Below are 49,328 nucleotides of genomic sequence, written 5' to 3' on the forward strand. Positions count from 1 at the left end.
CGCGGCGGGACCGGTGACCGGAGGTGACGTCACCTCAGTTCACCCCCTGACGCCGGGCGATCTGCTTCGCCTGGCTGACCGCGTCGTGCCAGGCGTCGTCGGGCTTCTTGCCCTTGGCCTCGATGTTGGTCAGCTCGGTCATGTACGGGGCCATGACGGCCGCGTCGGCCGGGGCCTCGTAGCTGTCCGGTATCGCCTTGGCGGCCGGGCCGAAGACCTCGATGATCTTCTGGCCGCCGAAGAAGGCGTCCGGGCCGGTCATGGCGGGCATGCTGTACGCGGCCGGGGCGGCCGGGAAGATGGCCGCGTCGGTGAAGCCGCGGGCGTCGTTGGTGGGGCTGAGGATCCAGCTGATGATCTTGAAGGCTTCCTCGGGGTTCCGGCACTGCTTGGGCAGTGCCAGGTAGGAGCCGCCCTGGTTGGCCGGTCCGACCGGGTTCGCGCAGACCCGCCACTTGCCCTTGGTCTGCGGCGCCGCCTGCTCGATGTCCAGCGCGTGCCAGGCCGCGCCCAGCTCGGTCAGGAGGTTCTTGCCGACGGCGGCGTTCCAGGAGTTGTCGTTGATCTTGGCGTCGATGCCCAGGGTGTAGGGGCGGACGGCCGTGGTCCACGCGGTGCGGATGTGGTCCTGGTCACCGATGAAGTGGTTGTTCTTGTCGATGAACCGCTGGGTGCCCTGGCCGACCACGATGTTGAAGACGGAGCCGATGTTGTTGACCAGGAAGGTGCCGGGGTTCTTCTTCTGCAGCTCGGTGCCGAGCGTGAAGTAGTCGTCCCAGGTCTTGACCAGGTCGGCGACCTTGGCGGGGTCGGTGGCCACGCCGGCCTTGGCGAACAGGTCCTCGCGGTAGAAGAGCGCGGTGGGGCCGATGTCGATCGGGAAGCCGATCTGCTTGCCGTCCTGGGTCTGGGCGAGCTTGGTCTTCCAGCCCAGGTACTGCGAGGAGAGGCTCTTGAAGCCCAGGTCGTTCAGGTCGAGGAAGCGGGAGGCGTTGGGCAGGAAGGACGCCATGTCCTCGCCCTTGATGCCGGTGATGTCGGGCACCGAGGAGCCCGCGGCGAGCGTGGTGGTGAGCTTCTGCTTGAAGTCGCCGCCGATCGACGAGGCGGTCAGCGTGACGGCGCTGCTGAAGTGCGTCTTCGCCTCCGCGACCACCTTGTCGCTGAGCGCTCCGCCCCAGTACCACAGGGTGAGGTTCTTGCCGTTCTTGGTGCCGCCCGACCCCGAGCCGCCGCCGCAGGCGACGGTCAGTCCGGACGCGGCCGCGGTGAGCGCGGCGGCCTGGAGGAAGCCTCTACGTGAAAGGTCCACGGGTCACTCCTGTTGTTCCTGTTCGTGGTACTGAGGGGCGTTGGGCAGGGGGGCTGTGCAGCGTGGGGCTCAGGGGGGCGTGGGGCTCAGGGGCCGTCGGGGCCGTGGACCGGCCGGGGTCACCGCGGCCGGGCCGGCGGGGTGACGGGGGCGTGGCGCACCGGGGGACCCACGTCCGCCGGCAGGCGGTCGGCGAGGAAGCCGTACGCCGTCTTCAGGTCGGGGTCGGTCAGCGAGCGCCACCAGCGGTCGACGCCGTACCAGCCGGGGGCGGCGAGGGCACCGCCGTGCTGCCGGACGGAGAGCCCGGCCGCGAGGACGGCGAACCGCAGCCGCTCGGCCAGCGGCCAGCCGCCGAGGGAGGCCGTGACGAAGCTCGCGCCGAACACGTCCCCGGCGCCGGTGGCGTCCAGGACGTCCACGGGCAGGGCCGGGACCTCGGCGTACTCGCCGGTGGTCTGGTCGACGGCCACCGCGCCGTCCCCGCCCCGGGTGACGACCGCCACCGGCACCAGCTCCGCGAGCGTGCCGAGGGCCGCGACCGCGCTGTCGGTGCGGGTGTAGGCCATCGCCTCGGCCTCGTTGGGGAGGAAGGCGTGGCACAGTGCGAGCTGGTCGAGCAGGTCGCGGGACCACTCCTGGGTGGGGTCCCAGCCGACGTCGGCGTAGACGTGGGTGCCGTTCGCGGCCGCCTTGGCGATCCACTCGCGCGGCTCGGCCTCGATGTGCACGAGCGCCGTGCGCGCCTCCGGCGGGTCGCCCATCAGCGTGTCCTGCGAGTACGGGGGTTCCTGGCCGTGGGTGACGAGGGCCCGGTCGTGGCCGGCCGCGAGCGAGACGGTGACGGGGGTGGGCCAGCCGTCCGCGGTGCGGGAGAGCGTCAGGTCGATGTCCTCCTGGTCGCACAGGACGTCCCGGCAGTACTCGCCGTAGAAGTCGTCGCCGAAGACCGTGGCCAGCGAGGTGCGCAGGCCGAAGCGGGAGGCGGCCACCGCGAGGTTCGCGATGCCGCCGGGGCCGCAGCCCATGCCGGCCGTCCAGATCTCCTCGCCCGGTGTCGGCGGCTTCGGCAGCCCCGTGAGGACGAGGTCGTAGAAGAGCAGCCCGGTCAGCAGCACATCGGGCCTGTCGTCGTCCACGCGCGCAGCCTCTCGTCAAAACTCGTCATTTTCGATGACCGGAATCGTGCGCCGATCCAGGAGATTGGTCAATACCCGAGCAGAACTGAGCATGGATTTGATTGAGAATGACGAGTAGTGTTCGCCGCGTGCTGGCAGAACGACGACACCAACTCATCCTGCGGGCCCTTCGCTCCGGTGGCCCCGCGGCTGTGACCGACCTCTCCGAGCAGCTGGGTGTGAGCCCGGCCACGATCAGGCGCGACCTGGTCAAGCTGGAGGAGGACGGGCTGCTCACCCGTGTCCACGGCGGCGCCGTCGTCGACGAGGGCGACCAGCCCTTTGCCGAGGTGGCCGAGGTGCGCGTGGCCGAGAAGGACGCCATAGCCGCGTGCGCCGCGGCCCTGGTGCAGGACGGCCAGTCGGTGCTGCTCGACATCGGCACCACGGCCTTCCGGCTCGCCCGCCAGCTGCACGGCCGCCGCCTCACGGTCATCACCAGCAACCTGGTGGTGTACGAGGAGCTCGCCGACGACGAGGGCATCGAACTGGTGCTGCTCGGCGGCATGCTCCGCCGTGAGTACCGCTCCCTGGTCGGTTTCCTCACCGAGGACAACCTGCGCCAGCTGCACGCCGACTGGCTGTTCCTCGGCACCAGCGGGGTGCGTCCCGGCGGGCAGGTGATGGACACGACGGTCGTGGAGGTGCCGGTCAAGCGCGCCATGATCGGGGCGAGCGACAAGGTCGTGCTGCTCGCCGATGCCGCCAAGTTCCCGGGCACGGGCATGGCGAAGGTCTGCGGTCCCGGGGACCTGGACAAGGTGGTGACCAACGCGCCGGTGGATCCGGCGACCCGAGCAGCCCTTGAGGAGGCCGGTGTCGAGGTGGTCCTGGCAGGAAAGGCTCAAGCGTGAAACTGACGATTCTGGGCGGCGGCGGGTTCCGCGTGCCGCTGGTGTACGGCGCACTGCTGACGGACCGGGCCGAGGGGCGGGTCACCGAGGTCGTGCTGCACGACCTCGACGCCGGCCGGCTCTCCGCGGTCGCCCGGGTCCTGGCCGAACAGGCGGCCGGCGTCCCGGGCGCCCCCGCCGTGACCGCCACGACCGACCTGGACGAGGCCCTCACCGGCGCCGACTTCGTCTTCTCGGCGATCCGGGTCGGCGGCCTGGAGGGCAGGGCGAACGACGAGCGGGTGGCCCTCGCGGAGGGCGTCCTCGGCCAGGAGACGGTGGGCGCCGGCGGTGTCGCCTACGGCCTGCGGACCGTGCCCGTCGCCGTGGACATCGCCCGGCGGGTGGCCCGGCTCGCCCCCGACGCCTGGGTCATCAATTTCACCAACCCCGCCGGACTGGTCACCGAGGCCATGTCCCGCCACCTCGGCGACCGTGTCATCGGCATCTGCGACTCCCCGGTGGGCCTCGGCCGCCGGATCGCCCGCGTCCTCGGCGGGGACCCGAAGGAGGCCTGGATCGACTACGTCGGCCTCAACCACCTCGGCTGGGTGCGCGGCCTGCACATCGCCGGCCGCGACGAACTCCCGCGCCTGCTCGCCGACCCCGACCTGCTCGGCTCCTTCGAGGAGGGCAAGCTCTTCGGCGTCGACTGGCTCCAGTCCCTCGGCGCCATCCCGAACGAGTACCTGCACTACTACTACTTCAACCGCGAGGCCGTCCGCGCCTACCAGCAGGCCGAGCGGACCCGCGGTGCCTTCCTGCGCGACCAGCAGGCGCACTTCTACGAGGCGGTGACCGACCCGGGTGCCAGGGCCCTGGACGTCTGGGACCGCACCCGCGCCGAGCGGGAGGCCACCTACATGGCGGAGAACCGGGAGACGGCCGGCGCCGGCGAGCGCGACGCCGACGACCTCTCCGGCGGCTACGAGAAGGTCGCCCTCGCCCTGATGCGGGCCATCGCCCGCGACGAGCGCACCACCCTGATCCTCAACGTCCGCAACCGCGGCACCCTCTCGGTGCTCGACGGCGAGGCCGTCATCGAGGTGCCCTGCCTGGTCGACGCCAACGGCGCCCACCCGGTCGCGGTCGCCCCGCTGCCCGACCACGCCACCGGTCTCGTCTGCGCGGTCAAGGCGGTCGAGCGCGAGGTGCTCGCCGCCGCCGAGTCCGGCTCCCGTACGACGGCCGTGAAGGCGTTCGCCCTGCACCCGCTGGTCGACTCGGTGAACGTCGCCCGGCGTCTGGTGGAGGGGTACACCGAGGTCCACCCCGGCCTCGCGTATCTTAAGTAGCCAGCCGCTCGGAAAGCGCTTTCCATCCCTCTTCTGGAGACTTCCATGCACGACGAACGCCGCCGGATCGAGGAGCGCGTAGAGCGCCTCCACACCCAGCGCATCAAGCCCGCGATCTACGCGGCCACCGTCCCCTTCGAGGTGTCCGCCTGGCAGGCACCCGGGGAGCCGGTGCCCTTCGAGGAGGCCGCGGCCGCCGCGTACGAGTCCTTCGCCATGGACACCCCCTGGGGCCCGCCCTGGGGCACCACCTGGTTCCGGATGCACGGGCAGGTGCCCGCCGAGTTCGCGGGGCGCCGGGTCGAGGCGGTCATCGACCTCGGCTTCGTCGGCGACTGGCCGGGCAACCAGGCCGAGGCCCTGGTCCACCTGACCGACGGCACCCCCCTGAAGGCGGTCAACCCGCTCAACCAGTACGTGGCGATCGCCAACCCGGCGACCGGCGGCGAGGTGATCGACTACCTGGTCGAGGCCGCCTCCAACCCCGACATCCTCGCAGGCGACTTCGCGGCGCCGACCCCGCTGGGCGACGTCCTGACGGCCGGCGACAAGCCGCTCTACACCTTCAAGCGCGCCGACATCGCCGTGCTCGACGAGAACGTCTGGCACCTCGACCTCGACATCCAGGTGCTGCGCGAGCTGATGGTGGAGCTCGGCGAGCACGATCCGCGCCGGCACGAGATCGCGCACGCCCTCGACCACGCGATGGATCTGCTCGACCTGGACGACATCTCCGGCTCGGCCGCCGCCGTCCGCGAGGCCCTGAAGCCCGCGCTGTCCAAGCCCGCGCACGCCAGCGCCCACCGCATCTCCGGCGTCGGCCACGCCCACATCGACTCGGCCTGGCTGTGGCCGATCCGCGAGACCAAGCGCAAGACGTCCCGCACCTTCTCCAACGTGACATCGTTGGCGGACGAGTACGAGGAGTTCGTCTTCGCCTGCTCGCAGGCCCAGCAGTACGAGTGGGTCCGCGACAACTACCCGCAGGTCTGGGCCCGGATCCAGGAGTCGGTGAAGAAGGGCCAGTGGGCGCCGGTCGGCGGCATGTGGGTGGAGTCCGACGGCAACCTGCCCGGCGGCGAGGCGGTCGCCCGCCAGTTCGTGCACGGCAAGCGGTTCTTCATGGAGCACTTCGGGGTCGAGACCAAGGGAGTCTGGCTGCCGGACTCCTTCGGCTACAACGCGGCCTACCCGCAGATCGCCAAGCTGGCCGGCAACGAGTGGTTCCTCACCCAGAAGATCTCCTGGAACCAGACCAACACCTTCCCCCACCACACCTTCTGGTGGGAGGGCATCGACGGCACCCGCATCTTCACCCACTTCCCGCCCATCGACACCTACAACGCCCGCTTCAGCGGCGAGGAGATGTCCCGCGCGGTCCGCAACTACGCAGAGAAGGGCGGCGCGACGCGCTCGCTGGCCCCCTTCGGCTGGGGCGACGGCGGTGGCGGCCCCACCCGCGAGATCATGGAGCGGGCCCGCCGCCTGAAGGACCTGGAGGGCTCCCCGCGGGTCGAGGTCGAGCACCCGGACGCCTTCTTCGCCAAGGCCCGCGCCGAGTACGAGGACGCCCCGGTCTGGGTCGGCGAGCTCTACCTGGAGCTGCACCGCGCCACCTACACCTCGCAGGCCCGCACCAAGCAGGGCAACCGGCGCAGCGAGCACAAGCTCCGCGAGGCCGAGCTGTGGGCGACCACGGCCGCGCTGCACGCGCCCGGCTACCGCTACCCGCACGAGAAGCTGGACCGGCTCTGGAAGACGGTCCTGCTCCACCAGTTCCACGACATCCTGCCCGGGTCCTCGATCGCCTGGGTGCACCGCGAGGCCGAGGCGGAGTACGCCCGGGTCGCCGAGGAACTGGAGGCGCTCACCACCGAGGCGGTCACCGCCCTGGGCGGCGGCCCGGCCCGCGTCTTCAACACCAGCCCCTACGCCCGCGCCGAGGTCGTCCGGGACGCCGCGGGCACCCCGGTGTACGTCGAGGTCCCGGCCGGCGGCAGCGCGCCGCTGACCGCCGCCGCCGAGACCCCGCAGCCGGTGACGGTCGACGGCCGGGTCATCGACAACGGACTGGTCCGGGTGGAGATCGCCGAGGACGGCACCCTGTCGTCCGTCCGCGACCTGCGCGCGAACCGCGAGGTCCTCGCCGGCCAGGGCAACCTGCTCCGCCTGCACACCGACCTCCCGAACTACTGGGACGCCTGGGACGTCGACAAGCACTACAAGAACCGCTACACCGACCTGCTCGACCCCTCCGAGATCACGGTCGTCGACACCGACCCGCTGCTCGGCTCGATCCGCGTCACGCGCCCCTTCGGCAACGGCTCGACGGTCACCCAGACCATCACCGTCCGGGCCGGCAGCCCCCGGATCGACTTCGAGACGGACATCGACTGGCACGAGGCCGAGAAGTTCCTCAAGGCCGGCTTCCCGGTGGACATCCGGGCCGCGCACTCCTCCGCCGAGATCCAGTTCGGCCACGTCCAGCGGCCCACGCACACCAACACCAGCTGGGAGGCGGCCCGCTTCGAGGTCTCCGGCCACCGCTGGGTGCACCTCGCCGAGCCCGGCTACGGCGTCGCCGTCATCAACGACTCGACGTACGGCCACGACGTCTCCCGCACGGTCCGCGAGGACGGCGGTACGACCACCACGGTCCGCCTCTCCCTGGTCCGCGCCCCGCGGATCCCGGACCCGGGCGCCGACCAGGGCCGGCACCGCATCACCTACGCGCTGCTGCCGGGCGCCACCATCGGGGACGCGGTGGCCGAGGGCTACGCCCTCAATCTCCCGCTCCGGGTGGCCGAAGCGGCCGGCGAGCCGACGCCGGTCGTCTCCGTGGACGGCGACGGCGTGACCGTCGAGGCGGTCAAGCTCGCCGACGACGCCTCCGGCGACGTCGTGGTCCGCCTCTACGAGTCCCGGGGCGGCCGCGCCCGGGGCGTCCTGCGCACCGGCTTCCCGCTGGCCGGCGCCCAGGTGACCGACCTGCTGGAACGCCCGCTGGAGGACGCGGCCACCGACGGGGACCGGGTCGCGGTGGAACTGCGCCCCTTCCAGATCCTCACCCTCCGGCTGCGCAGGAGCTGACCGCATGGCCATGCAACCCTGGTTCACCGACGCCAAGCTGGGGATCTTCGTGCACTGGGGCATCTACGCCGTGGACGGGGTCCAGGAGTCCTGGTCCTTCTACGACGACATCGTGCCGCACGACCAGTACATGTCCCAGCTGGGCCGCTTCACGGGCGCCCACTACGACCCGAAGGCGTGGGCGGACCTGTTCGCCCGCGCCGGCGCGAAGTACGCCGTGCTGACCAGCCGTCACCACGACGGAGTGGCCCTGTGGGACACGGCGTACGGCGACCTCAACCTCGGGAAGGACTACCTCGGCCCCTACGCCGAGGCGCTGCGCGAGAACGGCCTCAAGGTCGGCCTCTACTACTCGCACTCCGACTGGAACCACCCCGACTACGCCTCCACGCGCAAGCCGGGCCGCCCGCCCGAGCTGGAGGACAACCGCTACTCGGAGGTCGCCGCCGAGGACGAGGACCTGGCCGCCTGGGAGCGTTTCATCGCCTACCGGGACGGCCAGACAACGGAGCTGGCCTCGCGCTACCGGCCGGACCTGATGTGGTTCGACGGGGAGTGGGACCGCAGCGAGGAGCAGTGGCGGATCCCCGAACTCGCCGCGCTCATCCGGTCGTACGTCCCGCACGTCGTCTTCAACGCGCGCATGCTCAGCGAGGGCGACTACGCAACTCCCGAGCAGGGCGCCCCCATCGTGCCGCCGGACGGCCCGTGGGAGCTGTGCCTGACGATCAACGACTCGTGGGGGTACCAGCACCACGACCACAACCACAAGTCCCTCGCCCAGCTGATCCGCTACTTCACCGAGACCATCGGCGGCGGCGGCAACCTGCTGCTCGACGTCGGCCCCATGGAGGACGGCACCATCCCGCAGCCGCAGGTCGAGCGGCTGGAGGGACTGGGGGAGTGGATCCGCCGGCACGCGGCGGCGGTCTACGGGACGGTGCGCGGGCTTCCGGCCGGGCACCACTACGGTCCCAGCACCCTCTCCGCCGACCGGCGCACCCTCTACCTCACCCTGTTCGACATCCCGCGTGCGGAGATCGGTGTCCGGGGTCTGGCCACGGCGGTCCGCAAGGTCACCGTGCTGGGCACCGGCACCGAACTGAACCACCGGGTGGTCGGCGGACTGCACGAGGCGGTCGGCGTGCTGTGGATCGACCCGCCTGCGGCGGCCGACCTCGACCCGTACGCCACCGTCCTCGCCGTCGAACTGGACGGCGAGCTGGAGCTGTACCGGGGATCCGGCCGGTTCTGAAGCGGTTGGCCGGGGTACGCCCGACCTTCTCCCGCGAAGAATGAAGAATGAGGAGAACGGCCGGCGGGCAGGTCACGGCGGCTTTTCCCGCCGCCGTGACCCTGTCGGTCCGTCGGCGTGAGGGTACCGGTTCCGGCACCCCCCACGCCCCGGTCGCCGGTGCTCAGCCGGTGAAGCCGGCCGTGATCGAGGTGAACTGCCAGGTGCTCTGGCTGATCCCGGAGCAGTTGCTCACCACGCCACCGCCCGCGCAGCCGCGGTCCCGGTTGACCGCCCAGAACGCGAGCCGGGCGATGTGGTGCGTGTTCCCCCAGTCACGGATCTGTGTCCAGATCGCCGGGGTCGTGGTCTCCTGCTGGTCGGACAGCCCGTTCATGCCGGAGATCCCGATGTGCGCGTAGGCGGTCGCGTCGTCCCAGCCGAACGTGGACTTCAGCTTGGCCTTCAGCCCCTCGGCCGCGGCCACGGTGTTGCCGTACATGTCGGAGCCGCCACCGAAGTCGAACGGCATGATCGTGAAGACGTCGATGTCGGCGCCGATCGACTGGGCCTGCTCGATCAGCCGGTTGCCGTAGTACGTCGGACCGGTGGTGGACGTCCCGAAGGTGACGATCGTCCTCAGCCCCGCGTTGTTGGCCTTGACCGTCTTCAGGGCGGTCAGGATCCTCGCCTGCACCGCCTCGTTCTCGAACTCGTCGGTGTTCTCGATGTCCATGTCCACGGATTTGAGGCCGTAGGCGTCGATCACCTTCTGGATCGCTCCGGCCAGCGCGCTCGCGGAGGAGCAGTCGGCGCCGAGCTTGCTGCCCTGCCAGCCGCCGAACGACGGGGTGACGTCACCGCCGGCCGCCCGGATCTGGTTGATCGCGGTCTGGTCGGCGCCGCCGGTCAGCGCCCGGCTGCCGTCCCAGGCCGGGGTGCAGCCGCCCGAGTCCAGCACGAAGGCCATGGTGAAGTTCTTGACGCCGGTCGCGCTCATCACGGTGGCCGGGCTCGGCGGGTCGCCCCAGCCCTCGTAGAGGTAGGGCGCGGCCTGCTTGAACCCGGACCCGCCGCCGGTGCCCGCGTTCGTGGTCACCGACACCGCGTTGGAGGCGGCCGACACGTTGCCGGCCGCGTCCCGCGCCTTCACCGTGAACGTGTACGCCGTGCTCGCCGACAGCCCGCTCACCGTGGCCGAGGTACCGGAGACGCTCGTCGCCAGGGCCGACCCGTTGTAGACGTCGTACCCCGTCACCCCGACGTTGTCCGTCGCGGCCGACCAGGACAGCGACACGCTCGACGAGGTCTTCCCGGTGGAGGTGAGGTTCGCGGGCGCGGTGGGCGCCTGCGTGTCGGAGCTGCCGCCGGGCCCGTCGAGACTGATGTCGTCCGCGTAGTACGTCCCCTGGGCGTACCACCCGTGGACGTAGATCTGGGCGCTGGTCTGCGCGGCCCCGGTGGTGAAGGACACCGTCAACTGGCTGTACTGGGCGGCCGAGGGGGTCCAGGTGGACGCGCCGCCGGTCACCCCGAGGTAGACGTAGGAGCCGCGGACCCAGCCGCTCAGCGAGTACGTGGTGCTGGGCTGCACCGCGACGGTCTGCGTGCACTGGGCGTCGTCACTGGAACTCGCGGCCCCCGCGAGCGCCTTGGAGCCGCCGTGCACGGGCGAGGACACCACCGAGCCGAGGTTCCCGGAGCAGGACCACGGCGACAGACTCCCCGACTCGAAGCCGGGGTTGGACAGGATGTTGGCCGCCTGCGCGGTACCGGGCAGCGCGATGGCCCCGGCGAGCGCGAGGGCGGCCGATCCGAGCAGGGCGAATATCCGACGTCTGGAACGTCTGAGCGAGTTGCGCACGCGATCTCCCTGAAGGAATGGGGGTGTTCGGGAGTGCACACAGGTGCAGGAGGATGCGCAACCAAGTTGGTATGGACCAATCCGCCTGTCAAGAAGACGAACGGGAATTGGTCCATACCGGTGAGTCGGGGCGCCCCCTTGGGGGCGCCGGGCTGTGTTTGATGTGCGGCTCCGCCGCGTGGGGCACCACGACGGCGTGGCACCCGGCCGACAACCTAGAGCGGCAACACCGCGGCCGCGGCGTTAACCGACTCCACTTCCACGGGCACCGCCGGCGCCAGCACCACGTCGGCATCCTCACGCTGCACGGGAACCGACGGGAGTACCGGCTTCGGCCCCGACACCACCGCGTAGTCCTGCCCCAGGAACGGCGGCTCGATCACCCCGGGGTCCTCGCCCAGCGCCAACTGCACAGCCGCCCAGGGCGCGTTGACCCCGCAGAGCGACAGCTGGTGCAGTCCGCCGGCCGGCCGCGTGTTGACGTCGAGCAGCACCGGCTGGTCGCCGTACATCCGGAACTGGATGTTGGACAGGTAGTGCAGCCCGAAGCCCTCGGCGATGATCCGCGCCGGCTTCAGCCACTGCTCGTCCAGGGTGAACCCGCGCCGACGGCCCTTCTTCGTGCGGCCCACGGCCAGCCGGACCCGGTTGTCCGGCCCGGTGAGGCAGTCGACGGACACCTCGGGCTCCTCCAGCCGCGGCATCACCAGCCAGTCCACCGGCTCTTCGGCGCGGCGCAGCGCGTCCACGACCAGGTCGAGCTGCACGTACGGCCCCGGGAACCCGTTGAGGTGAAAGAGCGAGAAGGGGGCGCGCGTGATCACGCGGAAACCCACACCACCCGCACCGGCGGCCGGCTTGAAGCAGGCCTTGTGCCCGCCGGCCTCCAGCTCCTCGACCGCGGCCACGAGTTCGTCCGCGGTGCGGACCCGCGACCAGGGCGGCACCGGCACGCCCACCGAGCTCACCGCCTCGTACGCGGTCGCCTTGTCCTCGAAGACCGCGGTGCCCTCCGGCGTCGGCGCCAGCAGGGCCGTGCCGACCGCCTCGAAGTCGGCCCGGTGGGCGACGATCGCGGACTGGTGCAGCCGGGGCACGAAGACATCGATGCCACGGCGCTGGCACTGGTCCAGCGCGTACTCGACGTAGGCGGCCGGGGACAGGCCCTCCGGCTCCAGTTCGGCGGTGTCGGCGGCGGCCAGCACGGGGGAGTCGGCGTCACCGTGCGTCGCATGGATCTCGACCGCCCGGTCGCTGGGATTTCTCCGCAGCTGATCCATGAAGAACACGTTCTCCGCGTACGTGCGGTTGAGCCAGACGCGTACGCGAGAGCGCATTAAAGCCGCCTTTCGGGGTTTTCGGGCAGGGCTCAGCGAGCCCGTGCCCGGGCAGGGTGGTTGGAGGGTCACCAAACCGCCCTGTCCGAAGGGAAGTTCGCGGCGGTGGTGTTGGGGGGATCATACGGCTTTCCAGGGGCCTCGCGTGCAACGCGAGTGTTACGGATTTCCCCGTCCTGTCCACGCGCGTTTTCCTGCACCGTCCCCGCCGGTTTCCTTGACGCCCCGCAGGCGCCCCGCGGCCGCCCCGCACCGGACCCGCGGCCGACCGGCCCTGCCGGCCGTGGACGGGCCGTGGACCGGCCGGGTGGTGGCCGGCCGGCCGTCGGACGGGTGGTCTTGTTCCCGGCCCTCGACATGTGCTGTGGTGGGGTCCGACGACATGATCGGAAGGGGTACGGGGTGGAGTCCACGGCCGGTGCCGGGCAGTTGCTGGCCATCAGCGACCTGCACGTCTCGTACCCGGAGAACCGCGCGCTCGTCGAGAAGATGCGTCCGGAAACGGACGAGGACTGGCTGATCGTCGCCGGTGACGTCGCGGAGACCGTCGCCGACATCCGCTGGGTGCTGGAGACCTTGGCCGGCCGCTTCCGCAAGGTGCTGTGGGCGCCCGGCAACCACGACCTGTGGACCCACCCCAAGGACCCGGTCACCCTGCGCGGGGTCGCCCGCTACGAGCACCTGGTCGGCCTCTGCCGGGAGTTGGGCGTGGTCACCCCCGAGGACCCGTACCCGGTCTGGGAGGGCCCCGGCGGCCCGGTCGCCGTGGCCCCGCTGTTCCTGCTGTACGACTACTCCTTCCTGCCGGCCGGCTGTGCCACCAAGGAGGAGGGCCTCGCCTACGCGCACGGCACCGGCGTCGTCTGCAACGACGAGCACCTGCTGCATCCCGACCCCTATCCGACCCGCGAGGACTGGTGCCGGGCCCGGGTCGAGGCCACCGAACGCCGGCTCGCCGAGCTGCCGGGGGAACTGCCGACCGTGCTGGCCGGCCACTATCCGCTGGACCGGCACCCCACGGACGTGCTCTGGTACCCGGAGTTCGCCATGTGGTGCGGCACCACCCGCACCGCAGACTGGCACCGCCGGTTCCGTGTCCGGACCATGGTCTACGGTCATCTGCACATCCCCCGGACCACCTGGCTCGACGGGGTCCGCTTCGAAGAGGTCTCCGTGGGATACCCCCGCGAGTGGCGCAAGCGTCCCGGGGACCCGGGGCGGCTGCGCCGTATTCTGCCGATGGAGGTCGACACAGGTGATCGAGGAGCTGCTCCCGGAGTCGGTGGTGGCCGTGGAGATGCTCGGTGACGAGGCGGTCCGCGAGGCCCCGCTCTACCCCGAGGAGGCGGCGCTGGTCGCCCGGGCCGTGCCCAAGCGCCGCCGTGAGTTCTCCGCCGTGCGCGCCTGCGCGCGCAGGGCCATGGAGAAGCTGGGGGTCCCGCCGCAGCCCGTCCTGAGCGGCGAGCGCGGCGCCCCGCGCTGGCCGCACGGGCTGCTCGGCAGCATGACCCACTGCGAGGGCTACTGCGCCGCCGCCCTGGCCCGCGTCGGCGACCTGGCCTCCCTCGGCATCGACGCCGAACCGCACGCCGCGCTCCCCGAGGGCGTCGCCGAGTCCGTGCTGCTCCCCGCCGAGCGGCAGCGGCTCGCCCGGCTCGCGGCCGAACGGCCCGGCGTGCACTGGGACCGCCTGCTGTTCAGCGCCAAGGAGTCCGTCTACAAGGCGTGGTTCCCCCTCACCGGGAAGTGGCTGGACTTCATGGAGGCCGACATAGAGCTCGTCCCCGAGCCCGGGGAGCGGCCGCACGGCGCCCTGCGCGCCCGCCTCCTCGTGCCCGGCCCGGTGGTCGGCGGGCGGGAGCTGGAGGTCTTCGAGGGCCGCTGGAGCGTGGCGCACGGAATGCTGACCTCGGCCGTGGTGGTGCCGCACCGTCCCTGAAGACCGAGCGGGAGCGAGCGGCCCTGGAGCCGGCTGCCGCCCCCGGGCCCGCTCAAGCGCCATCACCCGCCACCTGCTCCCCACCCCTGACGCGCCGTCGGCTCAGGTGGGTGGGCACCAGTCGTGCAGCAGCCGGAAGAACGCCTCCTCGTTGCCCGCGAGTCCGGCGCCGGCCAGGGCATCCTCGGCCTCGGCGAGCACGGCGGGTGGCACCACGAAGGGGCGCGGGGCCTCGGGCGGTCCGTCGAAGGCCGCGCGCACGGTGTGCAGCAGCCGCAGATAGGCCTGGACGGCGGCGCGTTCACGGTCGGTCAGTACGGCGGTGTGCATCGGTCGGCTCTCCCCGTCGGTCGTCGAGGTCACGCGCCCGGACGGCGCGGGCACACCCGGTGTGCGGTGCGCACCCCCCAGCTTGCCGGTCGCCACTGACAACGCCCCCGTGCCGGGCCTCGGTTCGCTCGCTTAGCCGAGGTGAAACCTCACCGAAACGCCCCGGGGAAAAGGCTTCCTACCCTGGAAGGAGACGCATCCGGCCGGGTCGCAGGGGCCCGGGACAGCGGGGGAGGCCGATCGTGTCGGAAGCGATGCCCAGCCGTCCGCAGCCCACCGCGCACCTGCGCCCCGTGGACGACGTCGAACTGGCGACGCGTCACCGGGTCGTGCACGGCTACCGGCGCGCCTACCGCATCGCCGGCGACGGGCCCGCCCTGGTCCTCGTCCACGGCATCGGGGACTCCTCGGCGACCTGGGCACGGCTCATCCCGCTCCTCGCCCGCACCCACACCGTGATCGCCCCCGACCTGCTCGGCCACGGCGAGTCGGACAAACCGCGGGCCGACTACTCGGTCGCCGCCTACGCCAACGGGGTGCGGGACCTGCTGACCACCCTGGGCATCGAGTCCGCGACCCTCGTCGGGCACTCGCTCGGCGGGGGCGTCGCGATGCAGTTCGCCTACCAGTTCCCCGAGCGCACCGAGCGGCTCATCCTGGTCAGCGCGGGCGGGGTGGGACGTGAGGTCAACCCGGCGCTCCGGCTCGTCTCGCTCCCCGGCGCCCACCTGCTGCTGTCGGCGCTGCGGCTGCCCGGCATGCGCCTCCAAGTGGGCCTGGCGGTACGCCTGCTGAGGCTCCTGGACACCGGCCTCGGCCAGGACGCCCCGGAACTGCTCACCCTGGTCGACGCGCTCCCCGACGAGACCTCCCGCAACGCCTTCGTCCGCACCCTGCGCGCGGTCGTCGACTGGCGCGGACAGGTCGTCACCATGCTGGACCGCTGCTATCTCACCGAGGGCATGCCGACCATGCTCCTGTGGGGCGACCGCGACAGCGTGGTCCCGGTCCGGCACGCGTACCGTGCCCGCGAGGCGATGCCCGGCGCCCGGCTGGAGATCTTCGAGGGCGCCGGGCACTTCCCGTTCCACACCGACCCGGCCCGGTTCGTCGCCCTGGTCCAGGATTTCACGGCCACCACCGCCCCGGCGGACTGGAGCCGCGAGCGCTGGCGCAGCCTGCTCCTCGACGGCCGCCCCGGCCCCGGACCCGGCCCGGCCGGGCAGCGGGACCTGCGCGAGGCCAGCGAGCGCAGCGCCACCTGAGTCCGAGCCACGCCGGTCGCGGCGCCACCTGAGTCCGCGCCGTGCCGCCCGCGGCCCCGGCATCCCCCGCGCCGCGCCGCGACGGACGGCGGGACGACGAGCGACCGTGCCCGGCACCCGTCCCGGGCGTGCGGACATGGTTCCCGCCCCCTGGGGGGAGTGGGTCACTTGCCCAGGTAGCCCAGCGACGTCTCGATGCGGCCCGCCACGTCCTGCCGGCGCCCCGGACCGCGCAGGACCGAACCCGCGAGCCAGGTCCGGCACTTGCTCGCCAGCAGCAGCCCGAAGGTCTCCGCGTCCCGTTCCTCGGCGCGGTCGAAACGGGTGCGGGCGGCCACCCGCTGGACGGCGGCCTGGAGCGCGGCCTGGTCGGCCTCGCCGCCGGTGCCCGCGCCGGCACGGGGGTCCGGGCCGAGCAGCCGCGCGGCCACCCCGACCCCCTCCACGTCATGGCCGCAGTGCTCGGCGTGCATGTGCCACAGCTCGTGCCCGAGGATCACCAACTGGTGCTCGGGCACCGTGCGTTCCTCGACGACGACCAGGTCGCGGTCGGCCAGGTCGAGCCAGAGCCCGCTGGCCGTGCCGGGCGGGAAGACGGCCGTACGGAACTGGACGGGGCGGCCGCGGCGGCGGCCCAGCGCGTCGCACAGCGCCCGGTACAGCTCCCGCGGGGGAGCGGGCGCGGGCACGCCCAGCTCCCCGACCAGCTCGCCGCTCAGCCGGCGCATGTCCCTGCCGATGCCCACTCTTCTCCCTCGGCTCACGACTCTCGGCTCACGGCTCCCAGCTCACGACTCGGGCCGTTTGACGCTCTCCAGGAGCATGTCCAGCCACTCCGCGACCTTGTCCCGGTGCTGGTCGGTGGGCAGCTGGGCGGCCCGCCAGGCGATGCCGCGCACCCCGTGGTCCTGCAGCAGCCGCTCCAGCGGGTCCTCGGCCGCCTCGGCGGCGGCCCGCTCCCGGTCGGCCAGCTTCTGCAGCAGTTCCTGCTCGACGCGCTGCAGGGCGCCGGCGAGCGCCTCGGGGTCCTCGGCGGTGAGGAAGCCGGCGTGCACGCGGAAGAAGCGCTGGAGGGCGTCGCAGTGCTCCATGGTCGGCCGCCGGTCGCCGTTGATCAGGGCGCCGGCCTGCTGCCGGGACATGCCCGCGCCGTCGGCGATCTCCTGCTGGGTGTGCTTGCGGCCGTTCGGCTTGAGGCGGGTGCGGCGCAGCAGGTCCAGCCGCTGCAGGAAGCGGGCCTGGACGTCGGGCTCGCCCGCCGGGCGGCCGGTCAGCAGGGTCCGGACCACGGGCTCCGGGACACCGCATGCGAAGGAGAGCCGCCCCACGTGGAAGACCTCGGCATGCGGGACGCCGAGCCGGTCGGCGAGCGCGGTGACGCGGGCGACGGCGGCCGGCAGCTGGGCGGTCGCCGTGGCGCCCGGATCCTCGTAGCCATCCGTCACCGACGAAACTCCTACGTCTCTCAGGGGAATCAGGGGCTTCTCACAAGCGGCGCCGTGTGAACCTCCCGGAACGAACCCCCCGGAGAGTAGCGGGTCATTCGAACTCACATCCAGGTCTCGCCACAACTGTGGCCAATTTCGGACGTCAACAGGCATGAAATGCCACGATAGTTGACATGACTCAGGGTGGAGCAGCAGGATCACATCGCCGCGAGAAGGCCGCATAGGCAAGAGGGGTGACCTCCCGATGGCATATCAGGCAGGTGGGCGGCGGCCGGCGCCGCGGCCCGTCCCCGAGGGTCTGGAGGCCCAGGCGTATCTCCAGGACTACGCGTTGCTGCTGGACGCGGTCCCCTTCCCGTCCCTGGTGGTGGACCACCGCTGGGACGTGGTGCTGGCCAACGGCGCGTTCGAGACACTTTTCCGGGCGGTCGCCCCGCATCCCACCGCGATGCCGGGGGACAACTTCCTGCGCTTCGTCCTGTTCCACCCGGATGCCGGAACGATTCTCGACGCCCACGAGTCGGGCTGGTGCCTGCCGATGCTGGCGCAGTTCAAGACCACGCTGGAGCACTACGGCCACGACCACGATCTCCAGGCGATCCGCCGGGAGATCGCCCAGGACCCCCTCATGGAGGCCGCCTTCCGACAGGGCCTGCCGCACTGGCTGCGCGCCGTCGGGGAGGGGGGTGCACAGCTCGACGGAGCCGTCCGGTCGGTGCTACACCCGGACCCGCTGCTGGGCGCCACCGAGTGCAGGGTCGTCGGTGAGACCCCCAAGACCCTTCAGGACATGGGCTACGCGCGTTACACCCTGGTGCTGCGCGCCGCCCCCCGCCCTGCCGCCGCCCCGCGCCGCTCCCGGCGGCCCGGCGGCCTGGGCGCCCATCTGACCGTCGTCCCGGCCCCCGAAGGCTGACCCGGCACCGCCGGCGTTCAGGTCGCCGACGGCGCCGGGCCGGGCGGCGCCTCGACAACCCGGACCAGGCCCCGTCCCGCGCCGAGGCCTCGTCGTCCGGTCCTCGTCCGTCCTGATCCTGGGCGTCGTTCCGTCCTCGCCCCCGCCTCGGCTCAGCCGTCCGCCACCACCAGGACCAGTGGCACGCCCCGGCACGGCACCAGCCGCAGTCCGTCGAAGGTGCCCGGCCGGCCGCTCTCCAGGACCGCCGCGAAGTCCGGGCCCTTGGCCAGGGAGCCCGCCAGCTGGGCCGGGTCGGCCGACGCCGCCACCCGGCCGCGGGCGTTGACCAGCCGCGCGGGTCCGGACAGGCCGCGCAGCAGCGGCAGCGCGGCCGCCTCGAAGTGCCGCAGGTAGACGTCGGCCGCGGCCACGCCCAGGAACCGGCCGCCCACCTCCACCGGCGCGGAGAGCGTGAGGCTGTACTCGTCCGAGCAGAGGTAGTCCACGTACGGCCCGGCCACCGCCCGCCGCCCGGTGTCCCGGGGCAGCGCGAACCAGTCCCAGTGCGTGTAGTCGGAGTAGGCCGAGGTGCGCGGGTCGAGGTCCAGGAGCAGCGGCCGTACGTCCCCGCCCGCGTCGCTCTGCCACCACTCCAGCCAGGCCGGGACGTCGGCCAGCACCCCCGGCGCCGCCACGAACCCGACGCCGGAGACCAGCTCCTGCCGGGCCAGACGCAGGTGGAGGCCGGGACGCAGGGCGGCGAGGTCGGCGGTCACGGGCCGACGGCCCTCGGCGGCCACCCGGGCCAGCAGTGCGGCGGTGTCGGCGCGGGTGGCCGCGACGGCGTCGAACACCGCCTCCAGGGCGTGGCCGACCCGCGCGGCCACGTCCTCCTCGGCGGCGTCGAGCGTGGCCGCCGCCGGACCGGAGGCGACGGTGCTGCGGCTCATGGTGCCCTCCAGCGGACGGGGGAGCGGGCGCGGCGCGGCTACAGGGTCAGCCGCAGGGCGATGAGCCGTGCCGTCGAGTCCCGTACGCACCGCTCGGCCAGCTCCCTGGCCGATGCGTGCGCCCCATCCTGCACGGCCGAGATTACGGACCGGTGACGGTCCGCCACCTCTTCACGATATTCGTCGTCCCCGAGCACAAGGCACAGCAGGGCGCCGATCTCCCTCTGGAGCGCGACCTGTTCCCGGGTGAGCCGGGCCGACTGCGCGGCGGCGGCCAGCTCCACGTGGAAGCGGCCGTACAAGCGGCTGCGCGCCGCCGCGTCCGCGGCCCCGCCCAGGTCCTCGGCGGTCCGGCGGAGCTGGTCGAGGTCGTGGTCCTCGGTGCGCCCGGCGGCGAGGTGGGCCGCGGTGCCGGACAGGGCCGCCCAGTGGTCGCCGAGGTCGCGCAGCTCCTCGGGGCTCCAGCCGCGCAGCCGCTCCACGAGCCGCGTCCGGTCGGGCACCTCGGGGGAGGAGACGAAGCTGCCGCCGCCCCGTCCCCTGCGGGTGACGACGAGACCCTGCTGGCGCAGTGCCATCAGAGCCTCCCGCAGGGTCACCGTGGAGACCCCGAGCTGCCCTGCCAGCTCGGTCTCCCCGGGCAGCTGCTCCCCGTCGGCGAGCAGGCCGAGCTCGATGGCGTCGCCGATCCGGCGGACGACGGCGGCGACCCGGGCCCCGCTGTCCACCGGGGCGAAGACGGCCTTTCGGGCGCCGCCGTCCGTCTGGTGCTGTCTCACGGCCCACCACCCTATGCGTTGACCCAACCTTTACCCCGGAAGGGTCTTGAGCTGTGAACTATGACTTCATATCTTTCCGATCACCAGGTGAACGCAGGACAACGGCAGAAAGGTTCCCGCCCATGGAGGCCAGCGCGATCCGGTTGCGGGATCTGCGGAAGTCGTTCGGCGAGACCAGCGCCGTCGCCGGGGTCGACCTGGAGATCCGGGACGGCGAGTTCTTCTCGATGCTCGGCCCCTCCGGCTCCGGCAAGACCACCGTGCTGCGCCTGGTCGCCGGCTTCGAGACGCCCACCTCGGGCACGATCGAACTCGCCGGGCAGGACGTCACCCGCCGCGCCCCCTTCGAACGGGACGTGCACACCGTCTTCCAGGACTACGCCCTGTTCCCGCACATGAGCGTCGAGCAGAACGTCGCCTACTCCCTCAAGGTCCGCGGCGTCCCCAAGGCCGAACGCCTGGTCCGCGCCCGCAAGGCCCTCGCCGAGGTCCGCCTCGACGGGTACGGCGGCCGCCGCCCCGCCCAGCTCTCCGGCGGCCAGCGCCAGCGCGTCGCCCTCGCCCGCGCCCTCGTCGGACGCCCCCGCGTGCTGCTCCTGGACGAGCCGCTCGGCGCCCTCGACCTGAAGCTCCGCGAGCAGATGCAGCTCGAACTCAAGGCCCTGCAACGCGAGGTGGGCATCACCTTCGTCTTCGTCACCCACGACCAGGAGGAGGCGCTGACGATGAGCGACCGCGTCGCCGTCTTCCACCAGGGCCGCATCGAACAGGTCGGCACCCCTGCCGAGATCTACGAACGCCCCGCCACCGCGTTCGTCGCCTCCTTCGTCGGCACCTCCAACCTGCTCACCGGCGAAGCCGCCCTGCGGGTGCTCGGCGAGAGCGGCACCCACAGCGTCCGGCCGGAGAAGATCCGGGTCCTCAAGGAGACCGCCGACCCGGACGAGGACGGGCACGCCACCGCGGTCGGCACCGTGGCCGAGGTGGTCTACCTCGGCGACGCCACCCGCTTCCTGGTCGACCTGGACGGCGGCGGCAGGCTCACCGCGCTCCAGCAGAACCTCGACACCTCCGCCGAGGACGTCGCCGCCTACCGCGGCACCCGCGTCCGGCTGCGCTGGCAGCGCCGGCACACCGTCCACGTCCCCGACTGATCCGCCGTCCCGGAACGTCCGGATCCGCCGTCCCTCACGTCTGGAGTACGTCGTGCGCCTCACCCGTCCCCTCACCGCGGCCGCCTGCGCCGCGCTGCTGCTGGCCGCCACCGCCTGCGGCTCCTCCGGCTCCGGTTCCTCGACCGGCCTCAACCCGCCCGACCTGAAACCCCTGGCCAAGCTCGGCAGGTCCGAGGGCCAGGTCAACCTGATCGCCTGGGCCGGCTACGTCGAGGACGGCTCCGACGACCCCAAGGTCGACTGGGTCACCGACTTCGAGAAGCAGACCGGCTGCCAGGTGAACTCCAAGGTCGCCGCCAGCTCCGACGAGATGGTCAAGCTGATGAAGACGGGGGAGTACGACGCCGTCTCGGCCTCCGGCGACGCCTCCCTGCGGCTGATCGCCTCCGGCGACGCGGCCCCGGTCAACACCGGGCTCGTACCGAACTACAAGGACGTCTTCAGCGGCCTGAAGAACGGCGCCTGGAACTCGGTCAAGGGCCGGATGTACGGCATCCCGCACGGCCGCGGCGCCAACCTGCTGATGTACAACACCCAGAAGGTCAGGCCCGCCCCCACCTCCTGGTCGGCCGTCTTCGACGACGCCGGCGCGTACAAGGGCCACGTCACCGCCTACGACTCGCCGATCTACATCGCCGACGCGGCCCTGTACCTCAAGGCCACCAGGCCGGAGTTGAAGATCAAGGACCCCTACGCGCTCGACCAGAAGCAGTTCGACGCGGCCGTGGCCCTGCTGAAGAAGCAGAACGCGGACATCGGCGAGTACTGGAGCGACTACCTCAAGGAGATCTCCGCCTTCAAGAGCGGCGACTCCGTGATCGGCACCAGCTGGCAGGTCATCGCCAACCTGGCCGCCGGCGAGGGCGCCAAGGTGAAGGCCTTCGTGCCCAAGGAGGGCTCCACCGGCTGGTCCGACACCTGGATGGTCTCCGCCAAGGCCAAGCACCCCAACTGCGCCTACAAATGGCTGAACTGGATCGTCTCCCCGAAGGTCAACGCCGAGGTCGCCGAGTACTTCGGCGAGGCCCCCGCCAATGCCAAGGCCTGTGCCCTCACCAGCGACAAGAACTTCTGCACGACCTACCACGCGGCCGACGAGGGCTACTGGAAGCACATCGCCTTCTGGAACACGCCCATCGAGCAGTGCCTGGACGGCCGCACCGACGTGAAGTGCGTGCCGTACGCCAAGTGGGTGCAGGCCTGGACCGAGATCAAGGGCTGACCCATGGCCCTGCTCACCCGGACCGCGGGGGCGCTGCACCGGCGCCCCCGGCTCCGCCTCGCGCTGCTGCTGACCGCCCCGCTGCTGTGGCTGGCCGTGCTCTACCTCGGCTCGCTGGCCGTGCTGTTCGTCTCCGCGTTCTGGACCACGGACTCCTTCACCTCCGAGGTGGTGAGGGTCTGGTCGACCGACAACTTCCGCGAGCTGTTCACCACGCCCGTGTTCCGGCAGGTGATCCTGCGCAGCGTCGGCGTCGCCCTCGCGGTGACCGCCCTCTGCGCGGTGCTCGCCTTCCCGGTCGCCTTCTACACCGCACGGGTCGCCAGGCCCAGCCGGCGCCCGCTGCTCGTGGTCGCCATCCTCACCCCGCTGTGGGCGAGTTACCTGGTCAAGGTGTACGCCTGGCGGCTGATCCTGTCCGAGGGCGGCCTCGCCGACTGGCTGCTGAAACCGCTCGGCCTGAGCGGGCCGGGCTTCGGACTGCCGGCCACCGTGCTGACCCTGACCTACCTGTGGCTGCCCTACATGATCCTGCCGATCCACACCGCGCTGGAGCAGCTGCCCGACAACCTCCTCGACGCCTCGGCGGACCTGGGCGCCCGCGCCGGGCGGACCTTCCGGTCCGTGGTGCTGCCGATGGTGCTGCCGTCGGTCGCCGCCGGATCGGTGTTCACGTTCTCGCTCAGCCTCGGCGACTACATCACCGTGCAGATCGTCGGCGGCAAGACCCAGCTCATCGGCAACCTCGTCTACGCCAACATCGAACTCAACCTGCCCATGGCCGCAGCCCTCGCCACCGTCCCCGTCGCCGTCATCGTGCTGTACCTGCTGGCGATGCGGCGGACGGGGGCGTTGAGCAGCCTCTGACGACGGGTGATATGTCACATGCCACTCTCCCGGTCTGCCCGTGTCGCCCTCCGCGTGGCCGCCGCCCTCGGCTTCGCCGTCATCTACGTCCCCCTTCTCCTCGTCCTCGTCAACTCCCTCAACCCCGACCGCAGTGCGAGCTGGCCGCCGCCCGGCCTGACCACTCGCTGGTGGTCGGCCGCCTGGCGCAGCTCCGGTGCCCGGGACGCCCTGTGGACCTCGGTCGGGGCCGGGCTCGGCGCCACCGCCATCGCCCTGGTGCTCGGCACCCTGGCGGCGTTCGCGGTCGCCCGGTACCGCTTCTTCGGCCGGGACGCGCTCTCCTTCGTGGTGGTGCTGCCGATCGCGCTGCCCGGCATCGTCACCGGCATCGCCCTCAACTCCGCGTTCAGCACCGTCCTCGAACCGCTCGGCGTCGGCCTCGGCCTGTTCACCGTGGTCGTCGGACACGCCACTTTCTGCGTCGTGATCGTCTTCAACAACGTCGTGGCCCGGCTGCGCCGCACCTCGGGCAGTTACGAGGAAGCGGCGGCCGACCTGGGCGCCGACACCTTCCGTGCCTTCGCCGACGTCACCTTCCCGCTGGTGCGTTCCGCGCTGCTCGCGGGCGGGCTGCTCGCCTTCGCGCTCTCCTTCGACGAGATCGTGGTCACCACCTTCACCGCCGGGCCGGGCGTCCGGACCCTGCCCCTGTGGATCTTCGACAACATGACCCGCCCACAGCAGGCGCCGGTGGTCAACGTGGTGGCGGCGGTGCTCGTCCTGCTCTCCGTCGTCCCGATCTACGTCGCGCAACGGCTGTCGGCGGACACGGCGACCGGCAGTCGGGTCTGAGGAGGCAGGGCTGCGGGATGTCGCAGAGTTCCTGCGCCGCGCCGGGACCGAGGACGCCGACGAGGCGTACGGAGAGGCGCCGGTGCTGATCGAGTCCCGCGGCGGCGGCCCGCACGCCTGGGTTCACCAACTGATCGTCTCAGAATGACGTGCTCGGTCCGACGGCCGCGCTCGGTCATGCCGGCAGGGTTTGACGGGGATCGTCCGGCGACGGGTGGGAGCACCCGTCCGCCTGATCGGGCGGCGAGCCGCAGTACCAGGGAACACCGAACAGTGGATCGCCCCATCAAGGAGACAGGCTGCACAGGCCCGTTGACCCTCGTCGCGATCCGTGCGGAGCAGGGTGATCCGCGGCTCCGCTCGGGTGTTGCGGGTCAGGGCTGGTCGCCCACGAGAGCGATGGCGCGCGACTCGGGAACCCCCAGCATCAGCAGGCTCGTGATCGTCGCTGCTCGTGCGCCGGGGGTTCCGTCCGACAGGTCGCTGTCCGCGATGGCGAACACGACGCCGTAGGCGACCTGGCTCAGAATGCCCGCCGGCAGGTGTCGTGCGAACACGTCGCCGTCCTGGCCCCGCTTCACCAGGTCGGCGAGGAGCTCGTCGACCGGCCCCAGCAGGCCGTGGATCGTCTCGCCGTACTCGCCACGGCGCAGCGCCAGCAGCACCCGGTACCGGTGGGCCACCGGCCAGAGACGGGCGATGAATTCGACCCACGTCGCGTCCGCTTCCGCGCCGGAGGCGTTGACTTCGGTGAGCACGGCTGTCATCTCGGTGACGGCCCGTTCCGTGAGGGTCCGGACCAGGTCGAGGCGCGAGGGGAAGTGGTCGTAGACCGTGCGACGGACGACGCCGGCAGCGGAGGCGATGTCACCCATTCCGGCGTCGGGGTTCTCTCCCAGCACATGGAGGGCGACGTCGAGGATGCGATCGCGTGTCTCCATCATCGAGCGCACGCGGGAGGACTCGGTGGGCACGACACCAGTATTGCACACCGGTGTACAGTGAGATTGACTGTACAGCAGTGTGCAGCGAAGAGTGGCGCTGCGCTTCGAAGCTCAGGAGAAGAGAAGAAGGCGATGACCGTACCGACGCCGCCGACCCCGGCCTTGATTCGCCCGTTCACCGTCTCGATCCCGCAATCGGAGATCGACGACGTCAAGCAGCGACTGGCCAGAACGCGATGGCCGGACCCGGAAACCGTGGGCGACTGGTCGCAGGGGGTTCGCGTGGAGAACGCCAGGTCTCTGGTCGGCTACTGGGAGCGCGGATACGACTGGCGGCGCCTGGAGTCCGGCCTCAATCGCTTCCCGCAGTTCCTGACCGAGATCGATGGGCTGGACATCCACTTCCTCCACGTCAGGTCCAGGAATCCCCGCGCGATGCCGCTGATACTCACGCATGGATGGCCGGGCTCGATCGTCGACTTCCTGAAGCTGATCGGCCCGCTGACCGATCCGGTTGCGTTCGGAGGGGATGCCGCCGACTCGTTCGACGTCGTCGTCCCGTCGCTCCCCGGGTTCGGGTTCTCCCAGAAGCCCACGGTGACCGGGTGGACCGTCTCGCGCATCGCGAGCGCGTGGGCGGAGCTGATGAAGCGTCTCGGCTACACGGAATGGGCCGCACAGGGCGGCGATTGGGGTGCCGTCGTCACCACCGCCCTCGGGGCCATGCGACCTGAAGGGCTTCTCGGAATTCATCTGAACACCCAGTACGCCTTTCCCGCACGGATCCCCGACACCCTGTCGCCCGAGCAGCGCGACGCCGTGGAGACCCTCGCCCTCTACACCGGCGATCTCGGTGGATCGAACCACCTTCAGGGCACGAAACCGGAAACGGTCGGATTCGCCCTGGCGGACTCTCCCGCCGGCCAGGCGGCCTGGATCTACGAGAAGTTCCAGTCCAAGACCGACAACCACGGGCTCGCCGAGGACGCTCTCGGCATCGACGACATGCTCGACGCGATATCCCTCTACTGGTTCACCAACAGCGCAGCGTCGTCCGGCCGTATCTACTGGGAGAACAAAACGCTCACTTTCGCCGGCCCGAAGGTGACGCTTCCGGTCGCGGTGACGGTCTTCCCGAGGGACATCCCACGCGTGCCACGCAGCTGGATCGAAGACACCTACAGCAATCTCATCCACTACGGCGAGGCCGACAAGGGCGGGCACTTCGCGGCTCTGGAACAGCCCGAGATCCTGGTCGGCGAAATCCGCACGGGCCTGCGCACCCTTCGTTCCTGACAAGCCGGAGCTCATCGCGACCGGACACTGTGTCGCGATCTTCCCTGCCGGCGACCGACGCGCCGCCGTGCGTGAGGACATCGCCCTGGTGCCGGTCATCGACGTCGATCCCCGCGAGGTCGTACTCGTCACGCGCGCAGACGACCCCTACCCACTGCTCGGACCACCGCAAGGCGTCGCACGTGCATCGCTCGGCACCACCTCCCGAGGGGAGAACGGCGAGCCGTCGGTCAACTGACCCCCATCGCCCCTGCTTCGGGTTCCAGCTGTCGAAGGGGCCTCCGCCGCCTTACGCAAGCAGCTTGCGTAAATTGCGCTACTCTTGCGTGCATGACACGACGACTTGCAGAAGTGGCCAAGAAGGTCGGGGTCAGCGAGGCCACGGTCAGCCGGGTGCTCAACGGCAAGCCGGGAGTCTCCGAGGCGACCCGTCAGGCGGTGCTCTCGGCCCTCGACGTGCTCGGGTACGAGCGCCCCACCCAGCTGCGCGGTGAACGCGCCCGGCTCGTCGGTCTGGTCCTGCCCGAGCTCCAGAACCCCATCTTCCCGGCGTTCGCCGAGGTCATCGGCGGCGCCCTGGCCCAGCTCGGCCTCACGCCCGTGCTGTGCACGCAGACCAAGGGCGGGGTCTCCGAGGCGGACTACGTGGAGCTGCTGCTGCAACAGCAGGTCTCCGGCGTGGTGTTCGCCGGCGGCCTCTACGCCCAGGCCGAGGCGCCGCACGACCACTACCGGCTGCTCGCCGAGCGCAAGATCCCGGTGGTGCTGGTCAACGCGGCCATCGAGCACCTCGGCTTCCCGGGCGTCTCCTGCGACGACGCCGTCGCCGTCGAGCAGGCCTGGCGTCACCTCGCCTCCCTCGGGCACGAGCGCATCGGCCTGGTCCTCGGCCCCGGCGACCACGTCCCCTCCGCTCGCAAGCTGGCGGCGGCGCGGGCCGTCGGCGACGTGCCCGACGAGTTCGTGGCCCGCGCGATCTTCTCCATCGAGGGCGGCCACGCGGCCGCGGCCCGGCTCATCGACCGGGGCGTCACCGGCATCATCTGCGCCAGCGACCCGCTCGCCCTGGGCGCCGTCCGCGCGGCGCGCCGCAAGGGCTACGAGGTGCCCGCCCGGGTCTCGGTCGTCGGCTACGACGACTCGGCGTTCATGAACTGCACCGAGCCCCCGCTCACCACGGTCCGCCAGCCCATCGAGGCCATGGGCAGGGCCGCCGTCGAGCTGCTCAACGCGCAGATCGGCGGTACCGCCGTACCGGCGGAGGAGCTGCTGTTCGAGCCCGAGCTGGTCGTCCGGGGGTCGACCGCGCAAGCGCCGAAAGGCTGAGGCCCGACAGATCCCACCAGCTGTCGAATAATTACAGATTCTGCGTGACATCTTGCGCGGCTGTGCTGCCGGTGCTTGAGTGTGCGGCGCCCACCGGTCCCGGTGCGGCGCCCAACTGCTCCTGTTCTGGGGGGTCCACCGATGTCCAGCACCGGGTTCCGCCGTGCCCTCGTCGCGTTCGGCGTCTGTTCCTCACTGGCGCTCTCCGCCACGGCCTGCGGGTCGGGCGACGACGACACGGGCAGCGGCAGGACACGCATCACCGTCAACTGCGAGCCGCCGAAGAGCGCCAAGGTCGACCGGTCGTTCTTCGACCAGGACATCGCCGACTTCGAGAAGAAGAACCCGGACATCGACGTCGTCGCGCACGACGCGTTCCCCTGCCAGGACCCGAAGACCTTCGACGCCAAGCTCGCCGGCGGCCAGATGGAGGACGTGTTCTACACGTACTTCACCGACGCCAGGCACGTCGTCGACATCAACCAGGCGGCCGACCTCACGCCGTACCTCAAGGAACTCAAGAGCTACGACACCATCCAGAAGCAGCTGCGGGACATCTACACCGTCGACGGCAAGGTCTACGGCATCCCGCGCACCGGCTACTCGATGGGCCTGATCTACAACCGCAAGCTCTTCCAGCAGGCCGGCCTCGACCCCGACAAGCCGCCGACGACCTGGGACGAGGTCCGCGCCGACGCCAGGAAGATCGCCGCGCTCGGCAACGGCACCGTCGGATACGCCGACTACAGCGCGCAGAACCAGGGCGGCTGGCACTTCACCGCGGAGATGTACTCGCAGGGCGGTGACGTGGTGTCGGCCGACGGCAGGTCGGCGACCGTCGACACCCCCGAGGGCCACGCCGTCCTGCAGAACCTGCACGACATGCGCTGGACCGACGACTCGATGGGCAGCAAGCAGCTGCTGATCATCAACGACGTGCAGCAGATGATGGGCTCGGGCAAGCTCGGCATGTACCTCTCGGCGCCGGACAACATCCCGATCCTGGTGAAGGAGAAGGGCGGCAACTACAAGGACCTCGCCCTCGGCCCCATGCCCGGCGGCAAGGGCACGCTCATCGGCGGCGACGGCTACATGTTCAACAAGAAGGACACCCCGGCCCAGATCCGGGCCGGCCTCAAGTGGCTCGACGCCATGTTCCTCACCCCCGGTGACGGCTTCCTCGGCGACTACGCCCGCGCCAGGAAGAACAACGCGCCCGTCGGCCTGCCCGAGCCGCGCCTGTTCACCGGCGCCGCCGACGCGAAGGACCAGGCGGTCAAGAAGGCCAACGCCAACGTGCCGGTGGAGAACTACCAGGCGTTCCTGGACGGCAACCGGTCCCTGCAGATGAAGATCGAGCCGCCGGACGCCCAGCAGATCTACTCCGTCCTCGACGGCACCGTCTCCGCGGTCCTCACCAAGAAGGACGCGGACATCGACCAGCTCCTCAAGGACGCCAACGACAAGATCGACGGCATCCTGGCCCGGAGCTGACCGCGATGACCAAGACGGCCGCACGACGACCCGCCCCGGCAGCGGTCGCCGTCCGACAGATCCCGGCGCCGCCCCCGGCAGGGGACCGGAGGCGGCGGCGGATCACCGACCAGGCCCGCGCCTACGGCTTCCTGCTCGGCGGACTGATCTGCTTCGCCCTGTTCTCCTGGTACCCGGCGATCCGCGCCGTCGTGATCTCCTTCCAGAAGTACACGCCCGGCTCGTCCGCCGAGTGGGTCGGCACCGCCAACTTCACCCGGGTCCTGCACGACCCCGAGTTCTCGGCGGCCTGGCGCAACACCCTCACCTTCACGCTGCTGGCCCTGCTGATCGGCTTCGCGATCCCCTTCGTCCTCGCCCTGGTCATCAACGAACTACGGCACGCGAAGGCGTTCTTCCGGGTCGTGGTCTACCTCCCGGTGATGATCCCGCCGGTGGTCAGCGCCCTGCTGTGGAAGTGGTTCTACGACCCCGGCGCCGGCCTCGCCAACGAGACGCTGCGCTTCCTGCACCTGCCCACCTCGAACTGGACCAACGGCACCGGCACCGCGCTCGTCTCCCTGGTGATCGTGGCCACCTGGGCCAACATGGGCGGTACCGTCCTGATCTACCTGGCCGCCCTCCAGTCCATCCCCGGCGAGCTGTACGAGGCCGCCGAGCTGGACGGCGCAAACCTGCTCCAGCGCGTCCGGCACGTGACGATCCCCCAGACCCGGTTCGTCATCCTCATGCTGATGCTGCTCCAGATCATCGCCACCATGCAGGTGTTCACCGAACCGTTCGTCATCACGGGCGGCGGCCCGGAGAACGCCACGGTCACCGTGCTCTACCTGATCTACAAGTACGCCTTCCTCTACAACGACTTCGGCGGCGCCTGCGCGCTCAGCGTGATGCTCCTGGTGCTGCTCGGCGTCTTCTCCGCCGTGTACCTGCGGCTGACCCGGTCCGGGGAGGACGGATGAGCAGCGCCACCCGCACCCTGATCTCGCCCGCGACGCTGGCCCGTCCACGCGGGCGGGCGGTCTACTGGAGCGTCTTCACCGGTGTCGTCGTCCTCTTCACGCTCGCCTTCCTGTTCCCCGTGTACTGGATGGTGACCGGGGCGATGAAGTCACCGGACGAGGTCGCCCGGACCCCGCCCACCGTCGTCCCCGAGCACTGGCACCTCTCCGGTTACACCGACGCCTGGGAGCTGATGCAGCTTCCGGAGCACCTGTGGAACACGGTGGTGCAGGCCGCTGGTGCCTGGGTCTTCCAGCTGGTGTTCTGCACGGCCGCCGCCTACGCCCTGTCGAAGCTGAAGCCGGCCTTCGGCAAGGTGATCCTCGGCGGCATCCTGGCCACCCTGATGGTGCCGGCCCAGGCCCTGGTCGTCCCCAAGTACCTGACCGTCGCCGACCTGCCCCTCATCCACACCAGCCTGCTCAACGACCCGCTCGGCATCTGGCTGCCGGCCGTCGCCAACGCCTTCAACCTCTACCTCCTCAAGCGGTTCTTCGACCAGCTGCCCCGCGACGTCCTGGAGGCCGCCGAGATCGACGGCGCCGGAAAGCTGCGCACCCTCTGGTCCGTGGTCCTGCCCATGTCCCGTCCGGTCCTCGGGGTCGTGTCCATCTTCGCCCTGGTGGCGGTCTGGCAGGACTTCCTGTGGCCGCTGATGGTCTTCTCCGACACGGACGAGCAGCCCATCAGCGTGGCCCTGGTCCAGCTGTCGCAGAACATCCAGCTCACCGTGCTCATCGCCGCGATGGTGATCGCCAGCATCCCGATGGTCGCGCTGTTCCTCGTCTTCCAGCGGCACATCATCGCCGGGATCAGCGCGGGCAGCACCAAGGGCTGACGGCCCTTCCTCCGACAGAAAGGTTCGCCCCGTGGGACAGCCCAGCCATGCCCCGAAGGACCCCGAGGACCCCGAGGACCCCGAGGACCGCGAAGGCCGCGAGGACCACGACTGGTGGCGGTCGGCCGTCATCTACCAGGTGTACGTCCGCAGCTTCGCCGACGGCGACGGCGACGGCACCGGCGACCTCGCGGGCGTCCGCGCGAAACTGCCGTACCTCGCCGAACTCGGCGTGGACGCACTGTGGTTCAGCCCCTGGTATCCGTCCCCCATGAAGGACGGCGGTTACGACGTCGCCGACTACCGGGCCATCGACCCGGCCTTCGGCACCCTCGCCGAGGCCGAGAAACTCATCGCGGAGGCCAGGGAGCTGGGCATCCGGACGATCGTCGACATCGTCCCCAACCACGTGTCCGACCAGCACCCCTGGTTCCGGGCGGCGCTCGCCGCCGGGCCGGGCAGCCCGGAGCGCGAGCTGTTCCACTTCCGCCCCGGCCGCGGCCCGAACGGCGACCTCCCGCCCAACGACTGGCCCTCGCAGTTCGTCGGCTCCACCGAGCCGGTCTGGACCCGGCTGCCCGACGGCGAGTGGTACCTCCACCTCTTCACCCCGGAACAGCCCGACCTCAACTGGGCCCATCCGGCCGTCCACCAGGAACACGAGGACATCCTGCGCTTCTGGTTCGAGCGGGGCGTCGCGGGCGTCCGCATCGACTCGGCCGCCCTGCTCGCCAAGGACCCGGACCTGCCCGACCTGGCCACGGACCCGCACCCCCACCCCTTCGTCGACCGCGACGAACTCCACGACATCTACCGCTCCTGGCGCGCTCTCGCCGACGCCTACGACGGCGTCTTCGTCGGCGAGGTGTGGCTCCCCGACGCCGAGCGCTTCGCCCGCTACCTGCGCCCCGACGAACTTCACACCGCGTTCAACTTCTCCTTCCTGTCCTGCCCCTGGGACGCGGACCGGCTGCGGACCTCGATCGACACCACCCTGGCCGAGCACGCCCCGGTCGGCGCCCCCGCCACCTGGGTGCTGTGCAACCACGACGTGACCCGCACCGCCACCCGGTACGGCCGCGAGGACACCGGCTTCGACTTCGCGGCCAAGGCCTTCGGGGTCCCGACGGACCTCGCCCTCGGAACCCGCCGGGCCCGCGCGGCCGCCCTGCTGTCCCTGGCCCTGCCGGGCGCGGTCTACATCTACCAGGGCGAGGAGCTGGGGCTGCCGGAGGCCGAGATCCCGGCCGACCGCATCCAGGACCCGATGTACTTCCGGTCCGGCGGCACCGACCCCGGGCGGGACGGCTGCCGGGTGCCGCTGCCCTGGGCGGCCGGGGCACCGCACGCGGGCTTCGGCTCGCGCGAGGAGCCGTGGCTGCCGCAGCCGGCCGGCTGGGCGTCGTACGCGGTCGACCGGCAGCAGGACGACGCGGACTCGGTGCTCTCCCTCTACCGGCGCGCCGTGGCGCTGCGCCCGCGGTTCGGTGCCGGCCCGCTGACCTGGCTGCCCGCTCCGGAGGGCGTCCTCGCCTTCACCCGCGGCAACGGCGTGACGTGCGTGGTCAACCTCGCCGCCACCCCCGCCGAAATTCCCGCCCACTCCCGGCTCCTGCTCGGCAGCGGCCCGCTGGACGACGCCGGCCGGCTGCCGCAGGACACGGCGGCCTGGCTGACGAGCTGAGCCGCCGGTACCGCTCGCGCCATCCCCGTCCCCCCACCCGAAGGGATCAGCCCATGCAGCACCCCACAGGCAGAGCTGTCAGGAGCATGCCATCAATGGCGGCGGCCGTCGCGCTCGCCGCGGGCATGCTCGTCGCCCTCGCGCCCGCCGCCCACGCGGCCGCGGGCGCGAGTCTCCCCTTCACCTCGGTCGAGGCGGAGTCGGCGACCACCACCGGCACCAGAATCGGCCCCGACTACACCCAGGGCACCCTCGCCTCCGAGGCTTCCGGCCGCCAGGCCGTGCGCCTGGCCTCCGGGCAGCGGGTCGAGTTCACCGCGCCCCGGGCGGCCAACGCCGTGAACCTCTCCTACAGCGTCCCCGACGGCCAGACCGGCACGCTGAACGTCTACGTCAACGGGGTGAGGCTGGCGAAGACCCTGGCCGTCACGTCGAAGTACTCCTACGTCGACACCGGCTGGATCGCGGGCGCCAAGCAGCACCACTTCTTCGACGACGCCCGGCTGACGCTCGGCCAGGACATCCAGGCCGGCGACAAGGTCGCCTTCGAGTCCACCGGCACCCAGGTCACCGTCGACGTCGCCGACTTCGAGCAGGTCGCCGCGGCCGCCTCGCAGCCCGCCGGCTCGGTCTCCGTCGTCTCCAAGGGCGCCGACCCGAGCGGCAACGGCGACTCCACCCAGGCCTTCCGGGACGCCGTCGCCGCCGCCCAGGGCGGAACGGTGTGGATCCCGCCGGGCGACTACAGGCTGACGTCCTCGCTGAGCGGCGTGCAGAACGTGACCCTGCTGGGCGCCGGCAGCTGGTACTCGGTCGTGCACACCTCGCGGTTCATCGACCAGTCCAGCTCCTCCGGGAACGTCCACATCAACAACTTCGCGGTCGTCGGCGAGGTCACCGAACGCGTCGACTCCAACCCGGACAACTTCGTCAACGGTTCGCTCGGTCCGAACAGTTCGGTAGCCGGCATGTGGATCCAGCACCTCAAGTGCGGGTTCTGGCTGACCGGCAACAACGACAACCTCGTCGTCGAGAACAACCGCATCCTCGACACCACCGCCGACGGCCTCAACCTCAACGGCAACGCCCACGGAGTCCAGGTCCGCAACAACTTCCTGCGCAACCAGGGCGACGACTCCCTCGCCATGTGGTCGCTGAACTCGGCCGACACCGACTCGGGCTTCGCGAACAACACGATCTCCCAGCCGAACCTGGCCAACGGCATCGCGATCTACGGCGGCACCGACATCTCGGTGAGGAACAACCTGATCTCCGACACCAACGCCCTCGGCAGCGGTATCGCCATCTCCAACCAGAAGTTCCTCGACCCGTTCTCGCCGCTGTCCGGCACCATCACGGTGGACGGCAACACGCTGGTGCGCGCGGGCGCGATGAACCCCAACTGGAACCACCCGATGGGCGCGCTGCGCGTCGACTCGTACGACAGCGCCATCAACGCCACCGTCGACATCACCAACACCACGATCACCGACAGCCCGTACAGCGCCTTCGAGTTCGTCTCCGGCGGCGGGCAGGGCTACCCGGTCCGCAACGTCAACGTGACCGGTGCGACCGTGCAGAACACCGGTACGGTCGTGGTCCAGGCCGAGGCGCAGGGCGCCGCCGCCTTCCGCAACGTGACCGCCACCGGCGTCGGCGCGGCCGGCGTCTACAACTGTCCCTACCCGGCGAACTCCGGCTCCTTCGTGCTCACCGACGGCGGGGGCAACTCCGGCTGGTCCAGCACCTGGTCGGACTGCTCCAGCTGGCCGGTGCCCGGGCAGGGCAACCCCGATCCGGACCCGAACCGCAACCTCGCCAAGGGACGCCCGGCGACCGCCACCGGCTCGCAGGACGTCTACACTCCCGGCAAGGCGGTCGACGGCGACGCCAACAGCTACTGGGAGTCCACCAACAACGCCTTCCCGCAGTCGCTCACCGTCGACCTCGGCTCCTCCTACGCCGTCCGGCGGCTGGTGCTGAAGCTGCCGCCGTCCTCCGCCTGGGCCGCCCGCACCCAGAACATCACCGTGCTGGGCAGCACCGACGGGTCGAACTACTCGACGGTGGTGGGCTCCACGGGCTACCGCTTCGACCCGGCCACCGGCAACACCGTCACCGTATCGCTGCCCAGCACCACCAGCCTGCGCTATCTGCGGCTCACCGTCACCGCCAACAACGGCTGGCCGGCCGGCCAGTTCAGCGAGGTGGAGGCGTATCTGACGCCGTGACCGGGTCGTTCCCCGGGGGGACCCCGCGCTTCGCCGCCCGGACCTGCTCGTACACTCGGGTCAGCACCTCGGCGAAGCGCGGGGCGACCCGCGGGTGCGACTGGTCGCGCTCGTCCCGGCGCGGATCTGGGGGGCGGACCTGCGGATCACAGATCCAGCACCAGACGCCCCCCTCGGCAGCGCGAGACGCAGATGAGCATCGTCTCCCCGGCGGCCCGCTCCTCCGCGGTGAGCACCGAGTCACGGTGGTCCGGGTCGCCTTCCAGGACATCCGTCTCGCACGTCCCGCAGGTGCCCTCGGTGCAGGAGTAGAGCACCTCCACCCCGGCGGCCCGGACGGTGTCGAGCACGGACACCCCGGGCGCGACGGTGAGAGTACGCCCGCTCCGCGCGAGCACCACGTCGAACTCCCGCTCCTCCGCGACCTGTTGCTCTTTCGGCTGGAACCGCTCGACCCGCAGCGCGCCCGCCGGGCAGCGCGCCTCCACCGCGTCCAGGAGCGGCCCGGGACCGCAGCAGTACACGAGGGTGCCGGCCGGGACGTCGTCGAGGACGGCGGCCAGGTCCAGCAGACCGGTCTCGTCCTGCGGGGCGATGCCGACCCGGTCCTCGCCGTACCGCGCCAACTCGCCCGTGAACGCCATGGACCGCCGGGTCCGGCCGCCGTACAGCAGGGTCCACTCGGCGCCCGCGGCCTCGGCGGCGGCCAGCATCGGCAGGATCGGGGTGATGCCGATGCCGCCCGCCACGAACCGGTAGCGGGGCGCGGGCTCCAGCCGGAAGTGGTTGCGGGGCCCGCGCACCCGTACCTTGTCGCCGACGCGCACCTGCTCGTGGACGAAGGCGGATCCGCCCCGCCCGTCCGGTTCCCGCAGCACCGCGATCCGCCACCCGGTACGGTCACCGGGATCCCCGCACAGCGAGAACTGCCGCTCCAGATCCGGCCCGAGGACGACATCGACATGCGCTCCCGGCTCCCAGCCGGGAAGTTCCTCGCCGGCAGGGTGCCGAAGGGTGAGGGCGACGACGCCCTCCGCCGCCGACTCCCTTTCACTGACCACGAGTTCGGTTTCGTACAGGCTCATGCGGGGCGCTCCGGGGGCTGGTGTCCTTCGGGGTGGCCGAGCATCCACTCCCACATCTCGACCGGGTCCTGGGCGGTGTGCTCGGCCCCGCAGTGACAGGTGCCGTGCAGGACGTCGGTGCCCGGCAGCCAGTCGATGCGGTAGACCTCACCGGTCGGCGTGCTCACAGGACCTTCTCCACGGGCTTGTCGCCCTCCTCGACCAGCCGGGCCAGGATCCGGCGGGCGGCGAGGCCGCCGGTGTCGATGTTGATGCTCAGCTCCTGGTAGCCGGCCCGCTCCGAACCCAGCGTCCGCTGCAAGAGGTTGAGGGCGTCCACGTCCTGCATCACCACCGTGTGGTTGTTGCCGCGCAGGAACTCGGTGACCTCGGCGTCGTCGGTCGCCCAGTCCCGGGAGACCATCCAGAAGTCGTACACCTTGCCGTCCGCGGACGGGGTGATCGCGTAGGTGATCTCGGTGTGGAAACCGTTCGGGTCGCTGCCGTCGGCCTCCGGCACGACGCCGACCGGCGCGATCCGGCTGTGCAGCAGATACAGGCACGGCGCGTGGTACTCGATGTCCTGCCAGCGCGTGATCCGGCCCTCGATGCCGGTCGAACGGGCGTAGAACGGCGGGCACTCGGCGTCGTCCATGTGCCGGCTCACCCGCACGATGCCGGCGCCCTCGTCGACCTCGGTGGTGATGGGCGTCTCGGCGACCTCGGGGGTGCCTATGTAGCCGCCGTGCAGGTAGGTCTCGTGGGACAGGTCGAGGAGGTTGTCGACGAGGAGGCCGTAGTCGGCGTCGATGGGCTCCATGCCGCGCACGGTCGTCCAGCCGGGGGCGTCGAGGTGACGGGCGCGCGGGATGGTGGCCGCGTCGGCGAGTCCGGGGTCGCCGATCCACACCCACACCAGCGAGTCCTGTTCGACCACCGGGTAGGAGGCGACCCGGGCGGTGCGCGGGACGCGCCGCTGCCCCGGCACGTACACGCACGCCCCGGTCCGGTCGTAGGTGAACCCGTGGTACCCGCACACGATCCGGTCACCGTCGAGCCCGCTCTCCGAGAGCGGGTAACGCCGGTGCACACAGCGGTCGCTGAGGGCGACGGGCGCGCCGTCCTCCTCCGCCCGGTAGAAGACGAGCGGTTCCCCGAGAATCGTCCGCCCGAGCAGCTCCCGCCCTACCTCGTGACTGTAGGCGGCGACGTACCACTGGTTCCTGGCGAAAGCGGTGATGTGCGGCATGGCAGTTCCCGTCCCTGTCGGCGGGGCTCCGTCGCCCCGCGTGCCGTGGTTGGAATCAGGGTCGTGAGGCTTGTATCGGCTCGGCAAGGCGGCTTCTGCCAGGCGGAAGAACTTCTGTGAGGAGGCTGGCAGAGCCTTAACGGCGACACTTCTGCTCGGGCACGGTGTTCGGCGGGGGCGGGCGTCACAGCGGCGCCGGCCGGCCGCATGGCGCGGCCGCCGTAGTGCCTTGCCGGTGTGGAGGACGCCGAACTCCCCGGCACAGACGGCGTGAGGCCGCGTCCGGGCAGTAGCCGGACAGAAAGCTGCTCGCGCAGTCAAGTCCCGGACGGGGTTCGCTCCCCGGCCCGCTCAGGTGACAATCCGGCAGGGAAGCCTGCCCAGCCCGTGCAGGGTGTTGTTGACGATGAACTCGGGCTTGCCGATCTCGAACCGGCGCACCCGTGCCAGCAGCGCTGTGAGGAGGGCGTGCGCCTCCAGCTTGGCCAGGTTCTGGCCGACACAGGCGTGGATGCCGACGCCGAAGGTCAGGTGATCGGCAGGCTTCCGCGTGATGTCGAAGCGCTCCGGGTCGCCCCACTTGCGTTCGTCGCGGTTGGCGGAGGCGTACATGACGGCGACACGATCCCCCGCGGGGATGGTGACACCTTCGCACTCCCAATCCCTGGTGGTCACCCTGCTGAACACGGTGACCGGAGACGCGATGCGCAGAACTTCGAGGTAGGCGGCGGGCACCAGGGACGGGTCGGCCCGCAGCGCGTCCCACTGGTCGGGGTGTTCGGCGAACAGCCGGACGGCGGCCGCCAAGGAGAGGATCGTGGTGTCCATTCCCGTGGCGAGGAACGCCATCATGAGGGTGATCGCGGCGGCCTCGTCGATCTCGCCCGAGTCGACGGCCTCCCAGACGCGGGCGCCGAGACCGCCCTCGGCAAGCCGGTCCCTGGCGGCAGTGGTGGTGACGTAGTGCAGCAGAGCCTGCTGCTGTCGCATCGCGGCAGGTGTCCGCTCCCCCACGGGACCCAGACCCTCAAAGGTGGAGGCGCCGAACTCAAGGAGCTGGTCGCGGCCTTCCTCGGGAAGACCGATGAGATCGGCGACGAACCGCGGAGTGAATGCCTCTGCGAGGTCGGACACCGCGTCGAACTCCGCACCGGCCGCCAAGCGGTCGACGACGTCTTCCGCCGCAGCGGTCACCGACGGACCGAGGTCCCGCAGCGCCCGGGGCATCAGCATGCGGGCGAGGATGGCGCGCAGGGTGGTGTGGTGAGGCGGGTCGGATGCCAGCACGCCGCCGGCCATGAGCTCGTTCATCCCGGCCGCGAAGCCCACCCCGGACGCGGAGCTGAACGTCTCGTGGTCACGCAACGCGGCACTGACCTGCTCGTAGCGCGGCAACGCCCACGCGTCGAACCGGCTGAGCCGGACCACCGGTCCCGCATCCCGTAGGCGCGAATACACCGGATAGGGATCGAGAAGTGTGTCCGTGGCGAAAAGGTCGACGTCGCTTGAGGGCAGGGTCGTGGAGGACATCATTGGCTCCAAGGTCGAGGCCGCCGGGTCAGCCGACGCGGCTGTCACGGTGCGCATCCGCTGTGAGTGCCGTGCTGTGTCGAGAAGTCCGCGTCATCCCGGCGGATGTGCCCATGACGCTCGCTGCTTCCTCGATGATGCCCATCGGCACGGGCCGTGGTCCAACACCGAATCGCGCACGCAATGATCGAAGAATTCGATTCGCCTATGCCGCCTGGCCACGGACTCCGCGGCATGAGGGTGCCACCTTCCGGACGGTCGGACAGGGTGAGAACGCGGGACGCACCAGTGCTGATCAATCGTCGTCTTCGATGGCTGTGTGCCAGCATCAGTGTTGGACTTCACGGCCCGCTGAGCAGCATCATCAGCGAGGGACAGCAACAACAGACAGTCGGCCCGCGGGATCCGAAGAGAACGGCATCCACCTCATTCCGCATGGAATCGAGTCCTGCTGCTCCATGACGGGCGACGGCATCGACCGCCCCGGCGGCCCCGGCCCGGCAGTCTCTCGCCATCCACGACACAGGTATCGGCGCGGCCCGAGATCTCCTCACGGATGGCGTCGCGCATCGTGCCCGCGCAGCGACCTTCCTGGCAAAGGAGCCGCCCACATGGCCATCACCCGTGAACTGCTGATCGACGGCAAAGAGAAGGGTGCGCAATCCGGGCGCACCACGCCCGTCATCAACCCCTCCACCGGACAGATGTACGCCACCGTGGCCGCGGCCGGCGTCGAGGACGTCAGGAGCGCCGTCGACGCCGCCCAAGCCGCGTTCGAGGACTGGGCGAGGCTGGACCCGTTCGCCCGTCGCGCGATCTTCGTCAACGCCGCCGACCTGATGGAGCAGCGGCGCGAGCACGTCGTGGACCTGATGGTCGGTGAGGTGGGCGCGACCCGGTTGTGGGCCTCGTTCAACGTGACACTGGCCGCCGCGATGCTACGCGAGGCAGCCGCTCTGATCACCGCCCCGCGGGGCGAGGTGCTCACCACCCAGCACGACGGCGCCCTCAGCCTCGCGGTGCGCGAACCCTTGGGCGTGGTGGCCGCGTTCTCCCCGTGGAACGCCCCCGTCATTCTCGGGACCCGGGCGGTTGCTGCCGCTCTTGCCGCCGGCAACACGGTCGTGTTGAAACCGAGCGAAGTGGCTCCTCTGTCCGCCGGACTTCTCATCGGGGAACTGCTGCGTGATGCCGGACTGCCCGACGGGGTCCTCAACGTGATCACGAACGACCCCGCCGACGCTCCGCACATCGCCGAAGCCCTCATCGGCGATCCGGCGGTACGCGCGGTGAACTTCACCGGCTCGACGCATGTAGGCCGGATCATCGGTGAGCAGGCCGCTCGCCATCTCAAGCCCGCGCTCCTGGAACTGGGCGGCAAGAACGCGGTCATCGTCCTGGACGACGCCGACGTCGACTACGCCGTGAACGCCGCCGCCTTCGCGGCGTTCATGAACTCCGGACAGATCTGCATGTCCGCCGACCGGATCCTCGTACACGAGTCGCTCGCCGAGGAGTTCACCGCCAAGTTCACGGCCAAGGTCGCCGCACTGCCGTTTGGCGATCCCACCGACCCGGCCACGGTGATCGGCCCGCTGGTCAACACGGACCCCGACCAGCGGTGCGGACTCTTCGCGGCTCGCCGTGTCGCCGCCCTGGTCGAGGATGCGGTCGCCGAGGGCGCCACCGTACTCGTCGGCGGCGAGATCGAGGATGCCGTTCACCCGGCGACCGTCCTGACCGCGGTCCCCGCCCACGCCCACCTGTACGGCACGGAGACGTTCGGGCCGGTCTGCGTCGTCGACACCTTCGCCACCGACGACGAGGCCGTCGCGATGGCCAACGACACCGACCAGGGGCTGACCGCCGGGATCATCACCGAGAACGGCACGCACGGCCTCCGGGTGGCCCGAAGGCTGCGGACCGGCATCGTCCACATCAACGACCAGACCGTCGCCGATGATCCCCAGGCGCCGTTCGGTGGTCTCAAGTCCTCCGGCTACGGCCGGTTCGGAGGCCGCTGGGGCATCGAGGCCTTCAGCAACACCCGTTGGATCACTCTGGCCACCCAGCACGCCTCCTACCCCTTCTGAAGGTTCGGCGACGCGCAAGGACCCGTACCCCGTCTACGAGGACCTGCGCGGTCTCGGGGCGGCGGTCTGCTTGTCGCGCCACGGTTGCTGGGTACTGCCGCGGTATGCGCAGGTGAACGAACGGCGCCGCGGTGGGGTCCTCGCGTCGGACCCGCCGGAACACGAGGTGTTGCGCGGTCTCTGCCCTGCTTGATCGTGTCGACCGCATCGAACTCGCCGGCCTCGTTCCTGGCCGTTGTGAGGGGCACGCTGTGTGCGAGGCCATCGCACCGGAGGTGTTCCGGGTGGGCGACGAAGGAATGGTGCAGTTGGTCCCCGGCGGTGACCAGGACGACGCAACCGCCCTCGCGGCGGTGCGTTCGTGCCCTGTCGCGGCCCTGCGGGCGACGTCGTGAAACGCATCGTCGTCGTGGGTGGCTCGATCGCCGCGGTGACCGCGGCGAGCTGGCTGCGCGTGCGGGGCTTCGAGGGGAGGACGTGGTCGGGGCGGCGCTTCCCTCGTACTTCTGGACCAACCAGTTCGGCATCGAGGTGAAGATCGCAGGGGAGCCGGCCGGACTCGGTGAACCGGATCCGGTCGATGTCGACGGCAGCTCGATGCTTCTGCGCCGGTCGGCCGACGCGGCGGCGACGGTGAACCACACGATGCCGGTCCGCAAGCTCCGGCAGCTGGCCTCTGCTCCGTGGCGTGACCTTCGTGCAGCCGGCCTCCGGCCCGTGAAACGGGGCGGAGGCCGGCTGCACGAAGCGGTTCAGAAGACGGTCACCTCGCGGCCGTACAGGACGAACGAGCGAGAGGGGTCGTAGAAGCCGCCGGTGTCGTCGGACCTTTTGCGCAGCGAGCGCTCGTACGAGGGGAACTGCGTCAGAGCCTCGTCCTCGGAGTCGTAGTACAGAGCGGTGACTCCCGCGTAGCAGGGCTCGTCCTCGGCGCCGAAATGGCGCAACGCCCTCTCGTCACCCGGCACCTGACGGTGCTGGACACATCCGCGCACCGCCTGGGCCGACGGTGAGTCCTCTTCGGCGAGTACCTGCTCATGGGCGGCCAGCCACCTGTCGATGACGTCGTCTCGGCCCAGTCCTTGCGCTCGGTGGACGAAGTGGAGCACCTTCACGGGGGCCGCGTCCCCGTCGGACGCCGGTGGCGGCACCATTACCTCGGCGCGTGTCAGGAGCGCCAGGGCACTGGGCAGGTCGTTGAACCGGGCGCCGTCGGGACGGATGACCTTACGCACGTACGGGTCGGACATCGTGGCGGCCAGTGCCTCCATGTCGTCGAACCGCAGCTCGGTGACGGAGTCCCGGCCGAACTCGGTGAGGTGGGCCGGGTCCCCCTCGGTGCCGAAGGACGCGTCGAACACATGGTTTTGGACGTAACGCCGGATGCGGAGAGGATGCGCGGCGGACAGGGGCCCGTGCACGTGGTGGAGGTGGTGCAGGAACGCCCGGTGTGTCATGCCAGGCTTGCGGCGGGCGGCGGCGATCAGGGTCAGCATCGTTCTTCTCTGTTCGGATGGAGTGGAGGTCGGTACCGCCGACGCGGGGAGGCCCGCGGTACCGACCTGGACGGACGAGTCAGCCGGCCATCTGTCGCATCGGCTCCGGGGTCGGCGCCCTCCGACGCCGGGCGGCGAGGCCGAGCGCGGCGGTGCCGACGGCTGCGGCGACGGCGAGTACGCCCATCGCGTTCGCCAGGGTGCCGACGGCGGAGGTGAGGGCGACGGCCACGAGCGGGCACAGGAACTGGCCGAAGAAGAAGGATCCCGTCCACAGGCCGGTACCGCGGCCCCGGTCGGCGTAGTCGAGCTTGGACATGGCGAGGGTGAGCAGGCTCGGCAGCATGATGCCGCCGCCGAGGCAGGTGATGACGGCACCGATGGTCAGCACGACGGGGCCGGGAGCAAGCCAGACCACCGCGAAGCCGAGGGCGCACAGGCCGAAGGCGCCGGGCAGCCAGGCTTGCGGGCTGCGGCCGGCCTTGGCGAATGTGGCGGAGCCGACCACGATCGCGGCACTGGTGATGGCGGTGGCCAGTCCGATCACCCCGGAGTTGCTCACGCCCATGTCGTCCAGGAGGAACGCCATCTCCACCTGGAGGGTGTAGAAGAGGACGGCGCCGAAGACCGTCAGTGCGCATGTGCCGACCAGCGGACGCCAGGGGAAGGGCCGCTCGGCCACTGGTTCTGATGCGACAGGGGAGGGCTGGATCGCGCGGTCGCCGGACCGGGGCCGGGGCAGGAAGGCGGCCATGGCGGGGGCGAGCAGCAGGCTCACGGCGTAGGCCCAGAACGGCATGCGCCAGCCGGCCGATCCGGCCGCGCCGCCCAGCACGAAGAAGGCCGTCGCGGAGATCGCGGCGCACATCGTCTGCATCGCGAGATAGCGGTCGCGTTGCCGGCCGGAGTAGTAGTCGCCGAGCAGTGTGGTGCAGCAGGTCATGATGGCTGCCTCGGTGACGCCGACGAGGGCACGGCTGGCGACGATGGCGCCGAGGGAGTCCAGCCACAGGGGCGCGGTGCCGAGGAAGGCGTACACCACGGTGGCGGTGACAAGGAGGCCTTTGCGGCCGAGCCGGTCGACGAGGACGCCGGCGAAGGGGGCCAGCAGGGCCAGCGACAGGGCGGGGATCGTCAGGGCCATCGGGACGAGCACGTCGACGCCCCGGACGTCGGCGAAGTGGTCGTGCATCTGTGGCAGGACGGGGGCGATGAGCACGGCCCCCAGGATGGGCAGACATGCGCCGGCCATGAGCAGCGTGAGGCGAAGCCGGTGGCCGGGGCCGGACACGACCTGTTCGGACGGGACGTCCGCGTCCGCCGTGGACGGCAGGGGCGGCGGGGGCGGGGGCACGGGTGCAGGCATGCGGGATCTCCACGTGGCGTGTCGGGAGGGGGTGGGATGGTTCGGCCGTGGTGGCCGGGCCGCCCGGTACCCGTGAGCAGGCTCGCGACAGCGGCGCCCATGACCGCCGGACGTCGCGGCGGGCCGGCTCGTCGCGACGTCCGGCATGGTCCGGGCGGCGGCTGACGGTGCGGCTCCGACGTCGGGCTGAGACGACTATCGGGCAACGGGCGGGGCCTGCCTAGCCCTCGTCCGATCGAGATCGGTGATGTGAATCATCCGATTCCTGGATGCCCACGTGCGGGGACCCGCCGTCCGGCAATCCTCCGGTGACAGGGCCGGGCCCTGGTCCGAGGGTGCGCCGGTGCCGGCCATGCAGCGGGTGTCGAGGACTGCCGTCGTCGTGCGGACGAGCGGCCACCGCTGCCCACGGCACACTGCTGCCGGGGGCACCGTCCGACGGCGCGGACAGCAGCCCGTCACCCTTCGCCGGACACGGCCGGACCCGGCACCTCCTCCAACCCAGATGCTCCCGGCCCGGGCAGGCGGGTGAGCGCGAGACGCAGGAACGCCTGCGCGGCCGGTGAGGCCGGAGCAGGGTCGCGATGAGCGAGTGCCAGCGGCTGGAGCGCCTGCGGGTCGTCGAGGCGCAGGACGCAGTCGGCGTGGTCGCCCGGGATGATCGCGTCGGCCACCGGTCGGGGCACGAGGGTCACCCCGATGCCCTCCAGAGCCAGGGAGGCGAGGTCTCCCGCGCTGCGCAACGCGCAGACACTGCGGCGGCGGGCACGCGCCCGGTCGAACGCGGCGTCCACCTGCATGCGCAGCCCGGTCTCCGGGCCGCATTCGAGGAAGCGCTCGTCGGCCAGTTCGCCCAGATCCACGACGCCGGTTCCGCGCAGCCGGTGCCTGCGGCCCACGACGGCCACGAGCGGCGCCAGACTCAGCAGGTGGTACGCGATGCCCGGGGGCAACTGGTGTTCGTGCAGGGCGATCACGGCGACTTCGAGCTCACCGGTCAGGAGCTGCGTGGTGGCTTCCACACCGTCCGCCTCGGAGAGGATCACCTCGACCGCAGGATATGCCTCCTGGTACTCCCGCAGCAGGCCGAGATGGTCGATCTTCCCGGCCGTGAGCGTCAGCGAACCGATGCGCAGTCGTCCGCGCACAGGCCCGTCGAACGAGGCGATCTCCGCCTGCATCTCCTGGACCGCATGGAGCACTCGCCGCGCGCAGGCGATGAAGGTCTGGCCGGACTGGGTCAACCGGACCCTGCGGCTCGTCCGGTCGAAGAGCCTAGCCCCGACCTCCCGTTCGAGCTGCGTGATCTGGTGGCTGAGACCGGACTGCCCGATACGGCAGCGGGCCGCGGCACGGGTGAAGTTGAGCTCGTCGGCGATGGCCACCGCGTATTCCATCTGTCGCAGATCCATCGCAGTCTCCGATCATTTCGTGCGTGTTTCAGTGTTGGACGCCGATTGTGGCCCGAGGGCATGATGGTCAACACCAGCTGCTCAGCTTGGTTTCACCAGATTCCACTGCGTCCGTCTCGTGACGGAGCGTCGTCAGTCAAGGAATCAATCACGTTCTTCGCTTGATCCGACCTTGCCACAGGGGAGAGAGCCATGGCTACTGCAACGACGCAGCCCGACGGGACGCCCGGACAGGAACGGGTGGGCACCCAGCCGCCTCCGGAGACCATGACGTGGCCGGACACGCCGAAGTTCCGAGGGTTCTTCGCCCCGTCGAGGATCGAGGCGGACGTGTACGACCTGGAGGTCGAGGGCCGCATACCCCCCGAGCTGTCCGGAGCCTTCTACCGCGCCGCCGCGGACACCCAGTACCCGCCGCGGTTCCCGAACGACGTGTACATCAACGGCGACGGCATGATCCACATGGTGCGGTTCGACAACGGCCACGCGGATCTGAAGACGCGCTATGTCCGCACTCAGCGCTTCCAGCTCGAACGCCGGGCCCGGCAGGCCCTGTTCGGCGCCTACCGCAACCCCTACACCGACGATCCGTCGGTGGCCGGTGTCGACGACGGCAACGCCAACACCTCGATCATCTGGCACGCGGGCAAGCTGCTCGCGCTCAAGGAGGCGGCGCTCCCGTACGAGCTGGATCCGGCGACGTTGGAGACCAAGGGCGTCTACGACTTCTCCGGCCAGATCCCGGGCCGTACCTTCACCGCACACCCCAAGCACGACCCGCGCACCGGCGATCTGATCGCCTTCGCGTACAACGCCAGCGGTCTGCCGGACAAGCAGATCCACATCTACGAGATCGCCGCGGACGGCAAGGTCACCCGCTCCCGGACCTTCGAGGTCCCGTACTCGTCGATGGTGCACGACTGGCTGGTCACCCGGGACCACTTCGTCTTCACGATTTCGCCCATGGTCGCCGACGCGGAGCAGATGAAGACCGAGGAACAGTACTTCGTCTGGGACCCGAACCAGGGGACCTACGTCGCGATCATCCCGCGCGACCAGGGGGTCAGCGGCATCAAGTGGTTCCGCAGCGAGCAGCTCATGGAGACCCACTCCCTGAACGCCTGGACGGACGGCGACACCCTGGTCGGCGACCACTTCACCACCAAGTCCGGCTGGTTCTCCCAGTTCCCGAAGACGACCGTCGGCCTGCTGCCCGAACTGCCGCCGTTCCTGCACCGCTGGACGTTCGACCTCACCCGGGGCGCCGCCCACTGGGACGACGCCACCGACACCTACCACAGCGAACAGCTTCTCTCCTCGCCCGGTGACATGCCCCGGGTCGACCCCCGCGTGCTGATGGAGAAGAACAGGCACGCCTGGGTCGGCGGCTTCCACCCCGACCTGCCGAAGGGCGAGATCGGCCCGATGGGCCCGCCCTTCAACTCCCTGATCCACCGCGACGACCTCACCGGTGAGAGCGCCTTCTGGAGCCCTGGCGAGCACGGAGCCCCCGAGGAGCCGGTGTTCGTACCGAAGTCGGCGGACGCCGACGAGGGCGAGGGCTATCTGCTGGCGCTGGTCGGCCGGCGCGACCAGATGCGGCACGACCTGGTCGTCCTGGACGCCCTCGACATCGCGGCCGGCCCGATCGCCACCGTGAAGATCCCCTTCCGGCTCCGGTACGGCTTCCACGGCACCTGGGTGCCCGGCAGCGAACTGGCGAGGTGAGCGGGCCGATGCGACTCACCAGGTGCGGCCACGCCTGCGTCCGGCTGGAGCAGGACGGCATCGTCATCGTCATCGACCCCGGCAGTTACTCCGAGCCACACGCGCTCGACGGTGCCCACGCCGTGCTCGTGACCCACGAGCACGCGGACCACTTCGCCGAGCCCCTGCTGCGTGCCGTGGCCGAGGCCGACCCCGCCCTGCGGATCTGGGCCGACCGGTCCGTGGCGGACCAGCTCACCGGGCTCGGCGGCGGCCGGGTCACCGTGGTCGGCGACGGGGACGCCTTCGACATCGAGGGCGTCGGCGTCGAGGTGCACGGAGAACTGCATGCCGTGGTCCATCCGGACCTGCCGCGGGTCACCAACGTCGGCTTCCTCGTGGGAGACACCGACACAGCCACCGTCTTCCACCCGGGCGACGCGTTCACCGTGCCGGCGCGCCCGGTGGACACCCTCCTGCTGCCCGTCCACGGCCCGTGGTCCAAGACGGGCGAAGTCATCGACCACGCCCGCGAGATCAAAGCCCGCAGCGCTCTGTCGATTCACGACGGCGGTCTCAGCGAGAGCGGGAACGCGCTGGCGGACCGCATGCTGGAGGAGTGCCTGAAGGACGTCGGGACCGACTACCACCGAGTGGCGGCCGGGTCCGGAATCGAGCTCACGTGACGGCCTCGTCGGCACGGACACAGCGGCCGCCCGTCGGGTGGCTGGGAATCGAGGGGCGTGGCGCGCTCGTCATCGGGGCCGGAGGACTGGGCACCGCCTGCGTCCGGGGCCTGGCGGAAGCGGGAGCACGGCTGACGGTCGTCGACGCCGACGAGGCCCGCCTCAAGGCGCTGCGCGACGATCCGGCCTGCGCGGCCGCCGTCGTACGGACCCTCACCGCGGACCTGACGTCGTCCGAGGCGTGTGAGCGGGCGGTCGCCACGGCGGCCCGCGAGCTCGGTGGCCTGGATGTGCTGGTCCACGCCGTGGGCACGAACGACCGCCGTCCCGTGGTGGACACACCGGACGAGGTGTGGGACCGGATCATCACCCTGAACCTGTCGACCGCGTTCTGGACCGGACGCGCCGCAGGCCGGCTGATGCGCGAGGCGGGCCACGGCAGCATGGTGTTCTTCTCCTCCGTCTCCTCGCTGCTCGCCCACCGTCACCACGGCCCGTACGCCGCCTCGAAGGGCGGCTTGGACCAGTTGGTGAAGGTCATGGCCCGTGAATGGGCCACCGACGGCGTCACCGTCAACGCCGTCGCCCCCGGCTACACGGAGACCGAGCTGACCCACGCCTACCTGACCAAGCCCGGCATGCGTGAGGAGCTGACCGGTCTGGTCCCCGCCGGGCGCCTGGGACAGCCGGAGGACGTGGTCGGAGCCGTGCTGTTCCTCGCCTCCGCCCGCGCCTCGTACGTCACCGGGCAGGTGCTCTACGTGGACGGCGGCCGCACGCTCGTCTGAGCCCCCGACGCCCTGCGACTCCGCTGGACGTCCCTGGATCTGTCTCGAAGGGAGTGCGGATGACCGCACGCCTTGCCGGACTGCTGCCCGGCGAGCTGGACGAGCAGCAGAGCGAGGTCTACCGGGCCATCACCGCAGGCCCCCGGGCCGCTGGACCACAGGCGTTCGCCCTCGTCGACGAGAAGGGCCGGCTGCGCGGACCGTTCAACGCCCTGCTGCTCAGCCCGCCCGTCGGGCTGGCCGTCCAGGCGGTCGGGGCGGCGGTGCGCTACGAGTCGGTCCTGACCGACCGTGTGCGCGAGCTGGCCGTCCTGGTGGTCGCCGCCCACTGGGGGAGTGCCTTCGAGTGGGCGGCCCACGAGGCCGTCGGCCGGACGCACGGCCTCACCGAACCCGAGCTGGACGCCCTGCGCGCCGGCGCACTGCCGGACCTGCCGGACGCGGCCGAGCGGGCGGCGCTGCTCGCGACCGCCGCGCTGACCCGAACCGGGGCGCTGAGCGACGGCGAGTACGCCGAGACGGTGGCCGCGTGGGGAGAGCGAGGCCTGTTCGAACTCACCGCGCTGGTGGGCTACTACGCGCTGCTGGCCCTTCAGCTGCGGGTCTTCGCGGGCGAAGGCCCGGTGGATCAGGCAGATCAGGCGGGGCACCGCGACACACCACACACCGAAAGCGGGACACCATGAAACTGATCACCTTCGACGACGGTCGCGTCGGGCGGCTGGAGCTGGCGGAGCGGCTCGTCGTTCCCCTGGAAGTGGGCTCGACGCGCGAGTACTTCGAGCGTGACGGCAGGGTCTCGGAGAGCGGGGAACGCCTCGCCCTGGACGACGTGACGCTGCGGGCGCCGATCGTGCCGAAGAAGTTCTTCCACACCTCCGGCAACTTCCGCGAGCACGAGGACGAGTCGAAGAACGTCGACTGGTCGCACCCGATGCACAAGGGCATCGTCTTCTTCCAGAACGTGGACGCGATCGTCGGCCCCGACGAACCGGTGATCCACCCCGAGCACCTGACGAGCGAACTCGACTACGAGCTGGAGATCGCCGTCGTCATCGGCAGACCCGGCAAGTTCTTCGGCGTGGACGACGCGCCCGACCACATCGCCGGGTACGTCGTCTTCAACGACATCACCGCCCGCGACATCCAGCGCCGCGAGATGGAGTCCGGTGTCTTCTCCTTCTGCAAGGCCATCGACACCTTCTGCCCCGT

General features: G+C 70.9%; 44 protein-coding genes and 1 pseudogene. 27 read left to right on the forward strand and 18 right to left on the reverse strand.

What is annotated here, in order from left to right:
- Positions 1–34 precede the first annotated feature (34 nt).
- A complete protein-coding gene (locus tag AB0M11_RS27435; RefSeq protein ID WP_365710004.1) occupies positions 35–1,312 on the reverse strand; it encodes an extracellular solute-binding protein in 1,278 nt (425 codons plus the stop codon).
- A gap of 119 nt (positions 1,313–1,431) precedes the next feature.
- On the reverse strand, positions 1,432–2,451 hold the full coding sequence (locus AB0M11_RS27440) for a carbohydrate kinase family protein (RefSeq protein ID WP_365710007.1): 1,020 nt from the start codon (positions 2,449–2,451) through the stop codon (positions 1,432–1,434).
- A 128-nt stretch (positions 2,452–2,579) separates the two neighbouring features.
- Between AB0M11_RS27440 and AB0M11_RS27445 the strand changes: the two genes are divergently transcribed.
- From AB0M11_RS27445 to AB0M11_RS27460, 4 genes are read left to right on the forward strand one after another with little or no spacing between them, the layout of a single operon-like run.
- Positions 2,580–3,344, forward strand: a complete 765-nt coding sequence (locus tag AB0M11_RS27445) for a DeoR/GlpR family DNA-binding transcription regulator (protein WP_293995423.1) — start codon at positions 2,580–2,582, stop codon at positions 3,342–3,344.
- Complete coding sequence (locus tag AB0M11_RS27450) at positions 3,341–4,678, forward strand: 6-phospho-beta-glucosidase (protein WP_365710009.1); 1,338 nt, start codon at positions 3,341–3,343, stop codon at positions 4,676–4,678. Before AB0M11_RS27445 ends, AB0M11_RS27450 begins: the two co-directional genes overlap by 4 nt.
- Positions 4,679–4,723: 45 nt before the next feature.
- A complete protein-coding gene (locus tag AB0M11_RS27455) occupies positions 4,724–7,768 on the forward strand; it encodes a glycoside hydrolase family 38 C-terminal domain-containing protein (RefSeq protein ID WP_365710011.1) in 3,045 nt (1,014 codons plus the stop codon).
- Between the two features lie 4 nt (positions 7,769–7,772).
- Positions 7,773–9,023 (forward strand): alpha-L-fucosidase, encoded by a 1,251-nt coding sequence (locus AB0M11_RS27460; protein ID WP_365710013.1) that lies wholly within the window; start codon positions 7,773–7,775, stop codon positions 9,021–9,023.
- 163 nt (positions 9,024–9,186) lie between these two features.
- Here AB0M11_RS27460 and AB0M11_RS27465 read toward each other — a convergent pair whose 3' ends face one another.
- The gene (locus tag AB0M11_RS27465) at positions 9,187–10,866 is read right to left on the reverse strand and encodes a carbohydrate binding domain-containing protein (protein WP_365710015.1); all 1,680 of its coding nucleotides are present in this window, start codon (positions 10,864–10,866) and stop codon (positions 9,187–9,189) included.
- Positions 10,867–11,081: 215 nt separating this feature from the next.
- Positions 11,082–12,203: an ATP-grasp domain-containing protein gene (locus tag AB0M11_RS27470; protein ID WP_365710017.1), complete on the reverse strand. Its 1,122-nt coding sequence runs from the start codon at positions 12,201–12,203 to the stop codon at positions 11,082–11,084.
- A 402-nt stretch (positions 12,204–12,605) separates the two neighbouring features.
- Between AB0M11_RS27470 and AB0M11_RS27475 the strand changes: the two genes are divergently transcribed.
- Together AB0M11_RS27475 and AB0M11_RS27480 are read left to right on the forward strand one after the other, a co-directional pair.
- Positions 12,606–13,511 (forward strand): metallophosphoesterase, encoded by a 906-nt coding sequence (locus AB0M11_RS27475; RefSeq protein ID WP_365710019.1) that lies wholly within the window; start codon positions 12,606–12,608, stop codon positions 13,509–13,511.
- A complete protein-coding gene (locus AB0M11_RS27480) occupies positions 13,459–14,142 on the forward strand; it encodes a 4'-phosphopantetheinyl transferase superfamily protein (RefSeq protein WP_365710021.1) in 684 nt (227 codons plus the stop codon). The genes AB0M11_RS27475 and AB0M11_RS27480 overlap by 53 nt, the downstream gene beginning before the upstream one ends.
- 102 nt (positions 14,143–14,244) lie before the next feature.
- Here the strand turns inward: AB0M11_RS27480 and AB0M11_RS27485 are convergent, their stop codons facing one another.
- Complete coding sequence (locus tag AB0M11_RS27485) at positions 14,245–14,472, reverse strand: hypothetical protein (RefSeq protein ID WP_365710023.1); 228 nt, start codon at positions 14,470–14,472, stop codon at positions 14,245–14,247.
- 254 nt (positions 14,473–14,726) lie between these two features.
- Between AB0M11_RS27485 and AB0M11_RS27490 the strand changes: the two genes are divergently transcribed.
- Complete coding sequence (locus AB0M11_RS27490) at positions 14,727–15,737, forward strand: alpha/beta hydrolase (RefSeq protein WP_365710085.1); 1,011 nt, start codon at positions 14,727–14,729, stop codon at positions 15,735–15,737.
- 164 nt (positions 15,738–15,901) lie between these two features.
- On the opposite strand, the gene AB0M11_RS27495 is transcribed toward AB0M11_RS27490, so the two are convergent.
- Together AB0M11_RS27495 and AB0M11_RS27500 are read right to left on the reverse strand one after the other, a co-directional pair.
- A complete protein-coding gene (locus AB0M11_RS27495) occupies positions 15,902–16,465 on the reverse strand; it encodes a toxin-antitoxin system, toxin component (RefSeq protein WP_365710087.1) in 564 nt (187 codons plus the stop codon).
- Positions 16,466–16,525: 60 nt separating this feature from the next.
- Positions 16,526–17,182, reverse strand: coding sequence for a helix-turn-helix transcriptional regulator (locus AB0M11_RS27500; RefSeq protein ID WP_365710025.1), 657 nt, complete (start codon positions 17,180–17,182; stop codon positions 16,526–16,528).
- A gap of 247 nt (positions 17,183–17,429) precedes the next feature.
- Here AB0M11_RS27500 and AB0M11_RS27505 point away from each other — a divergent pair, with 247 nt between their 5' ends.
- Positions 17,430–18,101: a hypothetical protein gene (locus AB0M11_RS27505; RefSeq protein ID WP_365710027.1), complete on the forward strand. Its 672-nt coding sequence runs from the start codon at positions 17,430–17,432 to the stop codon at positions 18,099–18,101.
- A gap of 152 nt (positions 18,102–18,253) precedes the next feature.
- On the opposite strand, the gene AB0M11_RS27510 is transcribed toward AB0M11_RS27505, so the two are convergent.
- Complete coding sequence (locus AB0M11_RS27510; protein WP_365710029.1) at positions 18,254–19,033, reverse strand: cache domain-containing protein; 780 nt, start codon at positions 19,031–19,033, stop codon at positions 18,254–18,256.
- Between the two features lie 38 nt (positions 19,034–19,071).
- The gene (locus AB0M11_RS27515) at positions 19,072–19,812 is read right to left on the reverse strand and encodes a GntR family transcriptional regulator (RefSeq protein ID WP_365710031.1); all 741 of its coding nucleotides are present in this window, start codon (positions 19,810–19,812) and stop codon (positions 19,072–19,074) included.
- A 122-nt stretch (positions 19,813–19,934) separates the two neighbouring features.
- Here AB0M11_RS27515 and AB0M11_RS27520 point away from each other — a divergent pair, with 122 nt between their 5' ends.
- From AB0M11_RS27520 to AB0M11_RS27535, 4 genes are read left to right on the forward strand one after another with little or no spacing between them, the layout of a single operon-like run.
- Positions 19,935–20,966 (forward strand): ABC transporter ATP-binding protein, encoded by a 1,032-nt coding sequence (locus tag AB0M11_RS27520; RefSeq protein ID WP_365710033.1) that lies wholly within the window; start codon positions 19,935–19,937, stop codon positions 20,964–20,966.
- Between the two features lie 52 nt (positions 20,967–21,018).
- Positions 21,019–22,209, forward strand: coding sequence for an ABC transporter substrate-binding protein (locus AB0M11_RS27525; protein ID WP_365710035.1), 1,191 nt, complete (start codon positions 21,019–21,021; stop codon positions 22,207–22,209).
- Between the two features lie 3 nt (positions 22,210–22,212).
- Entirely contained in the window at positions 22,213–23,076 is an 864-nt protein-coding gene (locus AB0M11_RS27530; protein WP_365710037.1) for an ABC transporter permease, read from the forward strand.
- An 18-nt stretch (positions 23,077–23,094) separates the two neighbouring features.
- A complete protein-coding gene (locus AB0M11_RS27535) occupies positions 23,095–23,910 on the forward strand; it encodes an ABC transporter permease (RefSeq protein ID WP_365710039.1) in 816 nt (271 codons plus the stop codon).
- A 374-nt stretch (positions 23,911–24,284) separates the two neighbouring features.
- On the opposite strand, the gene AB0M11_RS27540 is transcribed toward AB0M11_RS27535, so the two are convergent.
- Positions 24,285–24,884 (reverse strand): TetR/AcrR family transcriptional regulator, encoded by a 600-nt coding sequence (locus tag AB0M11_RS27540; RefSeq protein WP_365710041.1) that lies wholly within the window; start codon positions 24,882–24,884, stop codon positions 24,285–24,287.
- A gap of 102 nt (positions 24,885–24,986) precedes the next feature.
- Between AB0M11_RS27540 and AB0M11_RS27545 the strand changes: the two genes are divergently transcribed.
- From AB0M11_RS27545 to AB0M11_RS27580, 8 genes are all read left to right on the forward strand, one after another.
- A complete protein-coding gene (locus tag AB0M11_RS27545; protein ID WP_365710043.1) occupies positions 24,987–26,150 on the forward strand; it encodes an epoxide hydrolase family protein in 1,164 nt (387 codons plus the stop codon).
- A gap of 67 nt (positions 26,151–26,217) precedes the next feature.
- Positions 26,218–26,388 carry a hypothetical protein gene (locus AB0M11_RS27550; protein WP_365710045.1) on the forward strand — a complete coding sequence of 57 codons (171 nt, stop codon included), beginning with the start codon at positions 26,218–26,220 and terminating at the stop codon, positions 26,386–26,388.
- A gap of 92 nt (positions 26,389–26,480) precedes the next feature.
- A complete protein-coding gene (locus AB0M11_RS27555; protein ID WP_365710047.1) occupies positions 26,481–27,476 on the forward strand; it encodes a LacI family DNA-binding transcriptional regulator in 996 nt (331 codons plus the stop codon).
- Positions 27,477–27,617: 141 nt separating this feature from the next.
- Positions 27,618–28,970 (forward strand): extracellular solute-binding protein, encoded by a 1,353-nt coding sequence (locus AB0M11_RS27560; RefSeq protein WP_365710049.1) that lies wholly within the window; start codon positions 27,618–27,620, stop codon positions 28,968–28,970.
- A 5-nt stretch (positions 28,971–28,975) separates the two neighbouring features.
- Entirely contained in the window at positions 28,976–29,932 is a 957-nt protein-coding gene (locus tag AB0M11_RS27565; RefSeq protein ID WP_365710051.1) for a sugar ABC transporter permease, read from the forward strand.
- On the forward strand, positions 29,929–30,810 hold the full coding sequence (locus AB0M11_RS27570) for a carbohydrate ABC transporter permease (protein ID WP_365710053.1): 882 nt from the start codon (positions 29,929–29,931) through the stop codon (positions 30,808–30,810). The genes AB0M11_RS27565 and AB0M11_RS27570 overlap by 4 nt, the downstream gene beginning before the upstream one ends.
- A 139-nt stretch (positions 30,811–30,949) precedes the next feature.
- Positions 30,950–32,494 carry a glycoside hydrolase family 13 protein gene (locus AB0M11_RS27575; protein WP_365710089.1) on the forward strand — a complete coding sequence of 515 codons (1,545 nt, stop codon included), beginning with the start codon at positions 30,950–30,952 and terminating at the stop codon, positions 32,492–32,494.
- Positions 32,495–32,589: 95 nt separating this feature from the next.
- On the forward strand, positions 32,590–34,725 hold the full coding sequence (locus AB0M11_RS27580; protein ID WP_365710055.1) for a discoidin domain-containing protein: 2,136 nt from the start codon (positions 32,590–32,592) through the stop codon (positions 34,723–34,725).
- Here AB0M11_RS27580 and AB0M11_RS27585 read toward each other — a convergent pair.
- From AB0M11_RS27585 to AB0M11_RS27605, 5 genes and pseudogenes are all read right to left on the reverse strand, one after another.
- Positions 34,694–34,840 (reverse strand): annotated as a pseudogene (locus AB0M11_RS27585) (ABC transporter ATP-binding protein); the annotation flags it as partial. The gene AB0M11_RS27580 and the pseudogene AB0M11_RS27585 sit on opposite strands and share 32 nt — an antisense overlap.
- 31 nt (positions 34,841–34,871) lie before the next feature.
- Entirely contained in the window at positions 34,872–35,810 is a 939-nt protein-coding gene (locus AB0M11_RS27590; RefSeq protein WP_365710057.1) for a PDR/VanB family oxidoreductase, read from the reverse strand.
- Positions 35,807–35,977: a hypothetical protein gene (locus tag AB0M11_RS27595; RefSeq protein ID WP_365710059.1), complete on the reverse strand. Its 171-nt coding sequence runs from the start codon at positions 35,975–35,977 to the stop codon at positions 35,807–35,809. Before AB0M11_RS27595 ends, AB0M11_RS27590 begins: the two co-directional genes overlap by 4 nt.
- Positions 35,974–37,038, reverse strand: coding sequence for an aromatic ring-hydroxylating dioxygenase subunit alpha (locus AB0M11_RS27600; protein ID WP_365710061.1), 1,065 nt, complete (start codon positions 37,036–37,038; stop codon positions 35,974–35,976). The genes AB0M11_RS27595 and AB0M11_RS27600 overlap by 4 nt, the downstream gene beginning before the upstream one ends.
- 351 nt (positions 37,039–37,389) lie before the next feature.
- Entirely contained in the window at positions 37,390–38,466 is a 1,077-nt protein-coding gene (locus AB0M11_RS27605) for a cytochrome P450 (RefSeq protein WP_365710063.1), read from the reverse strand.
- A gap of 713 nt (positions 38,467–39,179) precedes the next feature.
- Here AB0M11_RS27605 and AB0M11_RS27610 point away from each other — a divergent pair.
- Positions 39,180–40,661, forward strand: coding sequence for an aldehyde dehydrogenase family protein (locus AB0M11_RS27610; RefSeq protein ID WP_365710065.1), 1,482 nt, complete (start codon positions 39,180–39,182; stop codon positions 40,659–40,661).
- 131 nt (positions 40,662–40,792) lie between these two features.
- Positions 40,793–41,056: a ferredoxin gene (locus AB0M11_RS27615; protein WP_365710067.1), complete on the forward strand. Its 264-nt coding sequence runs from the start codon at positions 40,793–40,795 to the stop codon at positions 41,054–41,056.
- 357 nt (positions 41,057–41,413) lie between these two features.
- Here the strand turns inward: AB0M11_RS27615 and AB0M11_RS27620 are convergent, their stop codons facing one another.
- The 3 genes from AB0M11_RS27620 to AB0M11_RS27630 all read right to left on the reverse strand — a co-directional run bounded on the left by AB0M11_RS27620 (position 41,414) and on the right by AB0M11_RS27630 (position 44,935).
- Positions 41,414–42,157 (reverse strand): EthD domain-containing protein, encoded by a 744-nt coding sequence (locus AB0M11_RS27620; protein WP_365710069.1) that lies wholly within the window; start codon positions 42,155–42,157, stop codon positions 41,414–41,416.
- Positions 42,158–42,236: 79 nt separating this feature from the next.
- Entirely contained in the window at positions 42,237–43,523 is a 1,287-nt protein-coding gene (locus tag AB0M11_RS27625; protein WP_365710071.1) for an MFS transporter, read from the reverse strand.
- A 458-nt stretch (positions 43,524–43,981) separates the two neighbouring features.
- A complete protein-coding gene (locus AB0M11_RS27630; RefSeq protein WP_365710073.1) occupies positions 43,982–44,935 on the reverse strand; it encodes a LysR family transcriptional regulator in 954 nt (317 codons plus the stop codon).
- Between the two features lie 192 nt (positions 44,936–45,127).
- On the opposite strand from AB0M11_RS27630, the gene AB0M11_RS27635 reads away from it, so the two are divergent.
- The 5 genes from AB0M11_RS27635 to AB0M11_RS27655 all read left to right on the forward strand — a co-directional run.
- Positions 45,128–46,663, forward strand: a complete 1,536-nt coding sequence (locus AB0M11_RS27635) for a carotenoid oxygenase family protein (protein WP_365710075.1) — start codon at positions 45,128–45,130, stop codon at positions 46,661–46,663.
- Positions 46,664–46,671: 8 nt separating this feature from the next.
- Complete coding sequence (locus AB0M11_RS27640) at positions 46,672–47,328, forward strand: MBL fold metallo-hydrolase (RefSeq protein WP_365710077.1); 657 nt, start codon at positions 46,672–46,674, stop codon at positions 47,326–47,328.
- Entirely contained in the window at positions 47,325–48,116 is a 792-nt protein-coding gene (locus AB0M11_RS27645; RefSeq protein WP_365710079.1) for an SDR family oxidoreductase, read from the forward strand. The genes AB0M11_RS27640 and AB0M11_RS27645 overlap by 4 nt, the downstream gene beginning before the upstream one ends.
- Positions 48,117–48,175: 59 nt before the next feature.
- Complete coding sequence (locus AB0M11_RS27650; RefSeq protein ID WP_365710081.1) at positions 48,176–48,802, forward strand: carboxymuconolactone decarboxylase family protein; 627 nt, start codon at positions 48,176–48,178, stop codon at positions 48,800–48,802.
- Positions 48,799–49,328 (forward strand): fumarylacetoacetate hydrolase family protein (locus AB0M11_RS27655; RefSeq protein ID WP_365710083.1); only part of this gene is annotated, 530 nt, incomplete at its 3' end. The genes AB0M11_RS27650 and AB0M11_RS27655, both read left to right, overlap by 4 nt.

This window comes from Streptomyces sp. NPDC051987 (assembly GCF_040680735.1).
Taxonomy (GTDB): Bacteria; Actinomycetota; Actinomycetes; order Streptomycetales; family Streptomycetaceae; genus Streptomyces.

Coding starts and splice junctions, on each gene's coding strand:
- AB0M11_RS27635 (WP_365710075.1), top strand. CDS start 45,128: ATGGCTACTGCAACGACGCAGCCCGACGGGACGCCCGGACAGGAACGG.
- AB0M11_RS27460 (WP_365710013.1), top strand. CDS start 7,773: ATGGCCATGCAACCCTGGTTCACCGACGCCAAGCTGGGGATCTTCGTG.
- AB0M11_RS27505 (WP_365710027.1), top strand. CDS start 17,430: ATGGCATATCAGGCAGGTGGGCGGCGGCCGGCGCCGCGGCCCGTCCCC.
- AB0M11_RS27610 (WP_365710065.1), top strand. CDS start 39,180: ATGGCCATCACCCGTGAACTGCTGATCGACGGCAAAGAGAAGGGTGCG.
- AB0M11_RS27650 (WP_365710081.1), top strand. CDS start 48,176: ATGACCGCACGCCTTGCCGGACTGCTGCCCGGCGAGCTGGACGAGCAG.
- AB0M11_RS27570 (WP_365710053.1), top strand. CDS start 29,929: ATGAGCAGCGCCACCCGCACCCTGATCTCGCCCGCGACGCTGGCCCGT.
- AB0M11_RS27565 (WP_365710051.1), top strand. CDS start 28,976: ATGACCAAGACGGCCGCACGACGACCCGCCCCGGCAGCGGTCGCCGTC.
- AB0M11_RS27630 (WP_365710073.1), bottom strand. CDS start 44,935: ATGGATCTGCGACAGATGGAATACGCGGTGGCCATCGCCGACGAGCTC.
- AB0M11_RS27490 (WP_365710085.1), top strand. CDS start 14,727: ATGCCCAGCCGTCCGCAGCCCACCGCGCACCTGCGCCCCGTGGACGAC.
- AB0M11_RS27555 (WP_365710047.1), top strand. CDS start 26,481: ATGACACGACGACTTGCAGAAGTGGCCAAGAAGGTCGGGGTCAGCGAG.
- AB0M11_RS27530 (WP_365710037.1), top strand. CDS start 22,213: ATGGCCCTGCTCACCCGGACCGCGGGGGCGCTGCACCGGCGCCCCCGG.
- AB0M11_RS27640 (WP_365710077.1), top strand. CDS start 46,672: ATGCGACTCACCAGGTGCGGCCACGCCTGCGTCCGGCTGGAGCAGGAC.
- AB0M11_RS27535 (WP_365710039.1), top strand. CDS start 23,095: ATGCCACTCTCCCGGTCTGCCCGTGTCGCCCTCCGCGTGGCCGCCGCC.
- AB0M11_RS27545 (WP_365710043.1), top strand. CDS start 24,987: ATGACCGTACCGACGCCGCCGACCCCGGCCTTGATTCGCCCGTTCACC.
- AB0M11_RS27470 (WP_365710017.1), bottom strand. CDS start 12,203: ATGCGCTCTCGCGTACGCGTCTGGCTCAACCGCACGTACGCGGAGAAC.
- AB0M11_RS27580 (WP_365710055.1), top strand. CDS start 32,590: ATGGCGGCGGCCGTCGCGCTCGCCGCGGGCATGCTCGTCGCCCTCGCG.
- AB0M11_RS27600 (WP_365710061.1), bottom strand. CDS start 37,038: ATGCCGCACATCACCGCTTTCGCCAGGAACCAGTGGTACGTCGCCGCC.
- AB0M11_RS27510 (WP_365710029.1), bottom strand. CDS start 19,033: ATGAGCCGCAGCACCGTCGCCTCCGGTCCGGCGGCGGCCACGCTCGAC.
- AB0M11_RS27620 (WP_365710069.1), bottom strand. CDS start 42,157: ATGCTGACCCTGATCGCCGCCGCCCGCCGCAAGCCTGGCATGACACAC.
- AB0M11_RS27495 (WP_365710087.1), bottom strand. CDS start 16,465: ATGCGCCGGCTGAGCGGCGAGCTGGTCGGGGAGCTGGGCGTGCCCGCG.
- AB0M11_RS27485 (WP_365710023.1), bottom strand. CDS start 14,472: ATGCACACCGCCGTACTGACCGACCGTGAACGCGCCGCCGTCCAGGCC.
- AB0M11_RS27590 (WP_365710057.1), bottom strand. CDS start 35,810: ATGAGCCTGTACGAAACCGAACTCGTGGTCAGTGAAAGGGAGTCGGCG.
- AB0M11_RS27520 (WP_365710033.1), top strand. CDS start 19,935: ATGGAGGCCAGCGCGATCCGGTTGCGGGATCTGCGGAAGTCGTTCGGC.
- AB0M11_RS27625 (WP_365710071.1), bottom strand. CDS start 43,523: ATGCCTGCACCCGTGCCCCCGCCCCCGCCGCCCCTGCCGTCCACGGCG.
- AB0M11_RS27560 (WP_365710049.1), top strand. CDS start 27,618: ATGTCCAGCACCGGGTTCCGCCGTGCCCTCGTCGCGTTCGGCGTCTGT.
- AB0M11_RS27455 (WP_365710011.1), top strand. CDS start 4,724: ATGCACGACGAACGCCGCCGGATCGAGGAGCGCGTAGAGCGCCTCCAC.